This is a genomic window from Arthrobacter sp. KBS0702 (assembly GCF_005937985.2).
Classification (GTDB): Bacteria; Actinomycetota; Actinomycetes; order Actinomycetales; family Micrococcaceae; genus Arthrobacter.
This window is the reverse complement of the sequence record NZ_CP042172.1, coordinates 509,138-566,009: the sequence shown is the minus strand read 5'-3', so window position 1 is coordinate 566,009 and position 56,872 is coordinate 509,138. Positions and strand designations below refer to the sequence as shown.

The 56,872-nt window shown below is 68.1% G+C and carries 49 protein-coding genes, 3 tRNA genes, 1 pseudogene and 1 riboswitch (2 of these 54 cut by a window edge); of the genes and pseudogenes, 32 read left to right on the top strand and 21 right to left on the bottom strand.

The window, feature by feature from the left end; genetic code table 11:
- From FFF93_RS02670 to FFF93_RS02660, 3 genes are all read left to right on the top strand, one after another.
- Positions 1-2,499, top strand: the 3' portion of a protein-coding gene (locus tag FFF93_RS02670; RefSeq protein ID WP_138767444.1) for an ExeM/NucH family extracellular endonuclease. The gene continues 2,043 nt to the left of window position 1, outside the view; 2,499 of the gene's 4,542 nt are visible here — the last part of the coding sequence; its start codon lies off the left edge, out of view; the stop codon is at positions 2,497-2,499.
- Positions 2,500-2,692: 193 nt separating this feature from the next.
- Positions 2,693-4,135 carry a glycosyltransferase gene (locus FFF93_RS02665; protein ID WP_138767445.1) on the top strand — a complete coding sequence of 481 codons (1,443 nt, stop codon included), beginning with the start codon at positions 2,693-2,695 and terminating at the stop codon, positions 4,133-4,135.
- Complete coding sequence (locus tag FFF93_RS02660) at positions 4,132-4,353, top strand: hypothetical protein (protein ID WP_261375266.1); 222 nt, start codon at positions 4,132-4,134, stop codon at positions 4,351-4,353. The genes FFF93_RS02665 and FFF93_RS02660 overlap by 4 nt, the downstream gene beginning before the upstream one ends.
- Positions 4,354-4,357: 4 nt before the next feature.
- Here the strand turns inward: FFF93_RS02660 and FFF93_RS02655 are convergent, their stop codons facing one another.
- Positions 4,358-6,352, bottom strand: coding sequence for an FAD/NAD(P)-binding domain-containing protein (locus tag FFF93_RS02655; RefSeq protein ID WP_138767446.1), 1,995 nt, complete (start codon positions 6,350-6,352; stop codon positions 4,358-4,360).
- A gap of 74 nt (positions 6,353-6,426) precedes the next feature.
- On the opposite strand from FFF93_RS02655, the gene FFF93_RS02650 reads away from it, so the two are divergent.
- The 3 genes from FFF93_RS02650 to FFF93_RS02640 all read left to right on the top strand — a co-directional run bounded on the left by FFF93_RS02650 (position 6,427) and on the right by FFF93_RS02640 (position 10,793).
- The gene (locus tag FFF93_RS02650) at positions 6,427-8,688 is read left to right on the top strand and encodes a prolyl oligopeptidase family protein (RefSeq protein ID WP_138767447.1); all 2,262 of its coding nucleotides are present in this window, start codon (positions 6,427-6,429) and stop codon (positions 8,686-8,688) included.
- A gap of 140 nt (positions 8,689-8,828) precedes the next feature.
- Positions 8,829-8,916 (top strand) — tRNA-Ser (locus FFF93_RS02645).
- A 188-nt stretch (positions 8,917-9,104) separates the two neighbouring features.
- Positions 9,105-10,793, top strand: a complete 1,689-nt coding sequence (locus FFF93_RS02640) for an NAD(P)/FAD-dependent oxidoreductase (RefSeq protein ID WP_138767448.1) — start codon at positions 9,105-9,107, stop codon at positions 10,791-10,793.
- Between the two features lie 37 nt (positions 10,794-10,830).
- Here FFF93_RS02640 and FFF93_RS02635 read toward each other — a convergent pair whose 3' ends face one another.
- Complete coding sequence (locus tag FFF93_RS02635) at positions 10,831-13,029, bottom strand: ATP-dependent DNA helicase RecQ (RefSeq protein WP_138767449.1); 2,199 nt, start codon at positions 13,027-13,029, stop codon at positions 10,831-10,833.
- Between the two features lie 123 nt (positions 13,030-13,152).
- On the opposite strand from FFF93_RS02635, the gene FFF93_RS02630 reads away from it, so the two are divergent.
- The 4 genes from FFF93_RS02630 to FFF93_RS02615 all read left to right on the top strand — a co-directional run bounded on the left by FFF93_RS02630 (position 13,153) and on the right by FFF93_RS02615 (position 16,861).
- Entirely contained in the window at positions 13,153-14,571 is a 1,419-nt protein-coding gene (locus FFF93_RS02630; protein ID WP_138767450.1) for a phosphomannomutase/phosphoglucomutase, read from the top strand.
- Positions 14,572-14,576: 5 nt separating this feature from the next.
- Complete coding sequence (locus FFF93_RS02625; RefSeq protein WP_138767451.1) at positions 14,577-15,086, top strand: hypothetical protein; 510 nt, start codon at positions 14,577-14,579, stop codon at positions 15,084-15,086.
- A gap of 14 nt (positions 15,087-15,100) precedes the next feature.
- Positions 15,101-15,550 carry an Rrf2 family transcriptional regulator gene (locus FFF93_RS02620; protein ID WP_138767452.1) on the top strand — a complete coding sequence of 150 codons (450 nt, stop codon included), beginning with the start codon at positions 15,101-15,103 and terminating at the stop codon, positions 15,548-15,550.
- A 150-nt stretch (positions 15,551-15,700) separates the two neighbouring features.
- Entirely contained in the window at positions 15,701-16,861 is a 1,161-nt protein-coding gene (locus tag FFF93_RS02615) for a globin domain-containing protein (RefSeq protein WP_138767453.1), read from the top strand.
- Positions 16,862-16,928: 67 nt separating this feature from the next.
- Here the strand turns inward: FFF93_RS02615 and FFF93_RS02610 are convergent, their stop codons facing one another.
- Positions 16,929-18,761 carry a phosphoenolpyruvate carboxykinase (GTP) gene (locus FFF93_RS02610; RefSeq protein ID WP_138767454.1) on the bottom strand — a complete coding sequence of 611 codons (1,833 nt, stop codon included), beginning with the start codon at positions 18,759-18,761 and terminating at the stop codon, positions 16,929-16,931.
- A gap of 279 nt (positions 18,762-19,040) precedes the next feature.
- Here FFF93_RS02610 and FFF93_RS02605 point away from each other — a divergent pair.
- Positions 19,041-19,114 (top strand) — tRNA-Arg (locus FFF93_RS02605).
- 128 nt (positions 19,115-19,242) lie between these two features.
- Here FFF93_RS02605 and FFF93_RS02600 read toward each other — a convergent pair.
- A complete protein-coding gene (locus FFF93_RS02600; protein WP_395858431.1) occupies positions 19,243-19,971 on the bottom strand; it encodes a FadR/GntR family transcriptional regulator in 729 nt (242 codons plus the stop codon).
- Positions 19,972-20,085: 114 nt separating this feature from the next.
- Here FFF93_RS02600 and FFF93_RS02595 point away from each other — a divergent pair, with 114 nt between their 5' ends.
- The 4 genes from FFF93_RS02595 to FFF93_RS02580 all read left to right on the top strand — a co-directional run bounded on the left by FFF93_RS02595 (position 20,086) and on the right by FFF93_RS02580 (position 25,098).
- Positions 20,086-21,543, top strand: coding sequence for an NAD(P)/FAD-dependent oxidoreductase (locus tag FFF93_RS02595; protein ID WP_138767456.1), 1,458 nt, complete (start codon positions 20,086-20,088; stop codon positions 21,541-21,543).
- A gap of 164 nt (positions 21,544-21,707) precedes the next feature.
- Complete coding sequence (locus tag FFF93_RS02590; protein ID WP_138767457.1) at positions 21,708-22,394, top strand: ABC transporter ATP-binding protein; 687 nt, start codon at positions 21,708-21,710, stop codon at positions 22,392-22,394.
- Positions 22,391-24,436 (top strand): YhgE/Pip domain-containing protein, encoded by a 2,046-nt coding sequence (locus FFF93_RS02585; protein ID WP_138767458.1) that lies wholly within the window; start codon positions 22,391-22,393, stop codon positions 24,434-24,436. The genes FFF93_RS02590 and FFF93_RS02585 overlap by 4 nt, the downstream gene beginning before the upstream one ends.
- Entirely contained in the window at positions 24,433-25,098 is a 666-nt protein-coding gene (locus FFF93_RS02580; protein ID WP_138767459.1) for a TetR/AcrR family transcriptional regulator, read from the top strand. The genes FFF93_RS02585 and FFF93_RS02580 overlap by 4 nt, the downstream gene beginning before the upstream one ends.
- A gap of 812 nt (positions 25,099-25,910) precedes the next feature.
- On the opposite strand, the pseudogene FFF93_RS02575 reads toward FFF93_RS02580, so the two are convergent.
- The 5 genes and pseudogenes from FFF93_RS02575 to FFF93_RS02555 form a co-directional block, all read right to left on the bottom strand.
- A pseudogene (locus FFF93_RS02575) lies at positions 25,911-26,774 on the bottom strand (EamA family transporter); the annotation flags it as partial.
- 30 nt (positions 26,775-26,804) lie between these two features.
- A complete protein-coding gene (locus tag FFF93_RS16880; protein ID WP_186372214.1) occupies positions 26,805-27,329 on the bottom strand; it encodes a hypothetical protein in 525 nt (174 codons plus the stop codon).
- Positions 27,330-27,444: 115 nt separating this feature from the next.
- A complete protein-coding gene (locus FFF93_RS02565; protein ID WP_138767460.1) occupies positions 27,445-27,972 on the bottom strand; it encodes a histidine phosphatase family protein in 528 nt (175 codons plus the stop codon).
- 53 nt (positions 27,973-28,025) lie between these two features.
- Positions 28,026-28,229 carry a dodecin family protein gene (locus FFF93_RS02560; RefSeq protein WP_138767461.1) on the bottom strand — a complete coding sequence of 68 codons (204 nt, stop codon included), beginning with the start codon at positions 28,227-28,229 and terminating at the stop codon, positions 28,026-28,028.
- A gap of 343 nt (positions 28,230-28,572) precedes the next feature.
- Positions 28,573-29,445, bottom strand: coding sequence for a winged helix-turn-helix domain-containing protein (locus FFF93_RS02555; RefSeq protein WP_138767462.1), 873 nt, complete (start codon positions 29,443-29,445; stop codon positions 28,573-28,575).
- 605 nt (positions 29,446-30,050) lie between these two features.
- Here FFF93_RS02555 and FFF93_RS02550 point away from each other — a divergent pair.
- The 3 genes from FFF93_RS02550 (at position 30,051) to FFF93_RS02540 (ending at position 33,425) form a co-directional block, all read left to right on the top strand.
- On the top strand, positions 30,051-30,791 hold the full coding sequence (locus tag FFF93_RS02550) for a response regulator transcription factor (protein WP_138767463.1): 741 nt from the start codon (positions 30,051-30,053) through the stop codon (positions 30,789-30,791).
- 3 nt (positions 30,792-30,794) lie between these two features.
- The gene (locus tag FFF93_RS02545) at positions 30,795-32,402 is read left to right on the top strand and encodes an ATP-binding protein (RefSeq protein WP_261375265.1); all 1,608 of its coding nucleotides are present in this window, start codon (positions 30,795-30,797) and stop codon (positions 32,400-32,402) included.
- A gap of 108 nt (positions 32,403-32,510) precedes the next feature.
- Positions 32,511-32,697: riboswitch (cyclic di-AMP (ydaO/yuaA leader) on the top strand.
- Positions 32,697-33,425: a hypothetical protein gene (locus FFF93_RS02540; RefSeq protein ID WP_138767464.1), complete on the top strand. Its 729-nt coding sequence runs from the start codon at positions 32,697-32,699 to the stop codon at positions 33,423-33,425. (Overlaps the previous riboswitch by 1 nt.)
- 120 nt (positions 33,426-33,545) lie before the next feature.
- On the opposite strand, the gene FFF93_RS02535 is transcribed toward FFF93_RS02540, so the two are convergent.
- From FFF93_RS02535 to FFF93_RS02525, 3 genes are all read right to left on the bottom strand, one after another.
- Complete coding sequence (locus tag FFF93_RS02535) at positions 33,546-33,923, bottom strand: glyoxalase superfamily protein (RefSeq protein ID WP_138767465.1); 378 nt, start codon at positions 33,921-33,923, stop codon at positions 33,546-33,548.
- Positions 33,924-33,972: 49 nt separating this feature from the next.
- Entirely contained in the window at positions 33,973-34,608 is a 636-nt protein-coding gene (upp, locus tag FFF93_RS02530) for a uracil phosphoribosyltransferase (RefSeq protein WP_091255877.1), read from the bottom strand.
- A 66-nt stretch (positions 34,609-34,674) separates the two neighbouring features.
- Positions 34,675-35,436, bottom strand: a complete 762-nt coding sequence (locus FFF93_RS02525) for a phosphatase PAP2 family protein (protein WP_138770247.1) — start codon at positions 35,434-35,436, stop codon at positions 34,675-34,677.
- 98 nt (positions 35,437-35,534) lie between these two features.
- Between FFF93_RS02525 and FFF93_RS02520 the strand changes: the two genes are divergently transcribed.
- Positions 35,535-36,038, top strand: a complete 504-nt coding sequence (locus tag FFF93_RS02520) for a nucleoside deaminase (protein WP_138767466.1) — start codon at positions 35,535-35,537, stop codon at positions 36,036-36,038.
- Positions 36,039-36,061: 23 nt separating this feature from the next.
- Here FFF93_RS02520 and FFF93_RS02515 read toward each other — a convergent pair whose 3' ends face one another.
- The 4 genes from FFF93_RS02515 to FFF93_RS02500 are packed head-to-tail and all read right to left on the bottom strand — an operon-like array spanning position 36,062 to position 39,896.
- Complete coding sequence (locus FFF93_RS02515) at positions 36,062-37,303, bottom strand: DNA glycosylase AlkZ-like family protein (RefSeq protein ID WP_138767467.1); 1,242 nt, start codon at positions 37,301-37,303, stop codon at positions 36,062-36,064.
- 49 nt (positions 37,304-37,352) lie between these two features.
- The gene (locus FFF93_RS02510) at positions 37,353-38,444 is read right to left on the bottom strand and encodes a glycosyltransferase (RefSeq protein ID WP_261375264.1); all 1,092 of its coding nucleotides are present in this window, start codon (positions 38,442-38,444) and stop codon (positions 37,353-37,355) included.
- 6 nt (positions 38,445-38,450) lie between these two features.
- Positions 38,451-38,849 (bottom strand): 6-carboxytetrahydropterin synthase, encoded by a 399-nt coding sequence (locus tag FFF93_RS02505; RefSeq protein WP_138767468.1) that lies wholly within the window; start codon positions 38,847-38,849, stop codon positions 38,451-38,453.
- A 3-nt stretch (positions 38,850-38,852) separates the two neighbouring features.
- Positions 38,853-39,896 carry a zinc-binding alcohol dehydrogenase gene (locus tag FFF93_RS02500; RefSeq protein WP_138767469.1) on the bottom strand — a complete coding sequence of 348 codons (1,044 nt, stop codon included), beginning with the start codon at positions 39,894-39,896 and terminating at the stop codon, positions 38,853-38,855.
- Between the two features lie 126 nt (positions 39,897-40,022).
- On the opposite strand from FFF93_RS02500, the gene FFF93_RS02495 reads away from it, so the two are divergent.
- The 4 genes from FFF93_RS02495 (at position 40,023) to FFF93_RS02480 (ending at position 43,451) form a co-directional block, all read left to right on the top strand.
- Positions 40,023-40,112: transfer RNA gene (locus FFF93_RS02495), tRNA-Ser, on the top strand.
- Positions 40,113-41,064: 952 nt separating this feature from the next.
- Positions 41,065-42,075: an EAL domain-containing protein gene (locus FFF93_RS02490; protein WP_186372213.1), complete on the top strand. Its 1,011-nt coding sequence runs from the start codon at positions 41,065-41,067 to the stop codon at positions 42,073-42,075.
- A gap of 150 nt (positions 42,076-42,225) precedes the next feature.
- On the top strand, positions 42,226-42,951 hold the full coding sequence (locus FFF93_RS02485) for a hypothetical protein (RefSeq protein ID WP_138767471.1): 726 nt from the start codon (positions 42,226-42,228) through the stop codon (positions 42,949-42,951).
- A complete protein-coding gene (locus FFF93_RS02480; protein ID WP_138767472.1) occupies positions 42,948-43,451 on the top strand; it encodes a hypothetical protein in 504 nt (167 codons plus the stop codon). The genes FFF93_RS02485 and FFF93_RS02480 overlap by 4 nt, the downstream gene beginning before the upstream one ends.
- Before the next feature lie 856 nt (positions 43,452-44,307).
- Here FFF93_RS02480 and FFF93_RS02475 read toward each other — a convergent pair.
- Complete coding sequence (locus tag FFF93_RS02475; RefSeq protein WP_138767473.1) at positions 44,308-45,348, bottom strand: MerR family transcriptional regulator; 1,041 nt, start codon at positions 45,346-45,348, stop codon at positions 44,308-44,310.
- Between the two features lie 272 nt (positions 45,349-45,620).
- Complete coding sequence (locus tag FFF93_RS02470; protein ID WP_138767474.1) at positions 45,621-45,989, bottom strand: VOC family protein; 369 nt, start codon at positions 45,987-45,989, stop codon at positions 45,621-45,623.
- Positions 45,990-46,086: 97 nt separating this feature from the next.
- Here FFF93_RS02470 and FFF93_RS02465 point away from each other — a divergent pair, with 97 nt between their 5' ends.
- On the top strand, positions 46,087-46,566 hold the full coding sequence (locus FFF93_RS02465; RefSeq protein ID WP_138767475.1) for a GNAT family N-acetyltransferase: 480 nt from the start codon (positions 46,087-46,089) through the stop codon (positions 46,564-46,566).
- Positions 46,567-46,682: 116 nt separating this feature from the next.
- Here FFF93_RS02465 and FFF93_RS02460 read toward each other — a convergent pair whose 3' ends face one another.
- Together FFF93_RS02460 and FFF93_RS02455 are read right to left on the bottom strand one after the other, a co-directional pair.
- Complete coding sequence (locus FFF93_RS02460; protein ID WP_138767476.1) at positions 46,683-47,246, bottom strand: hypothetical protein; 564 nt, start codon at positions 47,244-47,246, stop codon at positions 46,683-46,685.
- Positions 47,247-47,271: 25 nt separating this feature from the next.
- Positions 47,272-47,418 carry a lmo0937 family membrane protein gene (locus tag FFF93_RS02455; protein WP_138767477.1) on the bottom strand — a complete coding sequence of 49 codons (147 nt, stop codon included), beginning with the start codon at positions 47,416-47,418 and terminating at the stop codon, positions 47,272-47,274.
- Positions 47,419-47,610: 192 nt separating this feature from the next.
- On the opposite strand from FFF93_RS02455, the gene FFF93_RS02450 reads away from it, so the two are divergent.
- Both FFF93_RS02450 and FFF93_RS02445 read left to right on the top strand, forming a co-directional pair.
- Positions 47,611-48,051 carry a VOC family protein gene (locus FFF93_RS02450; RefSeq protein WP_138767478.1) on the top strand — a complete coding sequence of 147 codons (441 nt, stop codon included), beginning with the start codon at positions 47,611-47,613 and terminating at the stop codon, positions 48,049-48,051.
- Between the two features lie 45 nt (positions 48,052-48,096).
- A complete protein-coding gene (locus FFF93_RS02445; protein ID WP_138767479.1) occupies positions 48,097-49,356 on the top strand; it encodes a phosphatidylserine decarboxylase family protein in 1,260 nt (419 codons plus the stop codon).
- Positions 49,357-49,393: 37 nt separating this feature from the next.
- On the opposite strand, the gene FFF93_RS02440 is transcribed toward FFF93_RS02445, so the two are convergent.
- Positions 49,394-49,597 carry a hypothetical protein gene (locus FFF93_RS02440; RefSeq protein WP_138767480.1) on the bottom strand — a complete coding sequence of 68 codons (204 nt, stop codon included), beginning with the start codon at positions 49,595-49,597 and terminating at the stop codon, positions 49,394-49,396.
- Between the two features lie 116 nt (positions 49,598-49,713).
- Between FFF93_RS02440 and FFF93_RS02435 the strand changes: the two genes are divergently transcribed.
- The 6 genes from FFF93_RS02435 to FFF93_RS02410 all read left to right on the top strand — a co-directional run.
- On the top strand, positions 49,714-50,532 hold the full coding sequence (locus tag FFF93_RS02435; RefSeq protein WP_138767481.1) for a pyruvate, water dikinase regulatory protein: 819 nt from the start codon (positions 49,714-49,716) through the stop codon (positions 50,530-50,532).
- A 150-nt stretch (positions 50,533-50,682) separates the two neighbouring features.
- Positions 50,683-53,112 (top strand): phosphoenolpyruvate synthase, encoded by a 2,430-nt coding sequence (gene ppsA, locus FFF93_RS02430; protein WP_138767482.1) that lies wholly within the window; start codon positions 50,683-50,685, stop codon positions 53,110-53,112.
- 159 nt (positions 53,113-53,271) lie between these two features.
- Positions 53,272-53,904 carry a hypothetical protein gene (locus FFF93_RS02425; RefSeq protein WP_138767483.1) on the top strand — a complete coding sequence of 211 codons (633 nt, stop codon included), beginning with the start codon at positions 53,272-53,274 and terminating at the stop codon, positions 53,902-53,904.
- A 198-nt stretch (positions 53,905-54,102) separates the two neighbouring features.
- Positions 54,103-54,819 (top strand): YcnI family protein, encoded by a 717-nt coding sequence (locus FFF93_RS02420; protein ID WP_138770249.1) that lies wholly within the window; start codon positions 54,103-54,105, stop codon positions 54,817-54,819.
- A gap of 129 nt (positions 54,820-54,948) precedes the next feature.
- Positions 54,949-55,584, top strand: coding sequence for a DUF4232 domain-containing protein (locus tag FFF93_RS02415; protein ID WP_261375263.1), 636 nt, complete (start codon positions 54,949-54,951; stop codon positions 55,582-55,584).
- Positions 55,585-55,656: 72 nt separating this feature from the next.
- Positions 55,657-56,872, top strand: the start of a protein-coding gene (locus FFF93_RS02410; protein ID WP_138767485.1) for a DEAD/DEAH box helicase. The gene runs 3,842 nt beyond the window's last position; 1,216 of the gene's 5,058 nt are visible here — the first part of the coding sequence; it begins with the start codon at positions 55,657-55,659; its stop codon lies off the right edge, out of view.

The following is a 56,872-nucleotide window of genomic DNA, read 5'->3' as shown; positions in this document are numbered from 1 at the left end:
GCGATCGCCAACCACTTCAAGTCCAAGGGCTCGGCGGCCACGCCGGATGACACGGACAAGGGCCAGGGCAATTCGAACCTCGCCCGCACGGCCCAGGCGCAGTCCTTGCTGGCCTTCTCCGACGAACTGCAGAAGTCCAAGGGCACCAACAAAGTGTTCCTGATCGGTGACTTCAACTCCTACGCCAAGGAGGACCCGATCAACGTCCTCACCGGCGCGGGGTACGTCAACCAGGACGACAAGGCCAAAAACGCCGACGGCAGCGCCAAGCACTCCTACCTCTTCGGCGGCCTGGTGGGCTCTCTGGACCACATCCTCGCCTCACCGGCGGCCAACGCCATCGTCACCGGCGCTGATATCTGGAACATCAACTCGGTGGAATCCGTGGCGCTGGAGTACAGCCGCTACAACAACAACGTCACCGACTACTACGTGCCGAACCAGTTCCGCGCCAGCGACCACGATCCGGTGGTGGTGGGACTGAACCTGCCCACCGTCCCGGCCAGCGTTGACCTGAACTTCCTGGGCATCAACGACTTCCACGGCCGCATCGATTCCAACACCGTGCTGTTCGCGGGAACCATCGAGAAGCTCCGGGCGGCCGCGGCCCCCGGCGCCACCGCGTTCCTCTCCGCCGGAGACAACATCGGCGCCTCGCTGTTCGCCTCCTCCGTCGCCAAGGACCAGCCGACCATCGATGTGCTGAACGCCCTCGAGCTGCGCACCTCCGCGGTGGGCAACCACGAGTTCGACGGCGGCTGGGCCGACCTGCGCGACCGGGTCATCGCCGGCGGCAGCAACGCGAAGTTCCCGTACACGGGCGCCAACGTCTACAAGAAGGGCACCACCGAGCCGGCGCTGCCGGAATACACCGTGCTGGACATGAACGGGATCAAGGTCGCTGTGATCGGCACCGTCACGCAGGAAGTGCCCTCCCTGGTCACCCCTGCGGGCATCACCGATCTCGAATTCGGCGACCCCGTCGACGCGATCAACCGTGTTGCCGCGAAGATCAAGGCTGACAAGCTCGCCGACGTCATCATTGTGGAAAACCATGACGGCGCCGGGTCCGGCACTCCCGAAGGCGCCACCCTGGAGCAGGAAGTCGCCGCCGGCGGCCCCTTCGCCAAGATGGCCACCGAGGTCACCCCGGATGTTGCTGCGATCTTCAACGGCCACACCCACAAGCAGTACGCGTGGGACGCCCCCGTGCTGGATTCTGCCGGGCAGCCCACGGGCAAGACCCGTCCGATCGTCCAGACCGGCAACTACGGCGAGTTCATCGGCCAGATCCAGCTCACTATCGACACCAAGACCATGTCCGTCACCGGCTACAAGGCGGCCAACGTCAAGCGGACCACAGATGCGGCGGCCGGCCTGGTTGCCACGTACCCGCGGGTAGCCGCGGTGAAAGCCATCGTGGACAAGGCCGTCGCCGACGCAGCCGTGATCGGCAATCAGCCGGTCGGCAAGGTCACCGCGGATGTCACGACGGCGTTCGGCGGCTCCCCCGCCGTGCGTGACGACCGCTCAAGCGAATCCACCCTGGGCAACCTCGTGGCGGACTCCCTCGTGGACGCCCTCAAGGCACCCGAGGTCGGCTCCGCCGAGATCGGCGTCGTCAACCCGGGCGGCCTGCGCAACGAGCTGTACTACGCGCCGGACGGCACCATCACCTACGCCGAGGCCAACGCGGTCCTGCCGTTCGTGAACAACCTCTGGACCACCACACTCACCGGTGCGCAGTTCAAGACGCTGCTGGAACAGCAGTGGCAGACCAACCCGGACGGCACGGTCCCCAGCCGCGCCTACCAGCAGCTGGGCCTGTCCAAGAACGTCAATTACACCTACGACGCGGCCCGCGCCGCCGGTGACCGGATCACCGCGATCCGGGTCAACGGCGCGCTGATCGACCCGGCGAAGTCCTACCGGATCGGAACGTTCAGCTTCCTGGCAACCGGCGGCGACAACTTCCGGATCTTCAAGGAGGGCGCCGCCACCAAGGACTCGGGACTCGTGGACCGTGACGCGTGGATCAAGTACCTGCAGGCCCACAATCCGGTCTCGCCCGACTTCGCCCGGCGTTCAGTGGCCGTGGTGAACACCACCGCGGCCGAGGTCAAGGGCGGGGACACCATCACCCTGGCGGTCTCCAAGCTGGACCTCACCTCACTCGGCAGCCCGGCCAACACCTCGCTGCGGGCCGAGTTCATCGATGCGGCGGGTACCGTGACCGCGCTCGGCAGCGTGCCGGTGACCGCTGGTGCGGCCTCGGTGAGCGTGTTGGTGCCGGCCGGCGCCGCCGCCGGCGGGGGCACCCTGGTGCTTACCGCCGTCGAGTCCGGCACCGTGGTGAAGGCGGAGGTGCTGGTCGCGGCCAGCGTGCCGGTCCCGCCGCAGTGCACCGCACCGGTGAAGCCAAAGCGGCCCGCGGACCTCGTGGGCCAGGCCAACTACGGCACGGCAATGGCGGCCTACCGCCATTGCCTGAAGGGCTAGTTCCTTAGCCGTTCAGCAGTGAGCATGCCCGCTCCCCGGCCGGAGCGGTGGACATTTTGTGCAAGTGTCCATTGCCCGGCCTGGGGAGCGGGCATGCCCATTGTGTCTTCGCCTTCCAGGACCAGCGTCATACGAGGCGGGCGGGACGAAAGTGGCGAGAGGTGCGCATGTTGCGCTGGTAACATTTGCCCACATGCGTAAAGGGAGATTTAACCGGGCTGTTGGCATCTTCATCGCCCTGATTGCCAGCGGCGCAGCCGCCCTCCTCTGGATCGCCGTCGCCGCCGGCGGCCCGGCGCTGAGTGAATCCCCTGCGCAGGGCATTTTCTTCGGCTTCTGGAGCATCCTCTACAACACGGATGCACCGGCGCCCCGCATCATCCTGGCCGCAATCGCCATGGCACTGCTCCTGGCCGCCGGGGTCGCAGCGGTGGACCGGCGGATCGCCAACCGGTCGCGCCGCTCGCTGGACCCGCTCACCGGCCCGCTCGCGCCCCGCGTGGTGATGTCGGCGACGCGCGGCGTGTACGCCGGCCCCGTCAGGGTCACCGTACTCATCCCGGCCCACAACGAGGAAGTCTCGCTGCCGCTGACCATCACCTCCCTGCTGGAGCAGTCCCGCCGTCCCGACCGCGTCATCGTTGTGGCCGACAACTGCAGCGACTCCACGGTGTTCGTCGCCCGGGAGGCCGGCGTCGAGGTGATCGAATCGGTCAACAACACCCAGAAGAAGGCCGGCGCGCTGAACCAGGTGCTCCAGGGGCTGCTGCCCGAGCTCGGCGACAACGACGTCGTGATGGTCATGGACGCGGATACCCGGCTCGACGACGGCTTCCTGGCGGCCGCGGTGGACCGGTTCGCCAACGACCGGGCGCTGATGGCCGTCGGCGGCCTGTTTTACGGTGAGGAGGGGCACGGACTGATCGGCCAGTTCCAGCGCAACGAGTACCTTCGCTACAGCCGGGAGATCGGGCGGCGGCGCGGCCGCGTCTTCGTGCTGACCGGCACCGCCTCCATGTTCCGTGCCCGCGCGCTGCGCACCGTGGCCGCCAGCCGCGGCTCCTCGATCCCGGGCACCCCCGGCCTGGTCTACGACACCGCTGCCCTCACCGAGGACAACGAGCTGACGATCGCGTTGAAGTCCCTGGGCGGGCTGATGATCTCGCCTGAGCAGTGCACCGTAGTGACCGAATTGATGCCCAGCTGGCGCACCCTCTGGGCGCAGCGGCTGCGCTGGCAGCGCGGGGCGCTGGAGAACATCGGCGCCTACGGCATCACGCCGCCCACCCTGCGCTACTGGGCCCAACAGCTTGGGATCGGCTACGGCGTGATCGCCCTGGGCTCCTACCTGCTGCTGATCTTCCTGATGGTGGTCTCGCTGGACACCTGGATCTGGTTCCCGTTCTGGCTGGGACTGGGTGCCCTGTTCATGGTCGAACGGGTCGCCACGGTCTGGAAGGGCGGCTGGCGGGCGAGCCTTCTGGCCGTGACCCTATTCCCGGAGCTGTTCTTCGACATGTTCCTGAACGTCGTCTACCTCAAGGGCGTCGCCGATATCTCGCTGGGCCGGACCGCCAGCTGGAAACACGTCACCCCTGTCCGGGTGCCCGAGAATTTCGGAGCCGAACGCCGATGACCGTCACCGCCGCCGTCCCCGCAGGCATCCTGTTCCCCGAGTCCCTGCTGCACTCGCAATGGTTCGCCATCCTCGCCACGTTTGTGGCGATCAATACCGTGATGTACGCCGCCCTCGCGCTGGCGAAGATCCTTCCGAAACTGCACCCCTCGGACTGGATCCGCACCCGGAACGAGCGCTCCGAAACCCGCAGCATCCACCCCGACGCCAACAACTAGGGCGCTACCGGCCGAGGATGTCCCGGGCGATCTCATCGGCGTCTCGCAGGGTGCGCTGGCCGCTGCGGTAGACCGGCCCCTGCTGCTGCCGGGCCTCGGCCGCGATCGCGGTGCCCCATTGCGTTGCGGAGAGCTGAAGACCCAGCACGTACACGCCGTCAGTGACCGTCCCGTTTGCCGCCACGGGACGGTAGGGATGCGGGACCACGTCCAGGCCGGAACTCTGCACCGGCGTTCCTTCCACGCTCATCATCAGGCGCGGACGCACCAGGCCGTCCGCGAGCAACTGCTCGAGCAGCGGGGAGGCATTGATCGCCACCCGGTTGGCCGGTGCCAGCGCTTCGATCAGCACGGGTGCCTCCACCCGGTCTCCGCCGTCGCTACCGCGGCCGGCCGCCCACGGAGAGGCGGCCGTGAACATCCGGGCCTTCCGGTCCACACCGAACTTCGGGTCCGGGCCCACGAAACTGACCACCCCGGCCCGCGCGAGGGCCGCGAGCTGCTCGGCGCGAAGGGCGGGCGGACCGCTCGCGATCCCCTCCACGAATGATTCGAACCAGCCGCGCAGGCCCGCCACCCACGATTCGTCCGTGATGCCGCCGTCGGCCACCACGGTCTTCAGCACCGCGCGTCCGTGGTGCAGGGCGCCGATCGCCATCTTCACCGGATCGTCCTCGCCGAGGGCGGAGCGCCGCGCGTCGTCGAGCAGGTAATCGACGACGGCGGCGTCCAGGTCCGCGCGGGAGGCGAAGCTGCGGCCGGCCAGGGGTGCGGCGAGGCCCAGCAGGTCCAGGCGGTGGTGCGGCCGGACCGATGCGTCGATCACCGACCGGGCGGCGTCTTCCCAGTTAGCGGTGGAGTGGGCATGCGGCCGCAGGGCCTCCTCCAGCGCGCCGAGGAAGCCCGCCGGATCCGCGCCGACCGCGTCGGGCTGCGAGCGCGCCAGGGTGGAGTAGTAGGCCCACACGGCATCCCGGTGCAGCAGCGGCCACAGGTCGTGGTCGAAGGCGGGCACAATACCGGCGGCCGCGAACCTGGCGACCGCCTCCTCGGTGCAGTACTTCAGCTGCACCGCTGCCGGGTAGTAGCCGGCCAGGGTCGCCTTGGCCCGGTACGGGGTGCCGCGCCGGGAGGCGGCGATGATGTGCGGTTCCCGCCCGGAGGGGAGGTAGGTGAGCCCGGACCCGTCCGGCGCGGGGAGGAATCTTCCGCCGCGGCCCTCGGTCAGCTGGCCCATCACGTCGAAGAAGTTCAGGCCCATGCCGCGCACCAGCACCGGCTGGACCGCGGGGATCCCGGACCAGTCGACGTCGGCCGGGGCGGCCGGCGGCAGGTACTTCAGGCCCAGCTCATCGGCCGCGGCCTGCAGCTCGCGCTGTTCGGGGTTGAGCTTGGACTCCAGATGGCCAAGTGCCAGCACCACCGATCCGACGGAAAGCACGGAACCCTCGGCGAGCTCGACGTCGAACCTGGCGTTCCCCTCTCCGGCGGCCGCTGTCCCGGCGGCCGTTGCCCCGGCGGCCGGGCGGACTGCCGTCGCGCTGCTCTGGTGGAATTCCACCGTGACGCCGTCGGGCAGCCGGTCCAGGAGGTCCTCCAGCGTGCACCTCAGGTAGCGGCCATAAAGCGCGCGGCTCGGGAAGTCGGCGGATTCCAGGCCGGCCAACTCGGCACGCTCCTCGGCGGACAGCGCCGTGTGCGGGTCCCGCCGCTGCGCCTCGCGCCACTGGTCGAAGGTGCACCCGGCCAGCGGCCGCGCCAGCTCCGGATCCTCCGGAATCACCGTGGGATAGAAGGACTGCGTGTTCATCAGATATAGCCGCGACTGGCCGGGCTGCCAGACATGGCCGGGACCCGCGGGATAGGGGTCGATGACGTGGATATGCAGGGTGGCCCCGGGTGCGGAGGGGGTCCAGTTGGCGAGCAGCCGCTCCAGCACACTGGTGCCCCTGGGCCCGGCGCCGACCAGGGCCGTCCGGATGCTCTGCGATATGACCACGGCATCCAGCGTATCCGCATCCGGGCCGGCGGCTTGACTTGCCTGCCCGGCGTCGCAGTTGCTTGGATGGGGCCATGACCACCACTGCAGCTGAGCAACCCACCGCGCCCGGCGGCCCCACTGGAGAGACTTCCGGCACCGCCCCCGAGCCCGTCGACGAGAACATCTGGCTGGAGGACATCTACGGCGAGGCCCCGCTGGCCTGGGTCCGCGAACAGAATGCCCGCACCGAGGAACTGCTCCAGGACGCCGAATACGCGGAACTCGAAGCCCGGGTCCTCGAGGTGCTGGACTCCACCGACCGGATCGCCATGGTGGGCAAGCACGGCGGCTGGTACTACAACTTCTGGAAGGACCGCGACAACCCCAAGGGCCTGTGGCGGCGCACCACCTGGGAGAGCTACCGGGCGGGTTCACCCGAGTGGGAAGTCCTGCTCGACATTGACGCCCTCGCCGCCGCCGAAGGCGAGGAATGGGTCTTCCACGGCGCCAACTTCCTGCGCCCCGCCGCCGGGCAGCCGCACCGGCTGGCCCTGCTGGCGCTCTCCCCCGACGGCGGCGACGCGAACCGCTACCGCGAGTTCGACGTCGAGACCCGCAGCTTTGTAGACCCCGCAGACGGCGGCTTTGACCTGCCGACGGCGAAGGGCAACGTGTCCTGGTTGGACGCCGACACGCTGCTGGTCACGAGCACGGCCGCCGGCCTGCCCCGGACCAGTTCCTCCTACGCCCGGACCGGCGTGGTGCTGGGCCGCGGCGAATCCCTCGCCGCCGCCGAGCGGATCTTCGAAATCCCGGAAGACCACATGATGGCGATCCTGGCGCACGATTCCACCCCCGGCTTCGAGCGGACGTTCGCCGTGGATTGGATCAGCTTCTTCGAAAGGCGCACCTCGGTCCTGCGCGACGGCGTGTGGGTGGAGATCGACGTGCCGGACGACGTGAACCTGAGCTCGCACCGGGAGTGGCTGCTCTTCCGGCCGCAGGGCGACTGGACGGTCAACGGCACGAGCTACCCGGCAGGGTCCCTGCTGGCGGCGGGATTTGAGGAATTCCTGGCCGGCAGCCGGGAACTGTCCGTGCTGTTCACCCCCGATGAGCACACCTCCCTGCAGTCCTGGAGCTGGACCCGGGACTTCCTGCTGCTGAACCTGCTCCGGGACGTGTCCTCCGAAATCCGGGTGCTGGACCCGGCGCGGCCCGGCACGGACGTCGCGTGGGCCGCCAGCGTGCTGGACGCCTGCCCGCCGCTGCACGACGTCAACGCGTACAGCGTCAGCGACGACGACGGGGACGAAGACGGGGACGAGGACGGAGCCGAGGGCGCCGGGTGCGACAACGCTGCCGGGAATGATTTCTGGCTGGTCGCCACCGGGTTTGCGACGCCGACCACCCTGACCCGCGGCACCTTGAAGCGCGCTGGCGCGGACGGCGTCGTCAGCACGCACGAGGTGGTCCGGACCGCGCCGTCGTTCTTCGACGAGGACGCCTATGAGGTCCAGCAGCACTTTGCGGTGTCCAAGGACGGCACCCGGGTGCCCTACTTCCAGGTCGCCTCGCGGGACCTGGTGCTGGACGGGCAGAACCCCACCCAGCTCTCCGGCTACGGCGGATTCGAGATTTCCCGCACCCCCGCCTACAGCGGCGCCGTCGGCCGGGCCTGGCTGGAACGGCGAACCGACGAATCCGCGGGCGCGGACGGCGAGGCGCCGCACAGCCGCGGCGGGGTCTATGTCGTGGCGAACATCCGCGGTGGCGGCGAGTATGGTCCGGCGTGGCACCGCGCCGCGCTGCAGGACAAGCGCCACCGCGCCTACGAGGACTTCGCCGCCGTCGCGCAGGACCTCATCTCGCGCGGCGTGACATCCCGCCAGCGGCTGGGCTGCGTGGGCGGCTCGAACGGCGGCCTACTGGTGGGGAACATGCTCACCCAGTACCCGGACCTGTTCGGGGCCGTCTCCTGCGGGGTCCCGCTGCTGGACATGCGCCGGTACACCAAGCTCTCCGCAGGGTATTCCTGGATTGCCGAATACGGCGACCCCGACGTGCCCGGGCAGTGGGAGTTCATCCGGACCTTCTCGCCCTACCACCTGCTCCGCGACGGGGTGGAGTACCCGGAAACCTTCATCTGGACCGCAACCTCCGATGACCGGGTGGGTCCGGTGCAGGCGCGCAAGATGGCCGCCCGCATGCAGGCCATGGGCATCCCCAACGTCTGGTTCCACGAGGCGCTCGAGGGCGGCCACGCGGGGGCTTCGGACAACCGGCAGGCCGCGGCGCTGCAGAGCCGCAGCCAGCACTTCCTCTGGCGCGCGTTGGCGGGCCGGGCGGACTGAGACCGGCCTTGCCGCACCGCAACGCGGGGTCACTTCCGGCCCATTCCGGGCGCCGGGACCGGCCGGAGGTGACCCCGCGTTGACCGTTTTGCACTGCATGGCCCCTTCTGCGTATCCTTGGTTGGCTAGTAATAGCAATTGGAGACGTGCCAGAGCGGCCGAATGGGCTTCACTGCTAATGAAGTGTGGGGCACAACTCCACCGGGGGTTCAAATCCCCCCGTCTCCGCGTTTGGCCCCGGTCCTGGACCGGGGCCTTTTGCGTTCCCGCCCCAACGCGCCCTCACCTCCGGCGGAAACTCCCCCGACCACCCCCTCCGGCGGAACTCGAACAACCCTTCCAGCGTCCGGGCGGCCCGGAGCGGTGGCGTGTCCGGCCTTGGCCGGTCCGGGGCGTTCGGGTGGCAGGATAGGCGCATGTCGACCAACCACACGTATGACGCGATCATTGTCGGCGGCGGCCACAACGGCCTGGCCGCGGCAGCGTACCTGTCCAGGGCGGGCCGGAAGGTCCTGCTGTTGGAAAAGCTCGGCCACTCCGGAGGCGCCGCGGTGTCCGCGCAGGCGTTCGACGGCGTCGGGGCCCGGCTCTCGCGCTATTCCTACCTCGTGAGCCTGCTGCCCCAGCAGATCATCGACGACCTCGGCCTGCGCATCACCCTGGCGCGGCGGCGGTACTCCTCGTACACCCCGGACCCCGCCGACCCCGGCCGGGCACTGCTGGTCGACAACGAGGACGCCGCGACCACAGCTGCCTCCTTCGCGGCTGTCGGGGCCTCCGAGGACGAGTTCGGTGCGTTCAACGACTTTTACGCCGGCTGCGGAAAGCTCACCCAGGCCCTCTGGCCCACAATGACCTCCCCGCTGCCCACCCGGTCAGCGGCACGGCAGCTGGCCCTGGCGGCCGGCGCCGGGGAAGCATGGGAAGCCATGATTGAGCAGCCGATCGGGCACGCCATCACCCGGGCGCTGCGGCACGACCTGGTCCGCGGAGTCGTGCTGACAGACGCACTGATCGGCACCTTCGCCCGCGCCGACGACGCCGACCTCCAGCAAAACATCTGCTTCCTGTACCACCTGATCGGCGGCGGGACGGGCGACTGGGACGTACCCGTGGGCGGAATGGGAGCGGTGTCCGGGGAACTGGAACGGTCCGCCCGCGAAGCCGGGGCGACCCTCCTGGTGTCCGCCGAGGTCACCTCGGTGCAGCCGGGCGGCGTCGTGGGCTACCGGCACGACGGCGCAGACCACACCGCCGCCGCCCCGTGGGTTCTCTCCAACGTGGCACCCGTGGTGCTGGACCGGCTGCGCAACGCCGCGGCGGACGGGTCTGGTGCGGACGGGTCTGGTGCGGGGGCGGGCGGGTCTGGTGCGGGCTCCGCGCCGTCACCCGCCATGCCCCCGCGCGCCACAGTGAACCCGAACCACCTCCGCGAGGGCGCCCAGGTCAAGGTGAACCTGCTGCTCAAACGTCTGCCCCGGTTGCTGGACGGGTCCGTGAGCCCGGAAGCTGCCTTCGGCGGCACGTTCCACATCAATGAGACGTGGTCCCAGCTGGATGGCGCGTACCTTCGCGCCGCGGCCGGGAACGTCCCGGAACCCCTGCCGTGCGAAATCTACTGCCACTCGCTGACGGATCCCAGCATCCTGTCACCTGAACTGCAGGCCGCCGGCGCGCAGACCCTCACGGTGTTCGGCCTGCATGTCCCTGACCGGCTGATCAACGCCCAGAACAATGAGGACCGGCGCGCCGAGCTGCAGGCGGCCGTGCTGCGGTCCCTCAACAGCGTGCTCGCCGAGCCGGTCGAGGAGCTGCTGCTAACGGACTCGAACGGCCGGCCATGCATCGAAACCAAGACCACGCTGGACATCGAACGCGCCGTCGGGATGCCCCGGGGAAATATTTTCCACGGCGGCCTCGATTGGCCCTTTGTGGAGGACGGCGCGCCCCTGGACACCCCGGCGCAGCGCTGGGGTGTCGCCACCGACGATCCGCAGCTCCTGTTGTGCGGCTCGGGTGCACGCCGCGGCGGCGCCGTCAGCGCAATCGGCGGCCACAACGCGGCCATGGCCGTGCTGGAAGCGGAACAGCCGCCCGGGGAGTGAGGCGGCGGGTCCAGGCCCGCACGCCACGCGTGCCGGCCTAGCCGGCCTGGCCGAGCACGAGCGGCAGCACGGCGCCGGCGCCGGCGAGCCGGAGGGCCCGCCCGGCCACGGTCACGGTCCAGCGGCTGTCCACGAGGTCGTCCACCAGCATGACACTCTGGCCCCGGATGCCCTCCAGCGCGGCGGCCAGCTCGGGTCCCACGACGAGCCGGTCCCACACGCCCGCAAGCCGGTAGGCGCTGTTTCCGCCGCGGCCACCGGTCGGACCGCCGTGGGCGAGCTGCAGCTGGCCCAAGTAGGGGATGCGACCAATCTCGGAGATGCCGCGCGCCAGCGACTCCACCAGTTCCGGCTTGCCGCGGGACGGAACGCTGATGATCGCCGCCGGGCGACCCGCGCCGCTCCAGCCGGGGGTGCGCGCGTCGCCGCTGCCCCATTCGCGCAGGACCTGAACACAGGCACGCAGCATTCCCGGGTCGACGGCCCGGTCGGGGGCGCCGGCGGCGAACGTTTCGCGCAGCGCCCCGCCCCAGCCCAGGTCTGTCAGCCGGGCCAGCACCCGGCCGTTGGCCAGGGCCTCCTCCGGCTTGATCTTGCCCTTCACGTTCACGCCCAGGCGGTCCATGCCGCTGGGCCACTGCAGCCGCGGTTCCAGCACCATTCCGGCACGGCTGAGGGTCGCGCCCGCCGCCTCCGTGGCGTCCGCGGCGATGTCGGCCGGGAACCACCGGCCGGCGCAATTATCGCAGCGGCCGCAGGCCCGGGCCGTCTCGTCGTCGAGGACCGAGGTGATGTACTCCATCCGGCAGCCCGCAGTGTCCTGGTAGATCACCATGGAATCCTGCTCGTCAACCCGGGCCTCGGCGATCCGGCTGTACCGTTCGGCGTCGTAGGTCCACGGCCGCCCGGTGGAGCGCCACCCGCCGCCCACGCGTTCGACGGCGCCGTCGACGGCCAGCACTTTGAGCAGGAGTTCCAGCGGGGTCCGACGCAGGTCCACCCGAGCCTCCAGCGCCACGGTGGACACGGCCGTCCCCGCCTCGGCGAGGGCGGTCAGCACAGCGGCGGCCTTTTCTTCCGAGGGCATGGACGCGGTGGCGAAGTACTGCCAGATATCCCGGTCCTCGGAACCGGGCAGGAGCAGCACGTCGGCGTTGGCGGCGCCGCGGCCGGCACGGCCGACCTGCTGGTAGTACGCCACCGGGGAGGAAGGCGCGCCCAGGTGCACCACAAAGCCAAGGTCCGGCTTGTCGAAGCCCATGCCAAGCGCGGAGGTGGCCACGAGCGCCTTGACCTGGTTGTCCTTAAGCAGCTGTTCAGCGCGTTCGCGGTCCGCGGGGTCGGTCCGGCCGGTGTAGGCAAGCACCTCGTGGCCGGCTTCGGCCAGCAGGCGGGCGGTGTCCTCGGCGGCGGAGACGGTAAGGGTATAGATGATGCCGCTGCCGGGCAGGTCGGACAGGTGGGTGAGCAGCCAGCCCAGCCGTTCCCGCGAGTCCGGCAGCCGCAGCACGCCCAGGCGCAGGGACTCCCGGCCCAGGGCGCCGCGGATGGTCAGCACACCCTCGCCGAGCTGTTCCTCGATGTCGTGCACCACCCGGGAGTTCGCGGTGGCTGTGGTGGCCAGGACCGGCACGCTGTCCGGCAGCTGGGTGATCAGGTCCGCGATCCGCCGGTAGTCGGGGCGGAAGTCGTGGCCCCAGTCGGAGATGCAATGCGCTTCATCGATCACCAGCAGCCCGGTCCGGCGGACCAGTTCGGGGAGCTGGTTTTCGCGGAACGACGGGTTGGTGAGCCGCTCGGGAGACACCAGGAGCACGTCCACCTCGTCCGCTGCGAGCTGTTCACGGACGGTGTCCCATTCGAGCTGGTTGGCCGAATTGATGGCCACCGCCCGGACCCCTGCCCGCGCCGCGGCCGCCACCTGATCACGCATCAGGGCCAGCAGCGGGGACACGATCAGGGTGGGGCCTGCGCCGCGGCGGCGCAGCAGCAGGGACGCGACGAAGTACACGGCCGACTTCCCCCAGCCGGTGCGCTGCACAACGAGGGCACGCCGGCCGCCGTCGACGAGGGCCTCGATCGCCTCGAACTGGCCGTCATGGAACTCTGCGCCGGCGTGCCCCACAAGCTCACGCAGCACCGCCTGGGCCTGCTCACGCGTTCCGGACCCCGCAGCGGCGCTAGCGGCGGCGGAATCGGGGGCGGTCAGGATTGCAGCGTTCTGGTTATTGGCCATTGCTTCAGTATCCCAGCCTCCTCCGACAGCCACGAAGCGGGCGGCCGCGTATGTGGACAGGCGTTGTCCACATACGCGGCATGCTCCCGGCGGCCAACAGCGGCTTCCACGTAAGATGGAGCCGTGACTAGCGACCAGACGAAGACTTTTGACCTCTCGGCTTCCTTCAAGGCCTACGACGTGCGCGGAATCGTGGGCGACTCCATCACGGCCGAAATTGTCGAGGCCGTGGGGGCTGCCTTCGTGGATGTCCTGGGCCTGGCCGGACAGACCGTGCTGGTCGGCGGCGATATGCGCCCCTCCTCCCCCGAGTTCAGCCGCGCCTTTGCCAACGGCGCAGCCACCCGCGGCGCCAACGTCCAGCTGCTGGACCTGATCTCCACCGATGAGCTGTACTACGCGTGCGGCGCCCTGAACGCCGCCGGAGCCACCTTCACCGCAAGCCACAACCCGGCCGAATACAACGGCATCAAGATGGCCAAGGCCGGCGCCGTTCCGATCTCCTCGGAAACCGGCTTGAAGGAAATCCAGGCCCTCGCGGAGGACTACCTCAACGCCGGGGCGATCCCCGCGAACGGCACCCGCGGCCTGATCAGCGTGCGCGACGTGCTCAAGGACTACTCCGAATACCTGCGCAGCCTCGTTGACCTCCGCGGGTCCCGTCCGCTCAAGGTCGTGGTCGACGCCGGCAACGGCATGGCAGGGATGACCACCCCGGCGGTGCTGGGGGACACGCTGCTGCCGAAGCTGCCGCTTGAGATCATTCCGCTCTACTTCGAGCTCGACGGATCCTTCCCGAACCACCCGGCCAACCCGCTGGAGCCGGAAAACCTCCGCGACCTGCAGGCCGCCGTCGTCGAGCACGGCGCGGACATCGGGCTGGCGTTCGACGGCGACGCCGACCGCTGCTTCGTGATCGACGAAAAGGGCGAGCCGGTCTCGCCGTCGGCCGTGACCGGCATGGTGGCCCGCCGCGAGATTGCCCGCGCCAAGTCCAATGGCGAAGACAACCCCACGATCATCCACAACCTGCTGACCTCGCGGGCGGTGCCCGAACTGGTGGCCAACGACGGCGGCCGCGCGGTCCGGACCCGGGTGGGCCACTCCTTCATCAAGGCCGTGATGGCTGCGGAGGGTGCGATCTTCGGCGGCGAGCACTCCGCGCACTTCTACTTCCGCGACTTCTGGAACGCGGACACCGGCATGCTGGCCGCCATGCACGTGCTGGCTGCCCTCGGCGAGCAGGACGGCCCGCTCTCTGAGCTCGGCCGCGAATACGAGCCCTACCGGTCCTCCGGCGAAATCAACTCGGAAATCGAAGACAAGGCGGGCGCCGTGGAGCGCGTCCGCCTGGACTTCCACGACGAGGACGTCGAGGTGGACTACCTCGACGGCAGCACCTTCATCGCGGCGGACGGAAGCTACTGGTTCAACCTGCGCCCGTCCAACACCGAGCCCTTCCTGCGCCTGAACGTCGAGGCCACGGACCAGGCGACCATGGAACGCATCCGCGACCGGGTCCTGGCCGTGGTCCGGGGCTGACCGCCATGACCGATTCCTCCGAGGCCCAGAGCACCATCCTGCAGCCCGCGGACCCGGCAGCGGACTCCTGGCGCGGCTCGGTGCCGGACGCCAGCGCCACCGACCTGGAGAACCTGCTGGGCACCGGGGTCGGGGCCGCCCAGGAGCAGCTGGAGCGCAACGGCGGCTTCCTGCCGTTCGCCCTGGTGGTGGAAAACGACGGCGAGGTCCGCCTCGTCGCCGTGACACCGGCCGACGCGGCCGGGGACGGCGACGCCGACTTCGACGCCGACGGCATGATCAGCGACCTCACCGAACTGCTCCGGCAACACCGGGACGAGTTCCGCGCCGCCGCCATCGTCTGCGATATCACCCTGCTGGAAGAAGACTCGGACGCGATCCACGTGGCCGCCGAACACCAGGACGGCTCCGTCTTCGCCGCAGTGCTGCCCTACGGCGCCAACCCGGAGACGAACGAGCTGGAATTTGGCGAGCTTTCCGCCGACTCCAACGAACCCGCCGTCTGGGTGGACTAGACCAGGCCCGTGCCATGAAGATCAACGCCTTCGCGGACGTGAGCCTGCGCGCGATGATGGTGCTCGCGGCCGCGGCCGACGGTGAGCCGCTCACCACCCAGAGCATCGCCGATGCCGTCGGCACGCCCTACAACCACGTCAGCAAGGCGATGGCGAAGCTGCGGGCACTGGGCCTGATCGACGTCGAACGCGGCCGCAACGGCGGGTCCCGGCTCAACGCGGCGGGCCGCGCCGCCACCGTCGGACAGCTGCTGCGCGCCCTGGATACCCGGACCGACCCGGCCGACTGCGTCGCAGCCGCCGGCACCTGCCCCCTGATCACCGAGTGCCGGCTCCGCGGCGCGCTCGGCCGGGCCAGGGAGGCCTTCTACCGTGAGCTTGACGACATTGTCGTCGCCTCATTGCCCACCACGCGGCAGATGAACCCCGTCTTTCAGGCGATCGGCCTGCGTCCGGGCCTCTAGCCCGCCTGCGGCCCTCTTCGGTATTCCCCGCGCAATTTGCAACCATTTTCTACGACGTGTAGAACTGAGGCATAAATACTCGTATTTCAAATGCATGTATTTCAGTTCGGTCCGGTTGAAGACGCCGGGCCACTACCTCAGGAGTCAGCAATGCTCTCGGACAAGTCCTTCCCCGTCATCGAGGCCACCCTGCCGCTGGTCGGTTCCCGGATCGGCGAAATCACCCCCAAGTTCTACGCCCGGCTCTTCGGCGCGCACCCCGAGCTGCTGGACGGGCTGTTCAGCCGCTCCAACCAGCGCTCCGGCGACCAGCAGCAGGCCCTGGCCGGAAGCATCGCCGCTTTCGCCAGCCACCTGGTGAGCCACCCGGGAACCCTGCCCGAGACCGTCCTGGCCCGCATCGCCCACCGGCACGCCTCGCTCGGCATCACCGAACCGCAGTACCAGGTGGTCTACGAGCACCTCTTCGCAGCCATCGCCGAGGACCTGGCCGAGGTCATCACCCCGGAAATCGCCGAGGCATGGACCGAGGTGTACTGGCTCATGGCCGATGCGCTGATCAAGCTTGAAAAGGGCCTCTACGCCGCCCAGGCCAACGGCAAGATGTGGAGCCCGTGGCGTGTCGCGGCCAAGACGCCCGCCGGCACCGGCTCCATGACCTTCGTACTGGAACCGGCCGACGACACCCCGATCACCCCGGCGCTGCCCGGCCAGTACGTCAGTGTCAAGGTCACCCTCCCTGACGGCCTGCGCCAGGTCCGCCAGTACTCACTCTCCGGCGACGCCGGCACGAGCCGCAGCTTCACCACCAAGCTCGACGACGGCGGCGAGGTCTCACCGGTGCTGCACAACAACGTTGAGGTCGGCGACGTCCTGGAGATCTCCAACCCCTACGGCGAAATCACGCTCAAGGAGGACGAGGGCCCCGTGGTGCTGGCCTCCGCCGGCATCGGCTGCACGCCGTCGGCGTCGATCCTGCGCTCCCTCGCGGCAACCGGCTCGGACCGCCAGGTGTTGGTCCTGCACGCGGAAAGCACCCTCGACAGCTGGGCCCTGCGCTCCCAGATGACGGACGACGTCGAACGCCTCGAGGGCGCCGAGCTGCAGCTCTGGCTCGAGCGTCCCGAGGCCGGTGCCAGGGAAGGCTTCATGTCGCTGCGCGACGTGGACCTGCCGGCCAATGCCTCGCTGTACCTCTGCGGCCCGCTGCCGTTCATGAAGAACATCCGCAACGAGGCCATCAACGCCGGCATCCCCGCCACCAAGATCCACTACGAGGTCTTCGGCCCGGACATCTGGCTCGCCAACTAAGTCCCAACGACGGCGGCCCCGCACCTTATCCAAGGTGCGGGGCCGCCGTCGTTGGTCCGGGCACGGGTTAGTGCGCGGACATCCGTTCCTTCAGCGCCTCGAGCTCGGAGCGCAGCGCATCCGGCAGGGAGTCGCCGAACTTGGCGTACCACTCTTCGATGGAGGCCAGCTCGGCGTCCCATTCCTCGCGGTCGACGCGGACGGCGTCCTCGACGTGGGCGTGGGTCAGGTCCAGGCCGGTGAGGTCCAGCGCGGTGCCGGTCGGGACGAAGCCGATCGGGGTCTCGACGGCGTCGGCCTTGCCCTCGATGCGCTCGATGGCCCACTTGAGGACACGGGCGTTGTCGCCGAAGCCGGGCCAGGCGAAGCCGCCGTCGGCCGTGCGGCGGAACCAGTTCACCAGGAAGATGTGCGGCAGCCGCTCGGGGTTGGCCTTGCCGGAGACGCTGATCCAGTGCTTCAGGTAGTCGCCGGCGTCGTAGCCGATGAACGGCAGCATGGCCATCGGGTCGCGGCGGAGTACGCCGACCTGCCCGGCGGCGGCGGCCGTGGTCTCCGAGGAGAGGGTCGAGCCCATGAAGATGCCATTCGTCCAGTTGCGGGCCTGGGTCACCAGGGGGACGGTGGTCTTGCGCCGCCCGCCGAAGAGGATGGCGGAGACCTCGACGCCCTCGGGGCTGTAGTACTCCTCGGCCAGCATGTCGACCTGCGAGATCGGGGTGCAGAAGCGGGAGTTCGGGTGCGCGGCAGGCTTGTCCGACGCCGGGGTCCAGTCATTGCCCTGCCAGTCGGTCAGGTGCGCCGGGACTTCGTCCGTCATGCCTTCCCACCACACGCCGCCGTCGTCGGTGAGCGCGACGTTGGTGAAGATGCTGTGTCCCTTGGCGATGGCGCGCATGGCGTTGGGGTTGGTGCCCCAGCCGGTGCCCGGGGCGACGCCGAACAGGCCGGCCTCCGGGTTGGTGGCGCGCAGTTCGCCTTCCTTGCCGATCCGCATCCAGGTGATGTCGTCACCGAGGGTTTCGACTTCCCAGCCGTCAATCGTGGGGTCCAGCAGGGCGAGGTTGGTCTTGCCGCAGGCGGAGGGGAAGGCCGCGGAGACGTAGTAGTTCTTCTTCTCCGGCGACGTCAGCTTGAGGATGAGCATGTGCTCGGCGAGCCAGCCCTCGTCGCGGGCCATCACGGACGCGATGCGCAGCGCGTAGCACTTCTTGCCCAGCAGGGCGTTGCCGCCGTAGCCGGATCCGTATGACCAGATGGAGCGCTCCTCCGGGAAGTGCACGATCCACTTCTCGGGGTTGCACGGCCACGCAACGTCGGCTTCGCCGGGGGCCAAGGGCGCTCCCAGGGAATGCAGGGCGGGGACGAAGAAGGCGTTGGTGGCGGTGATCTTGTCCAGGACGGCAGTGCCGATCGTGGCCATGATGCGCATGGAGGCAACAACGTAGGCGCTGTCCGTGATCTCCACGCCAAACTTGGGGTCCTCGGCGTCGAGGTGGCCCATAACGAACGGGATGACGTACATCGTGCGGCCGCGCATGGAGCCGCTGAACAGGCCGCGCAGCTTCTCCTTCATCTCAGCCGGGGCCATCCAGTTGTTGGTGAAGCCTGCATCGCGTTGGTTCTCGGAGCAGATGAAGGTCTGCTCTTCGACCCGGGCGACGTCGGCGGGATCCGAGAACGCCGCGAAGGACTTCGGGAACAGTTTCTCGTTCAACCGGGTCAGGGTGCCGGCGGCGACGAGCTCGTCCGTGAGCCGGGTGTTCTCCTCTTCCGAACCATCAACCCAGTGGATCCGGTCCGGCTGGGTCAGTTCAGCAACCTCTTCAACCCATGCCAGCAGTCCAGCATGAGTGGTGGGTGCTTTCTCAAGCAGCGGCAGTCGCGCCAGATCGCCCATTACGGTTCCCTTCCTCGGGTTCAGTGGTGTGTCCTAAATGCTAGGTGTCGCGGAGGATTCATTTTCGGGCCCAAATACGGGTTGACGGCGGGACCCCGATCCAAAAACCGCGGAAATTCAAGGTTTAATAACTCCACACGCCGGACATTTTGTGATCAAGGTCACATAGACCGGTCTAGTCGGGCAGATTACAGGGTTTCCGATTTGGAACTCTGGGCCCATCTCGCGTAAAGTAATTCGAGGTTCGGGGGAGCGAGAAACTCCCGAAGAGCCGAGAATGCGCCCATAGCTCAGCTGGATAGAGCGTCTGTCTACGGAACAGAAGGTCAGGGGTTCGAATCCCTTTGGGCGCACAGAGATAGAGACACAGAGAAAAAGATCCGCACCGGTCCGCCGGTGCGGATCTTTTGTTTTCCCTGGTGTGCGGCGCCGCCGGAAAAGCGCTGCGGTTTGAGACCAGCGCGGACCGCCCGCTACACCCCTACTCCCCCGCGACCCCCGCGATCCGGCGGCGCAGTCCGTCAAAGTGGCGGCCCAGCCGCTCGGCCGCGAGCGCCGCACCGCCCGCCGCCACGGCCTCGTAGATGCTCCGGTGCAGCGCGGCCGCCGCTGTCGGATCGACGTCGTCGCCTCCGAGTTCCTGCTGGATTCCGCGGTAGACGGCCTGGAACGCCCCGAGCAGGTCGCGCAGCAGCCCGTTGTCCAGCGGCTCGAACAGCAGGCGGTGGAATTCGGCGTCGGCTTCGGGGAAGTGCTCTCCGGATCCGGCCAGCGCTTCCATCCGGCGCACGGTAGCCTCGAGTCCCGCGAGCCGGTCCGGCGTCATGAGCGCCATGGAGCCGCCGATCAGCGCGGATTCGAGCACCCGCCGGAGCTCAATCAGTTCCAGCGCCTCGTGCCCGTGGTGGCGCAGCGATAACCGAGCCCGGAAGGTCAGTCCGTCCGTCAGCGCCCCGAAGCTGCTCGGGGCCACGAACATGCCGAAGCCGTGGCGGATCTCGATCACGCCCAGGGCCTGGAGCACCTTGAGCGCCTCCCGCAGCGTATTCCGACCGATTCCCAGCAGGGCGGCCAGCTCGGTTTCGGTGGGCAGGGCCTCGCCGGGCTCCAGTTCCCGTTCGAGGATCAGATCGATGATCTCGGCCTGCAGGGCGCGCAGCCTGGCCTGCGCGCCGAGCCGGTTCGGCGGCACGGCCCCGCCCGCACTCAAAGTTGCTGCGTTCACTGGCGACCTCCTCCCCCAAGGTGGTCCTCAGCGTAGCGGACGTCCCATGTCCTGCAAAGGGTCCGGAACCGGCCTCCCCGACGGGGCTAGGCTGTTGCCATGACGGCACATATTGAGCGGGAATTCGATGTCATCGTGATCGGGGCCGGCGCGGTGGGCGAGAACGTGGCCGAGCGCGTAGTCAAGGGCGGCCTGACCGCGGTCCTGGTCGAGGCCGAACTGGTGGGCGGCGAGTGCTCCTACTGGGCGTGTATGCCATCGAAGGCCCTGCTGCGGCCCGGCGCCGCGCTGCACGGCGCTCAGACCGTGCCCGGCGCCGAAGAGGCCGTCACCCGCGTGCTCGACGCCGCCGCCGTCCTGAAGCGACGCGACTACTTCACCTCCAACTGGCAGGACGACAGCCAGGTCAAGTGGGCGGAGGACACCGGCATCGAGCTGATCCGCGGCCACGGCTGGATCACCGGCCCCCGCCGAGCGGAGGTGGCCGGGCTCGACGGCAACAGCTACGCGCTCAAGGCACGCCACGCCGTCGTAGTGGCGACCGGGTCTCGCCCGAGCATCCCGCCCGTGGAAGGCCTCGCCGACGTCGACTTCTGGACCACGCGGGAGGCGACGTCCGCCCAGGAGATCCCGCCGCGGCTCGGCGTGCTCGGCGGCGGCGTGGCCGGCACCGAACTCGCCCAGGCGTTCGCCCGGCTCGGGGCGTCCGTGACCGTGGTGGCCAGGGGCGGGCTGTTGGGAGCGTTCCCGGCCCCTGCGGCGGAGCTGGTCCACGCCGGGCTGCGCGCCGACGGCGTCGAACTCCGCCTCCGCACCGGCACGCAGAGCGTCCATGAGAACGACGACGGCTCCCTGACCTTGGCGCTCGACGGCGGCGGTCGCGTCACGGTGGACAAGCTTCTGGTCGCAACCGGCAGGCACCCCGCGCTGGAGGGGATCGGGCTGGAGAGTGTGGGCTTGGCCGGCGAGGACGGGACGCCGACGCGCCTTCGGATCGACGCGAGCGGACTCGTCGTCGGAGCCGACGGCAACGAGGACGCCCCGTGGCTGTACGCCGTCGGCGATGCCGCAGGCAAGGTCCTGCTGACCCATCAGGGCAAATACGAGGCCCGTGCCACAGGCGACGCGATTGCCGCCCGCGCCCGGGGCACGCTCGCCGGCGAGCCCGCCCCCTGGAGCCCCTTCGCCCGCACGGCCGACGAACACGCCGTGCCCAACGTCGTCTTCACCGACCCCGAGCTGGCAAATGTGGGCCGCAGTCTGGAACAGGCCCTCAAGGACGGCTACCGGGCCACTTCCGTGGAACTCCCGATCCAGGTGGCGGGATCCTCACTGCACTCCGAGCACTACAAGGGCTGGGCCCAGCTCGTGGTCGACGAGGACCGGCGGGTGCTGCTGGGTGCGACGTTCGCCGGCCCCGATGTGGCCGAGCTGCTGCACGCGGCGACGATCGCCGTCGTCGGCGAGGTCCCGCTGGACCGGCTCTGGCACGCCGTCCCGGCCTACCCCACCATCAGCGAGGTGTGGCTGCGGCTGCTCGAAAAGTACGGCCTCTGAGCGCGAACGGACACTTGGGGCCCGGAATCAGCTGTTGCCCGGGGCTCTAAGTGTCCGTTCGCTCACATCCGAGGGGCGTCAAGTGTCCGTTCGCTCACATCTATTTGAACTGACCGGTCAGTTTAGTTAGCCTTGGAGCAGATCATTTCTGCGAAAGGCTTCCCTTGCTCTGCGTTCAACAGCTCCACGTGAAGGGCCGGCGCGACTATCTGCTCCCGCCCACCTCGCTGCAGGCCAACCGGGGCGAACTACTTCTCGTCACCGGCAAGCGCCAGGACCAGCGCACCGCCCTGGCGCTGACGCTCAGCGGCCGGATGAAGCCCACGGCCGGCACCCTGGAATGGGACCGCGGCACCGGGTCCAAGACCAGGATCAAGCAGCTGCGGCAGGCCAGCGCCGTGGTGGACGCCCCGGGCGTGAACGAACCGGAGCCGCACCTGAGCGTCCGGGACCTGGTCACCGAGGACCTCGCCCTCATCCCCCGCCGCTACCGGGGCGCGCTGCTCAGCACGCCCTGGCTCAAGGTCAACCGCTTCGAGGACATCGCCGGGCTCTGGGCCGAGGAGCTGCCCGCGGACCGGCGCCTGGAGCTGCTCACGGCACTGGCACTGGCCAATCCGCACACCGACCTGCTGGTGGTCGACTCCCCCGACCGCCACAGCGGCGACCCGGTCGACTGGCTGCCGCGGCTCCAGGAGCTTGCGTACGACGGCGGGCGGCCCCTCGCCGTCGTCGCAACCGTCGGCAGCGTCCCGCCGGGCTGGACCGGTCCAGTCACGGAGATCGGCAACGCCGTCCCGGCCCCCGAGTCCGCAGCCGCCCCTAACTCCGAAACCGAGGATCCCCGATGACCGTGCTGAGGCTGGCCCGTTCCGAACTAAAGCGCATGACCGGCGGCCTGCTGCCGAAGCTGACCATCCTGGCGCTGACCCTGGTGCCGCTGCTCTACGGCGCGGTGTACCTGTACGCGAACTGGGATCCCTACGGCAAACTGAACCAGATCGACGCGGCCCTCGTAGTGGAGGACTCCGGCGCCGGCACCTCCGACGGCTCCCGGCTGGAGGCCGGCCGGAAGGTCGCCGACAGCCTCGTGGAGGGCCATGTCTTCAACTGGCAGACCGTCTCCAGCGCGGAGGCCGCGGACGAGGGCGTGAGCAGCGGCAAATACGCGTTCGCGCTGAAGATCCCCCGTGACTTCTCCGCCAACCTGGTCTCGCCGGGGAGCTTCGACGCCGCCAACCAGGCCATGCTGAACGTCACCACCAACGACGCCAACAACTACCTGCTCAGCACGATCGTGGACAAGCTCACCACCGCGGTCCATGCCACCGTCGCGAAAGAGGTGGGCGAAGGAACCGCCAACCAGCTCCTGACCGGATTCGGCACCATCCACACCCAGATGCTCAAGGCCTCCGACGGCGCCCAGAACCTCGCCGACGGCGTCTCCTCGTTGCACACCGGCGCGGCATCCCTGCACGAAGGCACGGGCTCGCTCCGGAGCGGCGCCGGCGAGCTGGCCGCCGGGCAGCACAAACTGCTCGACGGCGCCAACGCCCTCACCAGCGGCGCCGGGCAGCTCTCCTCCGGGCTGGGCCAGCTCAAGGACAAGACCGCCACCCTGCCCCAGGATTCGCGGCAACTGGCCGACGGCGCGGCCCAGGTGGCCGCCGGGAACGCCGCGCTCAACGCCAAGTTCCAGGGCCTGGCCGGGCAAATGGCCGCGGCGGATCAGGCCGCCGCGCAGGCCCAGCGCGCCAAGGTGGCGGAGTCGACCGCTCGCATGGTGGCCTCCGGGCTGATGCTCCAGCCCCAGGCCGACGCACTGATGGCCGACTACGACGCCCACAACACCCCGGCCCCCTCCGGCGCGGCCGCTGCGCTGAAGGGCGCCGCCGGGCAGATCCAGCAGCTCGCGGACGGCTCGGCAGCCGTCAGCGCGGGTGCCTCACGGCTGGCCGGAGCGACGCCGGCCCTCACCGACGCCGTCGGCAAGGCCTCCGCCGGCGCCGACCAGCTCGCCAGCGGCTCCGCGGCCTTGGCCAGCGGGGAGCAGAACGCAGCCGCCGGGGCAGACAAGCTCTCCGACGGCGCGGCACAGCTCGACGACGGCGCGGCACAGCTGGACAGCGGCTCCGCCAAGGCGGCCGACGGCGGGAAAACTCTCGCCGCCGAGCTCGCCAAGGGCGCCGGCAAGATCCCCAACCCGGACGACGCGCAAAAGGACAGCCTCGCCAAGGTCATGGCGGATCCGGTCGCCGTCAGCAATGTCTCGCAGGCCAAAGCCGGATCCTACGGGGCCGGCCTGGCGCCCTTCTTCCTTACCCTCGCGCTGTGGATCGGTGTGTTTATGCTGATCCAGGCGATGCGCCCGGTCACCCAACGCGCCCTCGCCTCCAACGCGCCCGCGTGGAAAATCGCCGTCGGCGGCTGGCTGCCGTTCCTGGCCGTCGCCGGCGCCCAGGCCAGCCTGCTGACCCTCGTGGTGGATGTGGGGCTGGGCCTGGATCCCGCCCACCCCGTGCTGATGTGGGTCCTGATGCTGGCCGCCGCCATGGCCTTCAGCGCGATCATCCAGGGCGTCGTGGCGCTGCTCGGCTCCCCCGGCAAGCTCGTGGTGTTGATCCTGCTGGTCCTGCAGCTGGTCTCCTCCGGCGGCACCTTCCCCTGGCAGACCACGCCGGAACCGCTGCACGTGGTCCACCAGCTCCTGCCGATGGGTTACGTGGTCAGCGGCATGCGGCACCTGATCTACGGTGCCGATCTGGCCAGCATCCTGCCCACCATGCTGGGCCTCGTTGGCTACACTTTGCTGGGACTGGCGATGTCCGCCGTCGCCGTCCGGAAGCACAAGTTCTGGACCCTCAAGACCCTGAAGCCGGAGATCGCCCTATGAGCACCACCAGCGCGACAAGCCCTCCCAGCGCAACCGGGGCATCCGGGGCATCCGGGGCCGACGGCGGGAAGAAGCTCCGGCCCGGGCGCACCAACGCAACCAAGCAGAAGTTGTTCGACGCGTCGATGGAGCTGATTGGCGAGCGCGGGGCCGCGGGTGTGACGGTCGACGAGATCGCCGCGGCGGCCGGGGTGTCCAAGGGCACGGTGTACTACAACTTCGGCAGCAAGTCGGATCTGATCGCGCAACTGCTGCGGCACGGAGTGGACATCCTGATGGCACGGCTGCTGAGCGTCAAGGACGAGTCGGTGGACCCGCTGGCGGCAATGGACGAGATGATCGGCCAGGCCATGGATTTTATGGCCGAATACCCCTCCTTTGCCCGGTTGTGGGTCAGCGAGAACTGGCGGACGCCCAGCGAGTGGCAGGACACCTTCGCCGAGCTCCGCGGCCGACTGCTCGGCGTGATCGGCGCCGCCATCGAGGCTGTGGCCGCGAAGTACTCTGTGGACACCGGGGTGTCGCGCGGCAGCCTGGAGACGGCGATTTTCGGGGCGTGCTTTGTGGTGGGGCTGGACCGCCAGACCTACAATCCGGAGCGCACCCGGGCGCAAAGTGTCGCCGCAATCATGGCGACCATGCGTGGCTACGTCGTGAAATAGCTGCGCTCAGGGATGATTGGTCACATGCGCCACATGGGTAAAAGCGGCAGGACTGCCATCGGAGCATCCCTTGCCGCCCTGGCCCTGCTGGTGCTGACCGGCGCCACCCTGAACGAAACGGTGGGGCTGTGGTTCCTGGCCGCCTGCGCCCTGGCCTACGTGGCGTGTGTGGCCGAGGTTGTGATCCGGCGGCGGCACAAGACACTGCTGGCAAGCGGGGTCGGCAGCATCCTGTTCATCGCCTTCGGCATCGCGTTCCTGCGGCAGTGGGGACTGGCCTTCAATCCCGACCCGGAGGCACTGTCCACCCGCGTGGATGCCGAACACCCGGATCTGTATTTCTATCTTTCGGCGGCCGCCGGCGCGGCGACGCTGCTGCTGTTGCTCGCCGGTACGGTCCTGCCGGGTCGCGGCCCGGCCCGGCGCTCCGGCTACCCGTCCCGGCGTCCGGCGCCGCGCAGGCCGGCCGCCCGGCCGTCCGTGCCGCGCACGTCCGCGCCCCGAGCGGCAGTCTCCGGCACCGCACGACCGCGTGCTTCCACACCCCGGCCGTCGGCGCCGCGAACCTCCGCACCCCGCTCCGCCGCCCCGCAGTCCGCCGCCCCGCGCACGTCCACGCCCCGGTCCGCCGCCCCTCGCGCGTCCACGCCGCGGGCTTCCGCACCGCGTTCCTCGGCTGCACGGACGCCCGCGCCGGCAGCCAAGCGTCCGTCGTCGGCGACCAAGCCGGCCGCAAAGGTGCCGCCCAAACCGGCGCCCAAACCGGCGCCCAAACCTTCCAACCGGCGCTGACCGCCCCTCCGCGGCCCGGGAGCCCGGAGCACCGCGACGGCTACCCCGGCGAGGAGCAGCAGCCCGCCCGCCACTTCGGCCGGCGAGGGCACCTCGGCCAGGACCAGCCACGCCGTCGTCATGCCGACCACGGGGACCAGCAGCGTGAAGGGCACCACGGCGGAGGACGGATAGAGCCCCAGCAGGCGGTTCCAGATGCCGTATCCCACGAGGGAACCGAAGGCGGCGGTGTAGATCGCACTGGCGATTGTCACCGGCTGCAGGTCCATCAGCGCCCCCGACACCGCGGCCGGCCCGTCGACCAGCAGGGAGAGCCCGGCCAGCGGCAGCGGCACCACGGCGCCGGACCACACCACGAGTCCCAGGCCGGACGCTGCCTTCGCCTTGCGGGCCACGACGTTGCCCGCGGCCCAGGACAGCGCCGCTCCGAGCACAATGAGCAGGGGCAGTACGGGGGCCACGAGGCTGCGGCCGACAGCCACCACTGCGAGCCCGGCTATCCCCAGCACGACGCCGGCCAGCTGCCGCCGGGTGGGCCGCTCGGCAAGGATTCCGGCCGCAAGCAGCACCGTCAGGAGCACCTGCGCCTGCAGCACGAGCGAGGCCAGGCCGGCGGGCATGCCCAGCGCCATCGCCAGATAGAGCAGCCCGAACTGGCCCGCGCTCATCAGCAGGCCGACGCCGATGATCGCTTTCCAGCTGACGTCCGGCTTGCGGATGAAGAACACACAAGGAAACACCACAAGGGTGAAGCGCATGGCCACGAACAGGAGCGGCGGCATCTGGGCGCCGCCCCCGGGGTGCAGGCCAAGGTCAATGGCAACGAAGTTGATGCCCCACAGGATGGCGACCAGCAGGGCCAGCCCGGAATGACGAGGGGTCATTGCGCGAGCGGCCTCCGCCGTTCCGGCGCGTCAGAGATTGCGCGGCCGTTCGCCGTGCGGGCCCTCGGTGTCGCGCCGCTCCGCTGCCGTGTCCTCGCGGAACCCGGCGGCATCCCCCGCTTCTGCCGGACGCTCGCGGTCGCCCCGGTCCCGGCGCAGTTCCTCCTGGTGCTGGGTGCCCTGGTGCTGGGTGTCCTGGTGGGGCGCGTCGCTGCGTTCGGTCGTGACGACGTCCGGGTCGACGTCGTCGGCCCGGCGGAGCTGCTCCTCGGCGCCGGCGCGGACGGTTTCCGCCTCCTGCTGCGTGCCGCGCGCCTGCATGCGGAGACGTTCGGCCTCGACTTCGGCGGCCTTCGCGTCGGCTTCCGCCCGCGCCGCCTTCGCCTCGTGCTCGCGGGCGGCCAGTTGGTCGGCTTCCGCCCTCTCGCGCATTTCAGCGGCCCGGTTCCGGTCCGCGTCAGTCTTGCGCTTGCGGCCGAAGTAGATTGCCACTGCGACGATCGCGAGTACCACCACGATGCCGACGATGATCCCTACGAGCTGTCCTGAATCCACGGTGATCCACCTTTTCCCTCGGTCACTAAGAAAACACCGGCAGTAAAAGCAATAACAGCATCAGTAAACAACACAATCAGCGTGCTGACCATCAATCCGGCGCCGCGCTGGCCTGCTACTTCGCCCGCGGCACCTTGAAGTGCGTCAGCCGGGCGTCCTGGCCGTCGAGCTCGGCCCACGACTTCTCCGTCTCGAAGACGGTCAGGCCGCTGGTGGGGTAACGCGTGGCTGCGTCCATGTAGGCGTCATGGTTGGAGTCCCGGGAGGCCAGGTGCATGGCAAGATCCTGCACGCCGGGCATATGGGAGATCACCATCAGTGTCGTGACCGTGTCCGGGACATGGTTGATGACCGCGAGCATGCGCAGGGCGGAGGCTCCGTAGAGGCCGTCCTCGAGTTTCGGCGTCGGGGCTTTGTCTCCCAGTTCACTGCACACCCAGGTGCAGGTCTGCCTGGTCCGCAGGGCGCTGGAGCACAGGATGAAGTCGGGAACCACGCCGTGTTTAAGGAGCCATTTCCCCGCCAGCGGCGCCTCGCGGTGTCCTCGCTCTTCGAGCGGCCGTTCATGGTCGGCGACGCCGCCCGGCCAGTCCGCCTTGGCGTGCCGCATGAGCACCAGCCGTTTGATGTGATGCGCGCTCATGGCTCAATCCTAGTGCGGCTGGTTTCGCCACGGGCGCGCATCACGAGGGTGCCTCAGTCGTCCAGGACGAAGGTCACCTCAAGCACCACGTGCCAGGCCACGACGGCGCCGTCGCTGATTTCGACCTTCTGCTCCTTCACCCAGGCCCCGGTGACGTTGCGCAGGGTCTTGTTGGCCCGCTCGACGCCCTCCTTGATGGCGGCATCAAACGAGGTTTTGGAGTTGGAGCTCAGGGTAGTAATACGTGCAACAGACATGTTTCCTCCCAATAGTCGGCTCGACGGGACCGAGACTACGCCGAAGCCCCCAAACGCAACAGAGTCCAAAAGCCGCCGCCTCACCAGCGGCGGCTTCGCCGGATTTGGGGCCGTGCCCGCTTCGCGGTGCCCGCCACGCCGCGGCCCCAAAATCCGGCCTCGCCGCCTCAGCCGCGGAGCCCCGCGTAGTAGCGTTCCGGCGGCAGGGGCGCTACAGCGCAGCGGCACATCCCGAGAGCGCCGTTGTTGCGCGAGGAACGAGCGCAGGCGCCGAGGGATCTTGCCGCGAAAGCGAAAGCGCCCGCCCCCAAACAAGGGACAGGCGCTTTGCGGAAAGCTAAGGCTAGATGGAGTACTCCGGAGCGGCCCAGACAACGACCTCGGGGTGCTCGTAGAACCGGTAGCCCTGGCCGCGCACGGTCCGCACGGTGTTGGCGAGGCGGCCGAGCTTGGAGCGCAGCCGGCGGATGTGGACGTCGATGGTGCGCTCATTGGGAACCTCTTCGGCATTGCGCCACAGGCCCTCGAGCAGTTCGTCGCGGCCCACGGTGCGCGTGCCGTTCTCGACGAGGTAGTTGAGGAGCTCGAATTCCTTGAACGTCAGGTTCAGGGACTCGCCGTCGAGCGCCACTTCACGGCGCGCGAGGTCGATCAGCACACCGGACGGACGGGGGTCCTGCGGCTGCTGCAGCCGCGCGTTGTCGGCCCGCTGGCGGGCGCCGGCGGTCGGGTCGCCGAAGGTTGACCGGACGACGTCGAGCGCGGAACCCGGGGCAGACGCCGGGGCGACGGCGACGGCGGCGTAGCTTTCGGCTCCGGCGACGAGCGACTGGGCGTAGGCACGGATTTCCTGGGCCAGCTTGGCAATGGAGGTGCCGGCGGCGGCCGCGGTTTCCTCATCGATGCCCATGTAGAGCACAAAGCCGCGGGCCACGTTGTCGTTGGGCACGGGGCGGACCGGGCTGCCGTTGCCCGGGGCGATCACCGGAGTCGGCGCGGTGGCCGGCGAGGACTCGGCGGCGGGGACGGCGCGCAACTGGCCGTAGGAGTTGGGGTTGAAGCCCTGGGCGGCGTAACCGGGGGCGGGGAAGCTGCTGCCGCCTCCCGCGGGGCCGTAACTCGGACGGCCGCCAAAGCCCTGGCGGAGGCCGGATGCCTGGCCGGCCTTGTTGGCGTTACGGACGGAGATGTGGACGTATCCGGATGCAACTGACATGGAATGCTTACCTCAATGTGAATGGCCGTCATCGCGGCTCGAATGCTAGATCCCCGCAATGAGAACTGGGGAGGGGCGCCCGACGCTGGGCTGGGGGCGAATGCCTAGAAACGTTCTGGGGTGTAGAAGTTAGGCGTGCATTCGACAACAACGCATCTCGGTACCAGCTGGTGCGCTGATCCAGGAAGCTGCGGCTGCAGGTGCTGTTGAGTTCTTGTTCACATTTGAAGTGTGCAACGTAACAATGAGAACTAGCAAGTAACAATGGACCTCAAAGTCCGCATTGTGAGACAAAAAGGGCGATTGTAGCGCAAGTCACAATTCTGGCCAGTCAACGAAGCATGCTTCGTTTTTGTCCCCCGAGTGGTCAGCCAAGGGAAGTTGTCGAATATTGTTCGCCGAGCCCCTCCGTCGGCCGGAAATCGTTCACGGTAAGCCCGCGCGGCAAAATCACGGGGCCCGGAGTCCGCCGCCGCCGCCGTCCCAGCGGGCGGACACCCGCAGAACCCGGCCGGCGAGTTGATCCAGCTCGCTAAGCTGTGATTCACAGCTGGCGCACAGGATCCCCAAAGCCATCCCCTACTGCCGGATTGGAGAGTTGTCCCATGGCCACCTCGCACTCCATGACCAACAACCTGCCCACCCTTACGCACCCGGACGGGTCTCCCATCCGCGCTTTGGTGGTGGACGACGAACCGAGCCTCTCGGAACTCATGAGCATGGGGCTGCGGATGGCCGGCTGGTCCGTGGCGGTGGCGGCGGACGGCCCGGCAGCGCTGAAAGTCGCCAAGGAGTTCCGGCCGGACGTGCTGGTTCTGGACGTTATGCTCCCCGGCTTCGACGGCGTCGAATTGCTGGGCCGGATCCGGGCCTTCGCGCCGGAGGTTCCCGCCTTGTTCCTGACCGCCAAGGACGCCATCCAGGACCGGATCACCGGCCTGGCAGCGGGCGGCGACGACTACGTGACCAAGCCGTTCAGCATGGAAGAGGTCCTGTTGCGGCTGCACCGGCTGGTCCAGCGCTCCGGCGTCGCGGCCATGGACACCGCCGAGCTTGTGGTTGGGGACCTCGTCCTCAACGTGGACACCCGGGAAGTGACCCGTGCCGGCGAAGAACTCCACCTCACCGCGACCCAGTTCGAGCTGCTGCGCTACCTGATGGAAAACCCGAAACGCGTGGTCAGCAAGGCGCAGATCCTGGACCGCGTCTGGGACTACGATTTCGGCGGCCAGGCCAACATCGTGGAGCTCTACATCTCCTACCTCCGCAAGAAGGTCGACGCGGTCCACCCGCCGATGATCCATACCGTGCGCGGGGCCGGGTACGTCCTGAAACCGGCGGACTAGTCCGTGGCAGCCCCCGAGCGTGACCCCTCCGCCCCCGGCCGGGACTGGCGCAGCCCCTCAACCTGGCACCTGCGCACGCGCCTGGTCCTGCTCGCCATGGCTCTGCTCGTCGCGATCTGCGGCGCCGTCGGCCTGGTCAGCTACGCCTCGATGAATCTCTTCCTGACGAAGCAACTGGACTCCCAGCTGGACCAGGCCTCCGAGCGGGCGCGGGAGTTCGGCCGGCCCGGCAGCGGGGACGGGCGCCGGGACCCGCTTGAAGCGCGCGGCCAGGCCGTGGGCACCCTCAACGCCCGGATCCACAACGACGACGTCACCAGTGCCGGCTTCCTGGCCGAGGATGCCAGCCGGAAAGCCCTCTCCGCCGACGACGCCGACGTCCTGCTCGCGCTCACTCCCGACGAACCGGCAGTTGACCGGACCCTGTCCAGCGGCGCCTACCGTCTCGTCGCCGCGCAGACCCCGTATGGCGACGTGATCGTCACGGGCCTGCCCCTGAAGGAGAAGCAAGACACCCTGGCCTCGCTGGTGTGGACCATGGTGCTGGTCTCCGCCGGCGGTCTGGTCGTGATCGGATTGGCCGGGACGGCACTGATCCGGCGGACCATGAAACCGCTGGAGCACCTTTCAGAGGTGGCCACCAAAGTCTCCCGCCTCCCGCTCGACGCCGGCGAGGTCGCCCTCGCGGTGCGCGTGCCGCCGTCGGCCGCCAATCCCGGCACCGAGGTGGGCAGCGTGGGCTACGCCTTGAACCAGATGCTGGATAACGTCTCCAGCGCGCTTGAGTCGCGCCAGCAGAGCGAGATGAAGGTGCGCCAGTTCGTTGCCGACGCCTCGCATGAGCTGCGGACCCCGCTGACGGCCATCCGCGGCTACACGGAACTGATGCGCATGACAGAGCATTTCACCCCGGACGGCGAGAAATCCCTCGCCCGGGTGCAGAGCCAGTCGGAACGGATGACGACCCTCGTGGAGGACCTGCTCCTGCTGGCCCGCCTCGACGAGGGCCAGCCGCTGAAGTTCAGCGACGTGGATCTCTCCCAGCTCGCAATCGAGACGGTCAGCGACGAGAAGGTCATGGCCCCGGACCGCCTCTGGAAACTGGAACTCGCCGAGGAGCCCGTAGTGGTGCGGGGCGACGCTGCCCAGTTGCACCAGGTGCTGGCGAACCTGCTTTCCAACGCCCGCAAGCACACCGAACCGGGAACGACCGTGACTACAGCGGTGAAACGCACCAATGACGGCACCGCCATCGTCACGGTGACGGACAACGGCACCGGAATTGCCCCCGAATTCGTGGACCGGGTGTTCCGCCGCTTTGCCCGGGCAGACGCGTCCCGCCGGAACCCCGTCGGAACCGCGGCGCCGGCCGCAGTGCCATCCCGGGCGGGATCCCAGGCACCGCCGCCCGCCATGGCGCAGGCGCGCGCGGGCTCCCCCGCCACCTCCACCTCCCCTGTTCCGGCGGCGACGGCGGAAGGCACCAGCGGTCTGGGGCTGTCGATTGTGCAGGCGATTGTCGAGGCCCATGGCGGCACCGTCTACGTCACGTCCAGGCCCGGCCGCACGCAGTTCGCCGTCCGCCTCCCCGAGGCGGCTCCGGCGGCCTAGGAGAGGCAAGCCGCCACGCGGTTGAACGAGTCCTCCGTTACCTAAATGTGACATCCAAAGGAAAGTCCGGTACCGTTTTTAGGGTGCGGCCATCGATCTGGCCGCATATCCGGATTGACGCCAAACTCTGCCGCTTCCCGGATTCCGATGGATTAGGCAGAGACGGGGGACCCAGAGTTCCCGGGCATCTGCATCCATGCACCCTTGGGGTTAAGCCGCCACGTCGAGATTCCGTGCGGCCGGATTTTTGCATCCGAACCCGACAGCTAACTCCGTAGGCGTTGAGAGGCAAACATGACTGATTTCAAGGTACCCATGCGCCCAGAAGGCGCTAAACAGGCATCCGAAGCCGCGATCGCGCGCCACCGCGCCGAGCCGGCGAAGCGCACGACACTGTCCCGGGTTGGCGCCCGTGCGGGCTCCAAGGGCAAGCGCGCCGCCGTCGTGGCAACTGCCCTCGCGGTACTGCTGGGCGCAGGCGCCGCGGGCCAGGCCTCCAGCACGACGGCCCACACGGCAGACGCGTCCAAGGAATCGTCGCTGCAGAAGTTGGAGTTCGAACAGGTCGGCAGCAACGCCCCCGCGTCCCCCTCCACCGGCACCGTCGAAGCCAAGGCGGCGGAAGTCAAGCCCGCCGAAGCCCCGGCACCGCCGGCACCGCCTGCGCCGGTCGCCCCAGCCGCCGCCCCCGCCCCGGTGCAGCCGGTCGCCGTCGACGATCCGGCCGGCGCGCAGGCCTATGCCGCCGCACAGTTGCCCGTCCATGGCTGGGCTCCCAGCGAGATGCAGTGCCTGCAGAAGCTGTGGACCAGGGAGTCCGACTGGAAGACCACCGCCACGAACCCCAGCAGCGGCGCCTACGGCGTGGTCCAGGCCCTGCCGGCCGAGAAGATGGCAAGCGCCGGCGCGGACTACCGGACCAACTACCGGACCCAGATCAACTGGGGCCTGAAGTACGTGCAGGACCGGTACGGCTCGCCCTGCGGCGCGCTGAACTTCCACTACGCGAACAACTGGTACTAAACAGCCGCCACACGGGCCCCTGCCCGGCGAATTGTGAGGCCCTGGATTCACTGAATCCGGGGCCTCACGTGCGCCGGAAACCCGGCGGTCCGGCCGCCCGGGTTCGCCCGCCCCGGGCGGCTAGCCGTTCGGACGGCCCGGGATGTATTGCACCGCCCACTTGTTGCCGTCAGGGTCGGAGAAGTGGACGAAGTGGCCCCAGTCGTGGACGTCGATGTCGCTGACGTCCACGCCGTTGTCCTTAAGCTGCTTGTGGGCGGCCTCAATGTCGTTGACCACCAGCTGCAGGCCCGGGGCGGTGCCGGGCGGGGCATCGTTGAGGCCCTCGCCGATCGCAATCGAGCACCCGGAACCCGGCGGTGTCAGCTGGACGAACCGGATGCCTTCCGTGGGCCGTTCGTCGTAGTCGGCGTTGAAGCCCACCTTGTTGACGTAAAAATCCTTGGCGCGGTCCACATCGGACACCGGGACAAATACGAGTTCGAGTTTCCAGTCCATGGGCACAGGCTAGTCCCGGACGCCGGCCGCCGGAACCCCGGGGTGGCGCCTAGCCCGCGATGCCGTACAGGCGGTCGCCGGCGTCGCCCAGGCCGGGGACGATGTAGGACTTCTCGTTGAGCTTCTCGTCGATCGAGGCCAGCACGATCGTCACGTTGGCTTCCGAAAGCTCTTCCTCCAGCTTGGCCAGGCCCTCCGGCGCGGCGAGCAGGCAGATGCACGTGACGTCCGAGGCGCCGCGTTTGAACAGGAACTTGATGGCTTCGCGCAGGGTGCCGCCTGTCGCCAGCATGGGGTCCAGGACGAAGATCTGGCGGTCCGTCAGGTCCTCGGGGAGGCGCTCGGCGTAGGTGATGATGTCCAAGGTCTCTTCGTCGCGGGCCATGCCCAGGAAGCCGACCTCGGCCGTGGGGACCAGCTTGGTCATGCCTTCGAGCATGCCGAGTCCGGCGCGCAGGATGGGGACCACAAGCGGGGTGGGCTTGGTGAACGCCGTGCCGATGGTGGTGCTGACCGGAGTCTCGATGGTCACGGGTTCGGTGCGGACGTCGCGGGTTGCCTCGTAGGCCAGGAGCGTGACGAGCTCCTCGGTGAGCTGGCGGAAGACCGGGGACGGGGTGTTCTTGTCCCGCAGAACGGTGAGCTTATGGGCGACCAGCGGGTGGTCCACAACGAGAGTGCGCATGGGTCAAAACTATCACCCGGACGCCGGGGACCGTCCCGCCGGGCCGGGGGTATCGGCGTCGTCCGTTCAGCCGTTGCGGCTGTTCCCGGGGGCCCCGTCGCGCAGGTGGGCCTCGTTGTCGAACGTCGGAGCGGGGCCGGTGTGTTCCCGGCGCCGCAGCACGTGGAAGAGCCTGTGCGCCAGGATCACGATCCCCACCCAGCCCAGCCCGATGACCCAGCCGAAGATCACATCGGTCATCCAGTGGTGGCCGAGGTAGACCCGGCTCATGCCCATGGCGAAGATGAAGATCACACCGGCTGTGATGAAGCCGACCCGGGCGATCGTGCGCTTGACCTGCAGGCAGGCAAGGTAGACCACCAGCCCGATCACCACCGTGGTGTTCAGTGTGTGGCCGCTGGGGAACGACGGTGAGCTCTCGTAGGGCGGCACGGCGTCGGCGTGGTCGGGCCGGGTCCGGCCGATCAGCTTCTTGCCCAGTGACGTGGCAGTCACCGAAACCGCGGCGGCACCTCCGATCAGGATCAGCGGCCGCCAGGTTCGGGAGACCCAGATCAGCAACGCCGTCAGGATGCTGCCTAGGATCGGCATGCCGATGCCGCCGCCGATGTTCGTGAACCCGGTAACAAAGGAGTCCAGGCCCGGACTGCGCAGCTGCTCCATGTAGGAGAGCATCGGCTTGTCCAGGTTGGCCAGGCCGGCGTCGTCCACGACGTTGTCATAGACCTCCGCGCTGGTCAGGGCCAGGGCCACGACCACCACGCCGCCGATCAGCATCGTGATCCACAGCGCGGCGTACGGCACCACCCACTTGCCCCAGCGCCGCATCAGCCAGCTCTCAGTCCTGGTGCTCACTGCCGTCTCCCGACTTTCCGGTACACCGCGAAGGTGCACAGCCTGCTTAGGATCGAAACTACCATTGACCCATGACTACCCCCGAGCCCCGGCATGCGGAATGGATGGGTCTGGCCCTCACCGAGGCACGCCGGGCGCTGGCCACCGCGGACGTGCCGATCGGCGCGGTCGTGATCGGACCTGACGGTTCGGTGCTCGGCGCGGGACGCAACGAGCGGGAGGCGCTCGGGGACCCGACCGCGCACGCCGAAATGGTGGCCATCCGGGAGGCAGCGTCCCGGCTGCGCGCCCGCCGCGCGCTGGAAGGCCTGAACGACGACGGCTGGCGGCTTGAGGACTGCACCCTGGTGGTGACGCTGGAGCCATGCGCCATGTGCGCCGGCGCCGTGGTGCTGGCCCGGATTCCGCGGGTGGTCTTCGGCGCCTGGGATGAGAAGGCCGGGGCCGCCGGTTCCGTGTTCGACATTCTCCGCGAACGGCGGCTCAACCATTGGGTGGAGGTGTATGGCGGCGTCCGGGAGCAGGAGTGCGGGGCGCTGCTGCGGGACTTCTTCGCGGCACACCGCGGCGCCTGAGGCCGCCGTTCGCGGTGCCTAAGCTACCGCTCCGCGGTGGCGGTCGTGGACGCCCGCAACGCGTCGATCCGTTTCTGCCGGGACGCCGGCGAGTCCAGGCTGAAGGCCCGGAAATCGCCCAGGTCCTCCCTGATCCAGGTCTCCACCTCGGCGATCCTCCGGTCCACGGCGGGCGTAGCCTCACCAAAGACCCAAGCTGCGATCCGCCCCTCGGCGGGGTCGTACTGCCACAGGCCGATGATCCGGCCGCGGTCGAGGATCGGATGGTCCGGCAGGTCGGCCTGCAGCGCGAGCCGGCCCAGCGCAGGTTTGTCCTGGTCCTCCCCGGCCAGCAGTTCCGCCGCGTTCCGGCGCAGCAGCACCAGCGAATCGGTTCCGGCAAGCAATTGGATTTGTTCTTCGGCAGGTTCTTCGAACGCGGCGAGCCCGGCGACGTCGTCGGGCAGCATCCAGAGCGGGTCCCCGCCGGCGGCCGTGGGGACTTCGACGGCGCCGACGGCGGCGAGCGCGGCCTTGCTCTGCGCGACCGTAAAGCCGGTGAACCACTGCGACTGCTTGAAGGTGGCCCCTCCGGTCCAGCCCAGGTAGCGCCGGATCAGCTCGGCACGGACCTCCTCGTCGCTGAGGGTGCTTGGCGCCAGGTTCCAGGGTTCGTAGGCGTAGCGCTGCTGGTCGAGCCGGCCGGTCGCCGGGACGCGACGGATCCGGCCGTCCGCCTGCAGGATGCCAAGAGCAGTGGGCAGCGTGGTGGCGGCACCCTTCTTCTTGCCCTCCTCGCCAAGGTTGCGCACCGATTCCCCGAGTTCGTCCTTGAGCTGCCGCGGGTCCAGCGGGACTCCGGCTTCCGCGAGGGTGTGCAGCACCTGCTCCTCGAGCAGCGCGATCTCGCCGCGGTCCACGCCAAGCCTGCCGACGACTTTGAAGCTTGCTTCGGCCGGATCCCGTCCCAGCCGCAGCGCCCACGCAAAGTCCTCCCTGCCGAGCACATACGTGCAGCCGCGCGCCGTCGGGAGTTCCAGGATCCGGTGGGACTGCACGTCGGCGTCCACCTGTGCGCGCCGGATGCCCGCCCGGGCGAAGAGCGTGAGGTACGGGTTGGCCCCGCCCACGGACCGCGCCCAGCCTGCCCGGGCAAGAATTTGTTCCGCCGTGCACCCCGCCAGCGAGCCGTCCAGGCCCTGCCGGTGCCACGACCAGGCACGGAGCCGCCCGGTGGTGAGGCTCTCGACGGGTGGCAACTGAACGGTCATCGGCTCGGTGGTCATGGGGTCATTCTCCACCCGTAGTCGCTGTTTTGAGCCGTGGCATCGACAACTACCGCGGGCCGGCTGGGTGCGACGGCGGCTCAATTCCGAGGATCGCCAGGACAGCCCGCGCCGTGGCGTCCCAGCCCGGAAGGCGCTTCCGCGCGGCCTGGGCTGCGGCCCGCCATTCGGCGCGGAGCGCGGGTTCGGTGAGCCAGCGGCGGATGACGGCGGCCAGCGGCGCCGGGTCCTCGGCGAGTGCGACGGCGGCGCCCGGCAGACCTGCCGCGTCCGGGGCGCCTTGGCTGCCCGCGGCGGCCGCGGGGGTTCCTGCGGCGAGCGCCTCCACGGCGCCCGTGCCCTGCCGCACGATGACGGGAATGGCCCGGGCCAGGGATTCGGTGACCACCAGCCCGTAGGTTTCGGCGCGCGATATCAGCAAGCTGAGGTCGGCGGCGGCCCATTCGGCGTCCAGCGCGGCTCCGCGCAGCTCCCCCTGGATGCGGACGCGCCCAGCCAGGCCGAGGCGTTCGGCTTCCCGCCGGAGCAGCGCGGCGTAGGCAGGGTCGGCCGTGTCCGAGCCCGCCAAGGACGCCGTCCAGGGCAGGTCCGTGAGCCCGGACAGGGCGCGCAGCAGCAACAGCTGGTCCTTGTTGGGCAGCAGCGCGGCCACCGCGAGCAGATGTGGCGGCTCGGAGCCGACGGCTGGCGGGGCCGACGCCGTTCCCGGTAGCGCAACTGTGATCCCATCGATTCCGTGCCGCTCACGCAGGTCCGCCGCAGCCGAGCCGCTGGTGCAGACCACCCCGGCCGCTGCCTGCAGGGCACGGCGTTCCAGCGCCGGGTGCGTGCCGAGAGGCATGTGGAGCAGGATCCAGGCGGGCAACCCGGCGTCGGCCGCCGCTTCCAGCTCATCCGGCGCCCCGCAGGCCACCAGGCCGTCCACGAGTGTCACCCGGGCGCCGTCGGCGTCGGCAAGCTGCCGCCCGAACCGCAACCGGTCCTCCGGGCTGCCGACCGGCCAGTCGCCCTCGACCTCGCAGGCCTCCGCCGCCATGCCCAGGTCTGCGACGGCGCGCAGCAGCGCGGCGTTGTAGGCGTTGCCACCCGAGTTGTGGCGCACGTTGCCCGGCAGGACCAGGCGCAGGCCGGCTGGGTGCACGGTCTGCTAGCCGGCGTCGAACTCGAGCGAGTAGCTGGCCCAGGCGTCAGGGGTTTCGCGCAGGGTGACGTCGATGCCGGCGAGCGCCTGCCCGTCGGTGCCGACGCGGATCTTGGCGGCGACGGCGTCGGCGATGTACTCGGCCAGGGCCTCAGTGGTGCTGAGTTTGCCGGCGAAGTCCGGGTGCTCGTCCAGGTTCTGGTAGTTCAGGTCCGCCAGGATGGCATCCAGCACCTCGCCGGCCTCGCCGATGTCCAGCACGATCGAGTCCTCGTTCAGCGTCCGACGGCGGAAAGTCACCTCCGTGACGAAGGTGGCCCCGTGCAGTCCCTGGGCCGGGCCGAAGGCGGGGCGCGGCAGGCTGTGGGCGATCATGAAATTACGGCGGACGGTCAGGCTGAACACGGTTTACCTCGTGGTTTCTGTTGTGGGGGCATCGGCGGCGGGGTATTCGATGACGTGGCAGAGCGCGTCGAGGCTGCCGTCGGAAAGGCGCCGGACGACGTCGGGCAGCTCGCTGAAGGCGGACGTGCCGGTGAGGAAGGTGTCGAAGACCGGGTCAGCGAGCAGCGCGACCGCGAGTTCGAGCCGGTCCGCGGTGGTGCGGCGGTGCCGCCGGGCGCGGGCCACGACGCCGACCTGGCTGGCGCGGATGGAGAGCCGCCGGGCGTGGAAGTCCTCCCCCAGCGGCAGGGTGATGCGGCGGTCCGCGTACCAGGACATCTCGATGATCTCGCCCTCGTCGCCCACCAGTTGCAGGGCGCGTTCGAGACCGGCCTGCGAGGCGGAGCAGTGGATCACGATGTCGCAGTCGGGCAGTGCGTCGTCGGGGTGGCTGAAGTCGACGCCGAGGGTATCGGCGAAGGCGCGCTTGGCGGGGTCGACGTCGATGAGCTGGAGCCTGCCCAGCGGGAAGGACCCGAGGAGCTTGGCAACCATGCCGCCGACGAGCCCCGCGCCAATGACGGCCACCCGGTCGCCGAGGCGCGGGCCGGCCTCCCAGAGGGCGTTGACCGCGGTTTCCACGGTGCCGGTGAGCACGGCACGGCGGGCCGGGACGTTCTCCGGGACTGCCGTGAGGGACTCGACCGGGACGACGTAGCGGTCCTGGTGCGGGTGCAGGCAGAAGACGGTCTTGCCCACCCAGTCCGCCGGGCCGTCCTCGACGACGCCGACGGAGAGGTAGCCGAACTTCACCGGCGACGGGAAGTGGCCTTCCTGGTGGGGTGCAGCCATTTCCTCGGCGATGCACTCGGGCACGCGGGCGTGGTGCACCACCATTTCGGTGCCTTTGCTGATGCCGGAGTAGAGCGAGCGGACGAGGGCCTCGCCTGGGCCGGGGGCGGGCAGTTCCCCGCTCCGGAGTTCGCCCTGTTCCGGGCCGACGGTCCAGTAGGCGGTTGCGGTAGCGGGGTCCGGGGGCGCGGGGCTGGTGTTGTTAGAGGTGCTCATCTTGCTTACGAATCTAGTGCCGGGGGCGGGCCGGGGGAAGCTTGGGTGCCGCGGACGGGGCGCGGCGGGGCGCGTTCGGCGGCCGTTTTGGGGTTGGGCGCCTTGCTCCGGTACCCTAGTCAGGTTGGTGACGTGTCCGAGCGGCCGAAGGTGCAACACTCGAAATGTTGTTTGGTGTCAAAGCCAACGTGGGTTCAAATCCCACCGTCACCGCCAATGAAAACCCCCGGGAAACCGGGGGTTTTCTGCATTCTCAGGAGCTTCGTGGTGCATTTTTGGTGCATGTTTCGAGGAATTGCGGCCGCCACGGGATGCCAATGCACGCACAGGATCCGTGGCAACTGTCCCGACGGCAGCGCCAACATCCTTCATCTCAGAGACGGAAGCTCCATCTTGGCCAGCCTCGTCACGGCGTTAGCTGTGCAAGTCGTACCATCGCCTCCGGCGTCGGACGTCCCTGGACCTCGTCCAGGGTGACACGAAGTTGGGCCGCCCGGATTCCCCTCCGTATACGCAGGACGGTTTCTTCCCTTGACGCTCGGGTTTCCTCATGTGCGGCAGACATTGGATCGCCCCTCTCTGTCCGTTGCACTAATGATCTCCGAGGGGTCCACAACAGCCAAGGGCTTCGCGTCACCTGCTAAGGGCGGTGGACCGCACGCCGTGGAGGTTTCGGGGGTCGGTGACTGTACGGACGCTGCCGGCGGGTGTTCATACCCAGTAAACGTGTTGACCGGCGCGGCACGACAGCAGGTCGGGGCGGTCCTTACCTAACAGAACCGACGGGATTAAGTGACCTGGCCGGGCTCCGCAGTTTTTGCACATTTTTAGATCAGACCCCCGCGTGCCGTTTGACCGCTCCATTTCGGTCTGCACAGGATGTCAGCACACGCTCGGCTCCATAGTGGACTCCGGCTGTCCCACTCCATATTGCAAAGGTCATGACGATGTCCGGCACAATCGCTTGTGTTCCCCCTGCCCTCGCCCGCCCGCGGGTCCTGTCCCCAAACGGCAATCTATCGGGCGCTGGGGCCGCGGACGATGTAGAGGTGCTCGAATCGCGTCGAGGTAGCGGCAGCCGGGCATGAGTCCTTGGCGGGAATGGCTTTTCGGATGGGCCAGGGGGCTTCCGCACCAGGAGGGCCAGGCGGCTAGCTGTCGTCAGCTAATGCACACGGTTCTCGCCACCAGCCGCGAGTGGCTATGGGCTTTGGATGATGAGGGTCGCTTTAGGTTTTCCAGCGAAGCGAGTAAAAACCTGCTTGGTTACCGACCGGCTGAGCTCATGGGTGAGCATTTCAGCATCGTCGTTGACGAGGATCATCTGCCGGAAAGCATCGCGGATCTCATCAGTTCACCGGGAACGCCCGGCAGCGCTGAGGGCTTGGTGCGCTGCAGGCACCGCGATGGCAAGACGGTTTGGATCGACTCTTCCGTTCTGAACCGCCCGGCCCGACGAGGTCGGATTCCGGGCCTGGAGGGAACCAGCCGGCGCTATCGGTCAGCAACACTGGATCCGGCGTCCATGCCAATCCGGCACAAGACGCTCAGTGAGACCATCGAGGGCACGCGGTTGCGGGCGGCGTTTCAACCGATCCACGATCTTTCCGGGGGTCACCTCGTTGGCGCCGAAGCCCTTGCAAGGTTCGACGGTGCCGCAGGGACCAATCCGGAGCGCTGGTTCGCAGAAGCCGCAGCGTTGGGACGCTCAGCAGACCTTGAACTAGCAGCGCTGGGCGTCGCCCTGGAAGCGGCGCAGCACCTTCCCCCGTGCCTCTACGTGGCTCTGAACGTTTCACCCGCAACATGTCTTGATCCCAGGTTGTTAGGTGTCCTCGAATCATCCGACCTGCCGTTGGAGCGACTCGTACTCGAGCTTACGGAGAGGCTGGAAGTGGAGAGGTATTCGCCCCTAATCTCGGCGTTGGAACCTCTGCGCCGACGCGGGCTGCGAATAGCAATCGACGATACCGGGGCCGGCTTCTCCTCAATGCGGCACGTCCTGCGGCTGCGCCCCGACATCATCAAACTCGACCGGAGCCTCATAGCCGGCATCGACCACGACGACGGACTCCGGGCCCTCGGCGCCGCAATGACGGTGTTTGCGAACCAAATCGGCGCCACCATCGTCGCCGAGGGCGTGGAACCGAATCGGAACTGGCAGCCATCACACAACTAGGCATGACCGCCGCACAGGGCTATCTCCTGGGCCGACCAACCATGGACAAAACCGAGTGGGAGAGCTGGCGCGCAGAAACCTGGCCCGCCACGGGCCGATTCAAATAGACACGCGTTCCACGGCGAAGCAGAAAGGAAGAACGAGGCTCCAATGAACTTTGCAGTACCCGACGAGGTGCGCTGGATATTTCTCGGCGATGCAGCCGAAGCAACGGAGTTGGTGGATGCCGCCGCCCGCAAAAAGGGTTTCAAGTCCCGCTCCAACGCATCCGGATTTGTCGTAGAAATTCCATGGTCCCTTCGCAAGCGCAGGCCCGCCGCCACGATCGTAGGCGCCACACGGCCCTCGGGGCCCCGAACGGAGATTGTTTGGCGTTGCGACCCGAATACGAGCCGCAGCTATGAGCACCTTTTGGGGCTCGAAGCGGAGCTTCCGGACGGGAGAATCGACTATCACGGCATGGCGGAAGTGTCCGCCGCCGCGGGTCTGGCGTTTGAGGGACGGCGAACCTTCCGGGCGGTGGCCGCACATCTCCAGGACGACGAACGGGCTATTGCCGTCGCCCGGGGAAAGCTCGGAGAGAATCCCTGCCTGATGCTCCTGACAGACCGCCGCCTCCTGCTCTTCGGGGATCACCCGGAGGCGACACCGCTGGTAGATGCCCCTTTAGACTCCATCGCAGCAATGAGACTGGGCAAGAAGAGCGACGGCGAGACCCTCCGCATCGGCATCCCGCCGGGTGCCATAGTTATTTCCAACCTAGGCCACGGCGAAGGCCATGGCATCGCCAGCACGTTTAGACTGCGCGCCCAAGAGCTCGCCCGCACCCTCCCACTGATCCCGTCTGAACCCTTGCCCAACGAGACTGCGCCATGAAGCAGCCTCCCCGGGAAGTCTGGCGAACGGACCCATCGACGTTGCGGGAGGTCGTCCTCGACCGCTCGGCCTTGGAAGCGCGTCTGGCCGAGTGCACTGAACTAGAGCAGGTCTGGATTCTGTCCCTCCTCGACCGGACCAGCGAAGCGATCGCCGAAGGACATCGGCTCCTCGCACGCTCCAGGGACCGGCTTCGGCCCCTTCTGGTTCTTGCCCGGGCCTATCAGCGAGAATATGAGTGGCACCAGGCAGCCCGGCTCCAGGAGGAAGCTTTGTGCTTGTCAGGCACCCGGGCTCGGGAAGCACTGGTCCGCCGCCAAATCGGACACCGGCTCTTCGACGAGGCCCGCTACGGCGAGGCGGCAGCCGAGTTCGAATGGGCGCGAGACCTCTACCGCAGCGTCGGCCAACGCGAGCATATCGTGCGCGCTTGCCAACAGGCTCTCGACAGATCACGGGAACTGGCCAGCCCCCAAGCGAACGCCTTCACAACACGGTGAGGCCACCCCGGGGGCAGTGCTCGGTCCGTTGCCGGTCACTGGTGCGGCTCCGAGCAGCTGGGGCCATTGCGAGTGGAGCCACATCCCCGGCTATTGCCCCCACCCGCGCCTCACCCCTAGCCTGTCCGTGGGAGCGTCCGCGGAGAACCATGCTGGGTTTGGGTACCGCGGAGAGATCATGCTCCCTGCAAGAGGCTGGCTCCATGGTCTCAAAACGATGGAGCCAGCTTGCAGGGGGTGGCCGCCGACCCGATCAGAGCCCGAGGGCGGTGAAGATGGCCCGGCCCCCGCTGTGGCTTAGCCGGCACCCGTCAGCTGCTGCCGCGCCGGACGCGAAATGGGCGTCGAGGTACCCGCTCGGAACGAGCCGAATGAAGTTGTCTTCCTCACGGCGCGGTCAGTAGCCATGGCTAAAGCAGTTCACGAGTACTGAGAACCAGGCAGTGCCCCACTGCTCTTGCCGTCAGAGGCGACTGCGGTTGCAGAGCTCCTGGCTGTCGGTACAGGACATCCTTCCGCTCGAATCCGCCACGCCGTGAGAGAGCGGCAATGGCTGAAGATTCCAGGTCTTCACTGCCCTGCGGCCGGAGGAGGCATCAACGATGCTAGATGATCGTCTAATCGGGCGCCGAACCGTAACGAACTTCGACGCCCACACCATTACGGTCATTATGTTGTGGATCTATTTCCACCACTTATGCATCATCCATCGGCCACCTTTGTTAATCCTCGGGGGCGCCGCTCAGCGTGCCGCCTCCTCGTCCGTGCACTCCACGGGTCGGCAGGCGCTCCGCAAATGGGACGCGCCGACGATAATTCGGCGCGTCCCATGGTGGGACAGAGGGAGATGCTTGATCTAGACCGGCTGTTCGAGGCGGACGGGCATGAGGATCGACAGTGTGCCGTCTCGGTCTGGGTTGCGGATGGCCAATGGCGCGATTGGATCATCCAGACCGAGGGTGAGCTGGTCGCCGGTCCCAAGCGCCTCCAGGAGGAACGCGCGGTTCACCCCGATGACGAGCGCGTCAGGGTCTTCGGATGCGCCGACCTCCACCCCGCTTGAGGTGATGCTAAGCCGGCTGACGTCGTAGGCCACGCCGTCGTTGTCTCGGGTGAAGGTCTCGGTCGTAGCTGCATGGAGTGCGGCCCTCAACGCCGCGGCGTCGACGGGGACTTCACGATGGCCGAGGTCGAGCCAGCTGCGATACGACGGGAAGTCGACGTCAACGACCTCCGTGTGGATGGTGCCGTCATCGCCAGTCAGGGCGATCGTGTCGCCGGTCACGACGACCTCCAGGGACCCTGTGTGGTTACTGGCGAGCAATTCGTCAACCGCTGCCACGGGCAGCAGCACATGCAGTTCGGCCTCCTGCAACATGGTTACCGTGCTGGCGGCGAGTCGGTACCGGTCCGTCGCAACCACACGCAACCGGCCAGGCTCGCTGTCGAGGAAAACCCCGTTCAGGCGCGGCTGATCCGGGTCGTCACTGATCGCATACCGAACTTCTCCGAGTGCTCGAATGAGTTCGGCGGCAGACAACGTGCATCGGGTCATGGTGATCTCCTGGTGTTCTAGTAGTTGATGAACGATGGAGATCTCCCTGAGGGCGTCGGCCAGACCCGCTTCCAGCCGCGCGAGATGAGTTGCCACGATCGACCGAGCCTGGGACGGTTCCGCCAGGATCGTCCGGATGTCTTCCAACGGAAGGCCAACCCGCCGCAGGTGCGCCGCCAGCCGAGCGTGAACCACCCGGCTCGGATGATAGAACCGATACCCAGAGGACGGGTCGACGACCGACGGCGGCAACACACCGGCACCGTCGTAAAAGCGCAGCGCACTTACGGGCAGTCCACTAAGTGATGCCAGCCGGCCGATGCCGAGCAGTTCGTTCTCCATGTCTGCACTCTCCCGTCTCGACCTAGTCGAGGGTCAAGCCCGAATACTCTCCGGACTACACCGCAAATTCCTACTTGCTGGCCGCGCCCCCGAAAGCCGGTCCCGTACCGGGACTTCATGCCCCTTACCTTTGTCGTACGAGAATCACCGCACGGATGAGAACGAGCCACAGATGAGGCAGCAGTCGACGCTCCGTGAGGCTCTGGTGCAGGCGATGGATCGGCGGCGCGCCTAGGGGTTCGACGGCGGTGTTCGTTGGCGTGGCCCAATGCTCAACTGTCGGTACTGGCCTTCTTTCGGGGGCCCAGAACGCAGAACTCGTTGCCTTCTGGATCCTCAAGTACAGTCCACGGCCGCTCGCCTTGACCAACATCGACCCTGCGGGCACCCAGAGCGATCATCCGCTCGACCTCGGCCGCTGGATCGTCCGGCCGGAAATCCAGGTGAAGACGATTCTTCGTTACCTTCGAATCGGCCACCGGCACGAAGACCAACCCCGGCAACCGGTCCGGTGTAGAACGAATTTCGAACTCATCGTCAGCTTCCAAAGTCACGACCCAACCCAAAGCTGTGGCCCACCAAAGTCCAAGCTCAGCCGGTCGTGCCGAATCGACAATTACTTGTTCCCATTCAAGACTCATGCGTGCCACTCTACTGAGCCGGACTGGTTCGACGGGCGCCTTGGTGACCGCAGGGATTCTTCACCGGCTCCGTCCTTGTCCGTGACACGATCAACGGATGAATTCATCACCGCTTCCAGCCATCCGTGCGGAGCAGGGAAGTGCATCTGCGCGCGATGCGGCCCAACTTTGGGCTCGCGCCACGGCGCGGCGGGATCACCTCCCTGTGATTCCATCGCTCGAGGACAAGCTACCCGCTATTCAATCAACGCTGGCCTTGGACGGCGCAATACTGCTGGTGATGCGTATCAGTGACCGCGCGATGGCGTTCTCGATCGTCGTTCCCCATGGGGACGTCCTGGAAGTGCTATATCTGGCAGTTGCTCCAGAAGCTTGGGGAACGGGACTCGCTCGCCAACTCCTTGACTACCTGCGAAACCACTCCGTGGAGGCAAAGACGCCTTTGGAACTCTGGGTGATCGCGGACAACGACAGAGCCATTGACTTATACGAAAGGGCTGGCTGGATTTCGACGTCAGAGATCAAAATTCGCAACTCGGCGGGACGACCGGAACGACGCTATATCTTGTCCCAATGAAGGACCGACTTACGGGCATGGATCGGCCCGGGCGTCGCCTTTTCGATAGTGAGTGCCGCAACGATTTTGGACGGTGAAACACCGACGCGCCCCTCAAAGCCGGCAAGAAATAGCGATCAGGGCCATGTACCTACGTCAGCTGACACGGGATAGCCCAGGTCCTTCAAGCAGGCCAGCACGGTGCCGGGTTCGCAGGACAAGAAATACCACGGCGAACCGGTGGCCGGGATAATTCTGACGGCGTCGTGAGGGATGAACCACGTCCGGACACGCTCGATCCGGGCGACGTCCGTTCGCGGTAACGCCCAAGGCCCAATGAACCTTCCAAAGCCATAGGCCAGACTGAATCGGAGGACGTCCGAAGTGGGGCTGAGGACCAACATCCGGAACATCGGATGAACCGAAAAACGCGCCCACACGCTCCCCGCTCGGAAGGGCACGGTCCCGCCTCCCTCGAAATGCTCCTCCTCTAGAAACACCTCGGGAGGCGCCGGTCCTTTCCTGAGAGTGGTAATGGTCATGGCGAGACCCACCAGGGCAAGCACCACGCCAGACGCTACGAGCTGCACCAGCGACGGGGTGGCCGCCGCGGTAAATAGGTCACCAACCAGAAAAAAGAGCTGCATCGGGGAAGTCCTGAACGATGAAATCCCCCGGGACCGGTGTTCGGTCGTATTCATGCGCCCCCGGCCGCCTAATCCGCCTCTACGTGCGGGACCTGCCGCGGACGAAGTGGAAAATCAGCACAACCACGGCGATAACCAGCAGCAGGTGAATGAAGCCGCCTCCGATGTTGCCGATCAGGCCGAGAAGCCAGAGGACGGCGATAATGATGGCTATCCAAAGCAACATGTGAATCTCCCTTGAATTGTTTGCGGATGGAAAAGCTCATTCTGCGCTCATCTTCGTACCTCCAGCGGCCCAAGGCAAGGGAACAGCCGACTGGTCCCGAATTGGCGGCCTTCCGCACCTTCCTGATCAGCCGTAAAGTTCGCGTAGGTCCGCCCGGGACCACACGGAAACGATCATTTGGAGGCACCGCCCATGCCACGCGTCATGCGCTTCGACCACGTTGGCGTCACCGTCCAGGACCTTGACCGGGTGACGGCGTTCTTCGTCGGGCTCGGGCTCGAGGTCGAGGGCCGGACCTTCGTCGAGGGTGACTTCATCGACACGGTCATAGCCATCCCGGGCTCCCGCACCGAAATCGTCATGCTGCGAACGCCCGACGGCGGCACGGGAGTGGAGCTTTCCAGCTTCGTCCGGCCGGACCCCCTCCCCGGATCGCCCGCCGCCATGGCCAACGAACTTGGACTGCGCAGCCTGGCCTTCGAGGTCGACGACGTCGAGGCCCACGTCGACCGGCTGGCCGCGGAGGGGTACGGACTGGTCGGCGGCATCGGCCGGTATGAGGATGCCTGGCGGATGGCCTATGTGCGCGGCCCGGAGGGCATTATCGTGGCGCTGGCCGAGCGGATTAGCTGACCCAGTGCCGCCTGTCGGATTCAGCAGGCGAGTAGGCTCGACACCATGACCATTGACTCTGCTCCCGACCGTGTCCAACGACCGGGCGGCTGGCTGCCCGAGCAACAGGATGAACTCGAAGACTGGATTGCCGGCCACCGGGAACGGGTAGAGGCGCGGGGAGAAGACGTTCCCCTGCACCCCGTGATCGTCGAGTTCCAGGAACTGATTGCCAGCGATCCCGTTGTCCGTCTCTACATGACCGAGATGATCGAGCAGGTTCCGAAGTCGAAGCCGTACCGCAAGCGGCACCTCACGAGCGTTGACCAGATGCTCCGGCTGATCAACGAGGTCCTGACGATGGCCCCCGAGTTCAGCGAAGGCGGCATGGTCACCACTCCGCTGACCGCAATCCTCGACTGGACCATGGGAACCGAGGCCGGGATCGCGGCCCATCGCGATCCGCGCATCGTTGCCATGTTCCGCAAGATCCTGGATGCTTGGTGCGTGTTCTTGACCAGCGAGGACTCGCTGTACGTATTGAACACCTCGCCGTCCGGGTGGATGTCGGAGAAGGCGCGGCAGGTCGTCGGGATGGACGACTACCAGCACGACCCCCTCGCCGAGCACTGGGGCTTCACGTCGTGGAACGATTTCTTCGCCCGCCGGCTCACCGCGACCTCCCGGCCCGTCGCAGCACCCGACGACGACAAGGTCATTGTCAGCGCGTGCGAGTCGACGCCCTACAAGATCAGCTCCGACGTTCAACGCCAGAGCCGGTTCTGGGTCAAGAACCAGCCCTACTCACTCGATGACCTGCTCGCCCGGGACGAGTCGGTGGATCACTTTGTCGGCGGAACGGTGTACCAGGCGTTCTTGAGCGCCTTGAACTATCACCGGTGGCACGCGCCCGTCGCCGGAACCATCGTGCGGGCATACCTCAAGGACGGCACGTACTTCTCGGAGGCGGAGTCCGAGGGGGCCGACGCCGTCGACCCGACGGTCTCGCAGTCATACTTGGCCCATGTCGCGGCCCGGGCGATCATCCTGATCCAGGCCGACGACCCGGTGATCGGTCTCATGGCGGTGATCCCCGTGGGCATGATCGAGGTCTCGTCCTGTGTCATCGGTCCGGAAATCGTCCCGGGCCACCATGTGAATAAAGGCGACGAGCTGGGGTACTTCCAGTTTGGCGGCTCGACGGAGTGCCTCGTCTTCCGGCCGGGTGCCATCGACCAGTTCGCCCTGGCCGCTATCCCCCAGCCGCACGATCCGAAAGCGCCCCTCGTGCGGGTCCGGTCAAAGCTGGCAACCGCCAGGTCCTGAGGACGGCGGTGCACCCTCCGAACGTACGGAACGCCGCCTAGCCCGCCGGGCTCACCACGTCCTCCAGCACCTTCCGGTCGAAGAAGCGGATCTCGCCGGTGTCCGGGAAGAACACGGGAACCACGGAAGTACTCGGGTCCGTCGAGGTCTCATAGATTTCGGGCGCACCCCCGTGTCTCCGGGCAATCGTGCCGACCAGCTCCGTGCCGCGGACCCTGACAGTCCGATATTTGTAGCTCATTCGGCCTCCTTTGGCGATGTGGGTCACAGCCTACTCCCCCGCCTCCGGCAGGCTCCGGGCGCTCGACGGCTACGTCATAGAAGATCGCGCCGCCTCCGCTGGTGCACAATGCGTTCATGACCAATGACGCTCCCCGCCCGGTTTACTTCCTGTCGGACAGTACGGGCATCACCGCGGAAACGCTCGGCAACACCCTGCTCACGCAGTTCCCGGAGAACGATTTTGACCGCATCACGGTCCCCTTCATCACCACCGTGGACCAAGCACGCGCCGTCGTCAGGGTGATCGACAACCGGGCCGCCACCGGGCTGCAGCCCATCGTGTTCTCCACCGCCGTCGGCAGCGACATCCGGCAGACGCTGGGCACCTGCCAGGGGATCATCGTGGACCTCATCGGCAGCCACGTCGGCCAGCTGGAGCAGGCGCTCGGGTCCGCCGCCAGCGGCGAACCGGGCCGGGCCCACGGGCTGGGCAACGCCGCCCGCTACCAGTCGCGGATGGCCGCCGTCGAATACGCCATGGAGCACGACGACGGCCAGAGCCTCCGGGCGCTCGAAAAGGCGCAGGTCATCCTGGTGGCACCGTCCCGCTGCGGCAAGACGCCCACCACCATGTACCTGGCCCTGCAGCACGGCATCTTCGCCGCGAACTTTCCGCTGGTGGACGAGGACTTTGAGCGCGAAGGACTCCCCAAGCCGCTGCGGCCGTTTGTTTCCAAGTGTTTCGGCCTCACCACCAATCCCCTGCGCCTGAGCCAGGTCCGCACCGAACGCCGCCGCGGATCGCCCTACGCGTCACTGCGGCAGTGCGGCTTCGAACTGCGCAGTGCCGAACGGCTCTACGTCTCCCACGGGATCCCGTACCTCAATTCGGCCAGCGTCTCCGTCGAGGAAATGGCGGCCACCATCCTCCAGAAGATGAACCTCAAGCACTGAGGCCACGCTTCACAAGTGTTGCGTGGGCCACATCGTGTGGAAACACCCACGCCGACCTGTCACTGTGGACAGGACTTGCGCCCATCAACCGGCGGCCGCCCGCGAGGGGCGGCGTTACCGTATGCCACCATCTGCAAAGGAGCAGCAACCATGACGACGGACATCCTGTGGTTCTCAGAACTCGGCCTCAAGGACCTGGACCGGGTGGGCGGCAAGAACGCCTCCCTCGGCGAGATGGTGCAAAACCTCACGTCCGCCGGCGTCCAGGTTCCCGACGGCTTCGCCACGACGGCGGACGCCTACCGCAGCTTCCTGGCCGACTCCGGCCTGGACCAGAAGATTGCCGACCGGCTGGTCGGCCTGGATACCGACGACGTGACGGCCCTGGCCGCTGCGGGCCAGGAAATCCGCACCCTGATGCGCGAGACGCCCTTCCTGCCGGACTTCGAGGCACAGCTCCGCGACTCGTACCAGAAGCTCGTTGACAAGCACGGCGGCTCCGACGACCTCTCCTGGGCCGTCCGCTCCAGCGCGACCGCCGAGGATCTGCCCGACGCGTCCTTCGCCGGGCAGCAGGAAACCTTCCTGAATGTCCGCGGCATCGAGAACATCCTCGTGGCCATCAAAGACGTCTTCGCGTCCCTCTACAACGACCGGGCCATCGCCTACCGGGTGCACCACAAGTTCGAGCACGCCGAAGTAGCACTCTCGGCGGGCGTCCAGCGCATGGTCCGTTCCGACGTCGGCGCGTCCGGCGTGATGTTCACCATGGACACCGAATCCGGGTTCAAGGACGCCGTCTTCGTCACCTCCTCCTACGGCCTGGGCGAGGCCGTGGTCCAGGGCGCCGTCAACCCGGATGAGTTCTACGTCTACAAGCCCGCCCTCGAGGCCGGCCGGCCGGCGATCCTCAAACGGGGGCTGGGCGAGAAGGCGCTCCAGATGACGTACACGAGCAACCGCGAAATCGGCCACACCATCGATTTCGTCCCGGTGGATGCGTCGCTGCGGAACCGCTTCAGCCTCACCGACGACGACGTCGAGCAGCTCGCCCGGCACGCCGTCGCCATCGAAAAGCACTACGGACGCCCGATGGACATCGAATGGGGCAAGGACGGGATCGACGGAGGCCTGTACATTCTGCAGGCACGCCCGGAAACCGTGCAGTCCCGCCGGGCCTCGGGCAGCCTGAGCCGCTTCCGCCTGAACGGAACAGGCCGCGTGCTGGTGGAGGGCCGCGCGATCGGCCAGCGCATCGGTGCCGGCAGCGTCCGCATCCTGTCCTCGATCGACCAGATGGCATCCTTCAAGACCGGCGACGTCCTGGTCGCGGACATGACCGACCCGGACTGGGAACCGATCATGAAGCGAGCCTCCGCGATCGTGACCAACCGCGGCGGACGCACCTGTCACGCGGCCATCATCGCCCGTGAACTCGGGATTCCCGCCGTCGTCGGCACCGGCGACGCAACCGACGCCCTCGCCGACGGACTCGAGGTGACCGTCTCCTGCGCCGACGGCGAAACCGGGGTCATCTACGAGGGACTCCTGGACTTCAGCGTCGAGGAAACCGAGATCACCCAGCTGCCCGAGGCCCCGGTCAAGGTCATGATGAACGTCGGCACCCCGGAGCAGGCCTTCACCTTCGCCCAGCTCCCCAACCACGGCGTGGGCCTGGCCCGGCTGGAATTCATCATCAACCGGCAGATCGGCATCCACCCCAAGGCGCTGCTGAACCTGGACGAGCAGCCCGAGGACGTCATCGCCGAAATCCGGGAGCAGATCGCCGCCTACGACAGCCCGCGCGACTTCTACATCAAGCGCCTGGCCGAAGGCGTGGCCACCATCGCCGCGGCGTTCGCGCCTGAGCCGGTGATTGTCCGGATGTCCGACTTCAAGTCCAACGAGTACGCCAACCTGCTTGGCGGACCGGCATACGAGCCGCACGAAGAGAACCCGATGATCGGCTTCCGCGGCGCCTCGCGCTACCTGGAGCCGTCCTTCCGGGACTGCTTCGACCTGGAGTGCGAGGCCCTCTCCTTTGTCCGCAACGAGATGGGGCTGACCAACGTCAAGCTGATGATCCCGTTCGTGCGCACCGTGGACGAAGCCAGCGGCGTCATCGACCTGCTCGCGGAGAACGGCCTGCGCCGCGGCGAAAACGGCCTCGAGGTGATCATGATGTGTGAAATCCCGTCCAACGCCCTGCTGGCGGACGAGTTCCTGGACTACTTCGACGGCTTCTCCATCGGCTCCAACGACATGACCCAGCTGACCTTGGGCCTGGACCGCGACTCCGCGATCGTCGCCGGCAGCTTTGACGAGCGCAACCTTGCCGTCAAGAAGCTCCTGAGCATGGCCATCAAGGCGTGCAAGGCGCGCGGCAAGTACGTGGGCATCTGCGGCCAGGGCCCGAGCGACCACCCGGACTTCGCCGAATGGCTGGTCGAGGAAGGCATCGACTCCGTTTCGCTGAACCCCGACACGGTGGTGGACACCTGGATCCGCCTGGCCGGTGCGGCCACCTCGGCCGGCGCGGCAGTCAGCGACGAAGCGACCGCCGGGGCCGCAGTCAACTGATGCCGGCCGGACGGCACCTGTAGGAACTGGCGGCACCCTGGTCCCCGGACCGGGGTGCCGCCTCGCCTGCGCACGCGCCTCGCTGGCAGCCGCACGAGTTTCGACGGCCGGTAGAATTGGGCCAAAGCGCTGCCAGCATCGAGCCTGAAGGAGGACTCCGTGCGCACATCCCACGCCCGGACGCCTTTTCATTCGCTCCGTGCGGCCATGGTCGCCACGACGATCATGGCCCTTGCCGCGGCCGCGCACGTCGTCGCCGGCGGCCAGCTACCCGCCCCCGCCATCCTGATCGCGTTCCTGGCCTTCACCGGGCTGGTGTCCACAGCGGCCACCCGGCTGAAGTTGAACGTCCCCGCGATGACCGGGCTGCTAGGCGCCGGGCAGGTGGTGCTGCATGAAGCGTTCTCCGCGTTCAGCGCGCCTGTAGCCGGCGCCGCGAGCGGCGCCGGCACCACTGGAGCGGGTAGCCACCACGCCGGCGGCATCCCGCTTCCGGTCCCGGCGGACCACCTCCAGCTCCACGCACTGGACTCCGCCCTGGCGCTCTCCATGCTCGCCGGCCACGCGCTGGCGACGCTGGCCTGCGCCCTGCTCCTGGCCCGGGGCGAGGACGCGCTGTGGTCGCTCGCGGCATGGCTCCGCCCGCTGGTCCAGCTTCCGGCGCCGTCGCTGCCGCGCCCCGCGGCAGCCCCCACCCAGCCCCTGTGGCCCGCAGCGTCCCTGCCGCTGCCCTGGCGCAACCTCCGGCGCGATTGCCGCCGGGGACCTCCCGCCGTCGTCGTCTTTTCCTAACATTCCTCCCGGCCGCGGCCGGACATGCCCGAAAGTACCGACACCGGGCCACTCGGCCGCGCCTCCCCCGTTTCCGCGCGCCGCCCGAAGTGCCGCGCGCACGCCTGAAAGGCACCTTTTTTGAATCCCTCAGAGCACAAGTCCACCCTCCGCCGCGTCCTTTCCGCCACCGCCGCTGCCGGAGGTACCGCAGCCCTCATGCTCGCCGGCATCAGCGGAGCATCAGCCCACGTCGAAGCGACCCCGGACAAGACCGCGGCCAACTCCTACGCCCTGCTCAGCTTCGCCATCCCGCATGGCTGCGAACATTCGGGCACCACGAAGATGACCATCACCCTGCCCGCGGAACTCAACGACGCGCAGCCCACGGCGAACCCGAACTGGACCGCTGCCAAGGTCACGGAACAACTGCCCGAACCAAAGAGGCTTGCTGACGGTTCCTCCATCACCAAGCGCACCAGCCAGATCGTCTACACCGCCAAGGCACCGCTGAACCCGGAACTCCGCGATGTCCTGGTGCTCTCCGTGAAACTGCCGGACACCCCGGGGAAGACCCTGTACTTCCCGACCCTGCAGGACTGCGAGCAGGGGCAGACCAAGTGGACCGATATCCCCCAGGAGGGCCAGGACGAGGAGTCACTCAAGAGCCCGGCGCCGTCCGTCACGGTCACGGAGGCAGTCGCCGGGGCCGACGGGCACGGCGCCGCAACGGACGCCCACGGCGCCGAGCATGCGGGGTCCGTCGCCGGGGCGGCCCAGGCGGCCGCGGCGAACGACGGCGGCGGCCAGCTGCGCAGCTGGGCGGCCCTGGTCGCCGGCGTCGGCGGCCTCGGCCTGGGCGGACTAGCGCTGGCCCGGAGCCGCAAGCCGGCACCCGCAGGGGTCCCGGCCGACGGCCCCGCCCGGCCCGAATAGCCCGGCACGAAGGTACCCCGGGTTGACGCCCGAAAATCACAATACGGGCGTCAATCCGGGTCCGCCGTCGTGGCGTCGTTGACTGTGCCGTCCGCGCACCATAAAAGTTGAGCCATGAGGCCTCAGCAGATGAAACACAGACTGGTAATTACTTCGGTGACGGCGGCTGCCGCGGCGGCATTGCTGCTCAGTGGCTGTGGCCAGAACCAGTCCCAGGGCGCCACGACCCCCGCGCCGACGTCGTCGTCCCCGTCCAGCACGTCCAGCCAGTCCGGTTCCGCCAGCCCGTCCCAGCCGGCGACCGGCGGGGCCGCCGCGGCCCCCTCGTCCGCCGCAGCGGCGGGACCCGCCCTGTGCAAGGCCGCAAACCTCACGGCCGCCCTCGACGCCAAGGGCGGCGGCGCGGCCGGCAGCGTCTACATGCAGCTGATCGTGACGAACTCGGGTGCGGAAACGTGTCTGCTGAAGGGCTTCGCCGGCGTCTCCCTCACCGCCGGGGCCGACGGCGAACCGATCGGTGCCGCCGCGACGCGCGACGATTCCACCCCCGTGGCCGACGTGCTGCTCGCCTCGGGACAGGCCGGCACCGCCACCCTGCGCTACACACAGGCCGGGAACTACCCCAACTGCACCCGCACGCCCGCCGCAGGATTCCGGATCTACCCGCCGGAGGACACTGCGTCGCTGTTCGTCGCCGCGCCCAAGGACGCCTGCACCGAAGCGGGCATCAACCTCCTGACCATCGCCGCGTTCACCGCGAAGTAGCGTCCCCGGGGATCGTGACTCCGCCTTAGGGCACCGCCAAAAGCTGTCGGTGCCTTAAGGCATGATGGAGGAATGAAGGGGCAGGGACTCGCCGGCGGCACACTCGCAGCCGTTGCCATGGACCGGTTCAGCCGGCCGACCCGGGAGTGGTTCCTGGGGGCCTTTTCCGCGCCCACCCCGGCACAGAATGGCGCCTGGAACGCCATTTCCTCGGGCGCGCATGCCCTCGTGGTGGCCCCCACCGGCTCCGGCAAGACCCTCGCCGCCTTCCTCTGGGCCCTGGACCGACTGCTGGTCTCGGCCCCGGCGGAACCGCAAGAGCTGCCGGGCCTGGACGCCGCGGCCGGGAAAGCCGTCCGGCGCAGGGCCCCGAAGCGGAAAACCCGGGTGCTGTACATCTCCCCGCTCAAGGCCCTGGGTGTCGACGTCGAACGCAACCTCCGCGCCCCGCTGATCGGCATCACCCAGACCGCCAAGCGCCTCGGCCTGCCCGCGCCGCTGATCACCGTGGGCGTCCGCTCCGGGGATACGACGGCGGCGGACCGGCGCTCGTTGCTGAGCCACCCGCCGGACATCCTCATCACCACGCCCGAATCCCTCTTCCTGATGCTCACCTCGAAGGCGCGGGAAACCCTGGACGAGGTGGACACCATCATCGTGGATGAGGTGCATGCCGTCGCCGGCACCAAACGCGGCGCGCACCTGGCTGTTTCGCTGGAACGCCTCGATGCCCTGCTGCCCAAACCGGCCCAGCGGATCGGTCTCTCCGCGACGGTGGAGCCGAAGGAGCTGGTGGCGCAGTTCCTCGCGGGCGCAGCACCGGTGGAAATTGTCGCGCCGCCGTCGAAGAAGACCTGGGACCTGACCGTCTCCGTGCCGGTAGAAGACATGTCCGACCTTCAGGGCGCGGCCGGGGCGTTCGACTCGGGCCCGGCGTCCGGGCTGCAGCCGCACGCCTCCATCTGGCCGCATGTCGAAGAAAAGATCGTGGACCTGGTGCTGGCCAACCAGTCCACCATCGTGTTCGCGAACTCCCGCCGGCTGGCCGAACGGCTCACGGCCCGGCTCAACGAAATCTACGCCGAGCGCCAGCTCATGGCCGCCGGCGGGGGCTGGGACGAGGCCGGCGGCGTGGCTCCCGACTTTGTTGACGCCACGCCCACGTCGACCGCGACGCCGGCGCACATGATGGCCCAGGCCGGCAGCACCGCCGGCGCGGACCCGGTCCTGGCCAGGGCACACCACGGGTCCGTGTCCAAGGACCAGCGGGCCCTGATCGAGGACGACC

Bases quoted from the DNA above. Each gene is read 5' to 3' on its own strand.
- FFF93_RS02625 (WP_138767451.1), top strand. From the start codon at position 14,577: ATGACCGATTCCTCCGAGGCCCAGAGCACCATCCTGCAGCCCGCGGAC.
- FFF93_RS02500 (WP_138767469.1), bottom strand. From the start codon at position 39,896: ATGAGCACCTCTAACAACACCAGCCCCGCGCCCCCGGACCCCGCTACC.
- FFF93_RS02580 (WP_138767459.1), top strand. From the start codon at position 24,433: ATGAGCACCACCAGCGCGACAAGCCCTCCCAGCGCAACCGGGGCATCC.
- FFF93_RS02555 (WP_138767462.1), bottom strand. From the start codon at position 29,445: ATGTCAGTTGCATCCGGATACGTCCACATCTCCGTCCGTAACGCCAAC.
- FFF93_RS02415 (WP_261375263.1), top strand. From the start codon at position 54,949: ATGAAACACAGACTGGTAATTACTTCGGTGACGGCGGCTGCCGCGGCG.
- FFF93_RS02565 (WP_138767460.1), bottom strand. From the start codon at position 27,972: ATGAGCGCGCATCACATCAAACGGCTGGTGCTCATGCGGCACGCCAAG.
- FFF93_RS02615 (WP_138767453.1), top strand. From the start codon at position 15,701: ATGCTCTCGGACAAGTCCTTCCCCGTCATCGAGGCCACCCTGCCGCTG.
- FFF93_RS02520 (WP_138767466.1), top strand. From the start codon at position 35,535: ATGACTACCCCCGAGCCCCGGCATGCGGAATGGATGGGTCTGGCCCTC.
- FFF93_RS02610 (WP_138767454.1), bottom strand. From the start codon at position 18,761: ATGGGCGATCTGGCGCGACTGCCGCTGCTTGAGAAAGCACCCACCACT.
- FFF93_RS02635 (WP_138767449.1), bottom strand. From the start codon at position 13,029: ATGGCCAATAACCAGAACGCTGCAATCCTGACCGCCCCCGATTCCGCC.
- FFF93_RS02420 (WP_138770249.1), top strand. From the start codon at position 54,103: ATGCTCGCCGGCATCAGCGGAGCATCAGCCCACGTCGAAGCGACCCCG.
- FFF93_RS02585 (WP_138767458.1), top strand. From the start codon at position 22,391: ATGACCGTGCTGAGGCTGGCCCGTTCCGAACTAAAGCGCATGACCGGC.
- upp (WP_091255877.1), bottom strand. From the start codon at position 34,608: ATGCGCACTCTCGTTGTGGACCACCCGCTGGTCGCCCATAAGCTCACC.
- FFF93_RS02515 (WP_138767467.1), bottom strand. From the start codon at position 37,303: ATGACCACCGAGCCGATGACCGTTCAGTTGCCACCCGTCGAGAGCCTC.
- FFF93_RS02445 (WP_138767479.1), top strand. From the start codon at position 48,097: ATGACCATTGACTCTGCTCCCGACCGTGTCCAACGACCGGGCGGCTGG.
- FFF93_RS02455 (WP_138767477.1), bottom strand. From the start codon at position 47,418: ATGTTGCTTTGGATAGCCATCATTATCGCCGTCCTCTGGCTTCTCGGC.
- ppsA (WP_138767482.1), top strand. From the start codon at position 50,683: ATGACGACGGACATCCTGTGGTTCTCAGAACTCGGCCTCAAGGACCTG.
- FFF93_RS02490 (WP_186372213.1), top strand. From the start codon at position 41,065: ATGCACACGGTTCTCGCCACCAGCCGCGAGTGGCTATGGGCTTTGGAT.
- FFF93_RS02480 (WP_138767472.1), top strand. From the start codon at position 42,948: ATGAAGCAGCCTCCCCGGGAAGTCTGGCGAACGGACCCATCGACGTTG.
- FFF93_RS02475 (WP_138767473.1), bottom strand. From the start codon at position 45,348: ATGGAGAACGAACTGCTCGGCATCGGCCGGCTGGCATCACTTAGTGGA.
- FFF93_RS02465 (WP_138767475.1), top strand. From the start codon at position 46,087: ATGAATTCATCACCGCTTCCAGCCATCCGTGCGGAGCAGGGAAGTGCA.
- FFF93_RS02560 (WP_138767461.1), bottom strand. From the start codon at position 28,229: ATGTCTGTTGCACGTATTACTACCCTGAGCTCCAACTCCAAAACCTCG.
- FFF93_RS02485 (WP_138767471.1), top strand. From the start codon at position 42,226: ATGAACTTTGCAGTACCCGACGAGGTGCGCTGGATATTTCTCGGCGAT.
- FFF93_RS02440 (WP_138767480.1), bottom strand. From the start codon at position 49,597: ATGAGCTACAAATATCGGACTGTCAGGGTCCGCGGCACGGAGCTGGTC.
- FFF93_RS02650 (WP_138767447.1), top strand. From the start codon at position 6,427: ATGACCACCACTGCAGCTGAGCAACCCACCGCGCCCGGCGGCCCCACT.
- FFF93_RS02550 (WP_138767463.1), top strand. From the start codon at position 30,051: ATGGCCACCTCGCACTCCATGACCAACAACCTGCCCACCCTTACGCAC.
- FFF93_RS02660 (WP_261375266.1), top strand. From the start codon at position 4,132: ATGACCGTCACCGCCGCCGTCCCCGCAGGCATCCTGTTCCCCGAGTCC.
- FFF93_RS02470 (WP_138767474.1), bottom strand. From the start codon at position 45,989: ATGAGTCTTGAATGGGAACAAGTAATTGTCGATTCGGCACGACCGGCT.
- FFF93_RS02665 (WP_138767445.1), top strand. From the start codon at position 2,693: ATGCGTAAAGGGAGATTTAACCGGGCTGTTGGCATCTTCATCGCCCTG.
- FFF93_RS02540 (WP_138767464.1), top strand. From the start codon at position 32,697: ATGACTGATTTCAAGGTACCCATGCGCCCAGAAGGCGCTAAACAGGCA.
- FFF93_RS02640 (WP_138767448.1), top strand. From the start codon at position 9,105: ATGTCGACCAACCACACGTATGACGCGATCATTGTCGGCGGCGGCCAC.
- FFF93_RS02535 (WP_138767465.1), bottom strand. From the start codon at position 33,923: ATGGACTGGAAACTCGAACTCGTATTTGTCCCGGTGTCCGATGTGGAC.
- FFF93_RS02525 (WP_138770247.1), bottom strand. From the start codon at position 35,436: ATGCGGCGCTGGGGCAAGTGGGTGGTGCCGTACGCCGCGCTGTGGATC.
- FFF93_RS02460 (WP_138767476.1), bottom strand. From the start codon at position 47,246: ATGAATACGACCGAACACCGGTCCCGGGGGATTTCATCGTTCAGGACT.
- FFF93_RS02450 (WP_138767478.1), top strand. From the start codon at position 47,611: ATGCCACGCGTCATGCGCTTCGACCACGTTGGCGTCACCGTCCAGGAC.
- FFF93_RS02435 (WP_138767481.1), top strand. From the start codon at position 49,714: ATGACCAATGACGCTCCCCGCCCGGTTTACTTCCTGTCGGACAGTACG.
- FFF93_RS02595 (WP_138767456.1), top strand. From the start codon at position 20,086: ATGACGGCACATATTGAGCGGGAATTCGATGTCATCGTGATCGGGGCC.
- FFF93_RS02620 (WP_138767452.1), top strand. From the start codon at position 15,101: ATGAAGATCAACGCCTTCGCGGACGTGAGCCTGCGCGCGATGATGGTG.